General features: G+C 69.5%; 53 protein-coding genes, 1 tRNA gene and 1 pseudogene (1 of these 55 cut by a window edge). 17 read left to right on the top strand and 38 right to left on the bottom strand.

Translation table 11 applies throughout. From position 1 onward, the window contains the following. Together ACYQ0J_RS01105 and ACYQ0J_RS01100 are read left to right on the top strand one after the other, a co-directional pair. Positions 1-570, top strand: partial view of an ABC transporter substrate-binding protein gene (locus ACYQ0J_RS01105; protein WP_460170349.1) — the 3' portion only. 684 nt of this gene lie to the left of the window's left edge; the window shows 570 of its 1,254 coding nt (coding positions 685-1,254); the start codon falls outside the window, past its left edge; it ends in the stop codon at positions 568-570. Positions 571-617: 47 nt separating this feature from the next. Continuing rightward, the gene (locus ACYQ0J_RS01100) at positions 618-2,468 is read left to right on the top strand and encodes an aldehyde ferredoxin oxidoreductase family protein (protein WP_460170348.1); all 1,851 of its coding nucleotides are present in this window, start codon (positions 618-620) and stop codon (positions 2,466-2,468) included. On the opposite strand, the gene ACYQ0J_RS01095 is transcribed toward ACYQ0J_RS01100, so the two are convergent. Genes ACYQ0J_RS01095 through ACYQ0J_RS01070 form a run of 6 tightly spaced genes read right to left on the bottom strand, consistent with a single transcriptional unit; the run spans position 2,465 to position 7,465 of the window. Next, positions 2,465-3,139 (bottom strand): DUF58 domain-containing protein, encoded by a 675-nt coding sequence (locus tag ACYQ0J_RS01095; RefSeq protein ID WP_460170347.1) that lies wholly within the window; start codon positions 3,137-3,139, stop codon positions 2,465-2,467. The two genes, ACYQ0J_RS01100 and ACYQ0J_RS01095, sit on opposite strands and share 4 nt — an antisense overlap. Continuing rightward, a complete protein-coding gene (locus tag ACYQ0J_RS01090; RefSeq protein ID WP_460170346.1) occupies positions 3,136-4,899 on the bottom strand; it encodes an adenosylcobalamin-dependent ribonucleoside-diphosphate reductase in 1,764 nt (587 codons plus the stop codon). Before ACYQ0J_RS01090 ends, ACYQ0J_RS01095 begins: the two co-directional genes overlap by 4 nt. Before the next feature lie 30 nt (positions 4,900-4,929). Further along, positions 4,930-5,898, bottom strand: a complete 969-nt coding sequence (gene glpX / locus ACYQ0J_RS01085; RefSeq protein ID WP_460170345.1) for a class II fructose-bisphosphatase — start codon at positions 5,896-5,898, stop codon at positions 4,930-4,932. A 7-nt stretch (positions 5,899-5,905) separates the two neighbouring features. Further along, complete coding sequence (hisIE, locus tag ACYQ0J_RS01080) at positions 5,906-6,532, bottom strand: bifunctional phosphoribosyl-AMP cyclohydrolase/phosphoribosyl-ATP diphosphatase HisIE (RefSeq protein WP_460170344.1); 627 nt, start codon at positions 6,530-6,532, stop codon at positions 5,906-5,908. Between the two features lie 4 nt (positions 6,533-6,536). Further along, positions 6,537-7,295: an imidazole glycerol phosphate synthase subunit HisF gene (gene hisF, locus ACYQ0J_RS01075; RefSeq protein ID WP_460170343.1), complete on the bottom strand. Its 759-nt coding sequence runs from the start codon at positions 7,293-7,295 to the stop codon at positions 6,537-6,539. Further along, entirely contained in the window at positions 7,292-7,465 is a 174-nt protein-coding gene (locus ACYQ0J_RS01070) for a hypothetical protein (RefSeq protein WP_460170342.1), read from the bottom strand. Before ACYQ0J_RS01070 ends, hisF begins: the two co-directional genes overlap by 4 nt. Positions 7,466-7,520: 55 nt before the next feature. On the opposite strand from ACYQ0J_RS01070, the gene trmFO reads away from it, so the two are divergent. Continuing rightward, the gene (gene trmFO, locus ACYQ0J_RS01065) at positions 7,521-8,867 is read left to right on the top strand and encodes a methylenetetrahydrofolate--tRNA-(uracil(54)-C(5))-methyltransferase (FADH(2)-oxidizing) TrmFO (RefSeq protein WP_460170341.1); all 1,347 of its coding nucleotides are present in this window, start codon (positions 7,521-7,523) and stop codon (positions 8,865-8,867) included. Here the strand turns inward: trmFO and ACYQ0J_RS01060 are convergent. From ACYQ0J_RS01060 to uvrC, 6 genes are read right to left on the bottom strand one after another with little or no spacing between them, the layout of a single operon-like run. Further along, positions 8,811-10,280, bottom strand: coding sequence for a Mur ligase family protein (locus tag ACYQ0J_RS01060; RefSeq protein WP_460170340.1), 1,470 nt, complete (start codon positions 10,278-10,280; stop codon positions 8,811-8,813). The genes trmFO and ACYQ0J_RS01060 overlap by 57 nt on opposite strands. After that, on the bottom strand, positions 10,277-10,885 hold the full coding sequence (locus ACYQ0J_RS01055; protein ID WP_460170339.1) for a deoxynucleoside kinase: 609 nt from the start codon (positions 10,883-10,885) through the stop codon (positions 10,277-10,279). The genes ACYQ0J_RS01060 and ACYQ0J_RS01055 overlap by 4 nt, the downstream gene beginning before the upstream one ends. Before the next feature lie 2 nt (positions 10,886-10,887). Continuing rightward, a complete protein-coding gene (locus ACYQ0J_RS01050) occupies positions 10,888-11,487 on the bottom strand; it encodes a deoxynucleoside kinase (protein WP_460170436.1) in 600 nt (199 codons plus the stop codon). Between the two features lie 42 nt (positions 11,488-11,529). After that, positions 11,530-12,573, bottom strand: coding sequence for a S1C family serine protease (locus ACYQ0J_RS01045; RefSeq protein ID WP_460170338.1), 1,044 nt, complete (start codon positions 12,571-12,573; stop codon positions 11,530-11,532). Positions 12,574-12,577: 4 nt separating this feature from the next. Continuing rightward, complete coding sequence (locus ACYQ0J_RS01040; protein ID WP_460170337.1) at positions 12,578-14,356, bottom strand: arginine--tRNA ligase; 1,779 nt, start codon at positions 14,354-14,356, stop codon at positions 12,578-12,580. Next, complete coding sequence (gene uvrC / locus ACYQ0J_RS01035) at positions 14,356-16,137, bottom strand: excinuclease ABC subunit UvrC (protein WP_460170336.1); 1,782 nt, start codon at positions 16,135-16,137, stop codon at positions 14,356-14,358. Before uvrC ends, ACYQ0J_RS01040 begins: the two co-directional genes overlap by 1 nt. 14 nt (positions 16,138-16,151) lie before the next feature. Here uvrC and ACYQ0J_RS01030 point away from each other — a divergent pair, with 14 nt between their 5' ends. Beyond that, positions 16,152-17,114, top strand: a complete 963-nt coding sequence (locus ACYQ0J_RS01030) for a dipeptidase (RefSeq protein ID WP_460170335.1) — start codon at positions 16,152-16,154, stop codon at positions 17,112-17,114. On the opposite strand, the gene ACYQ0J_RS01025 is transcribed toward ACYQ0J_RS01030, so the two are convergent. After that, positions 17,097-17,501 carry a PaaI family thioesterase gene (locus ACYQ0J_RS01025; RefSeq protein WP_460170334.1) on the bottom strand — a complete coding sequence of 135 codons (405 nt, stop codon included), beginning with the start codon at positions 17,499-17,501 and terminating at the stop codon, positions 17,097-17,099. The two genes, ACYQ0J_RS01030 and ACYQ0J_RS01025, sit on opposite strands and share 18 nt — an antisense overlap. A gap of 22 nt (positions 17,502-17,523) precedes the next feature. Here ACYQ0J_RS01025 and ACYQ0J_RS01020 point away from each other — a divergent pair, with 22 nt between their 5' ends. The 3 genes from ACYQ0J_RS01020 to ACYQ0J_RS01010 are packed head-to-tail and all read left to right on the top strand — an operon-like array spanning position 17,524 to position 18,980. After that, positions 17,524-18,156 carry an alpha/beta hydrolase gene (locus tag ACYQ0J_RS01020; protein ID WP_460170333.1) on the top strand — a complete coding sequence of 211 codons (633 nt, stop codon included), beginning with the start codon at positions 17,524-17,526 and terminating at the stop codon, positions 18,154-18,156. Beyond that, positions 18,153-18,515: an alpha/beta fold hydrolase gene (locus tag ACYQ0J_RS01015; RefSeq protein ID WP_460170332.1), complete on the top strand. Its 363-nt coding sequence runs from the start codon at positions 18,153-18,155 to the stop codon at positions 18,513-18,515. The genes ACYQ0J_RS01020 and ACYQ0J_RS01015 overlap by 4 nt, the downstream gene beginning before the upstream one ends. Before the next feature lie 24 nt (positions 18,516-18,539). Then, complete coding sequence (locus ACYQ0J_RS01010; RefSeq protein WP_460170331.1) at positions 18,540-18,980, top strand: hypothetical protein; 441 nt, start codon at positions 18,540-18,542, stop codon at positions 18,978-18,980. A 111-nt stretch (positions 18,981-19,091) separates the two neighbouring features. Here ACYQ0J_RS01010 and truD read toward each other — a convergent pair whose 3' ends face one another. From truD to ACYQ0J_RS00980, 6 genes are all read right to left on the bottom strand, one after another. Beyond that, a complete protein-coding gene (gene truD / locus ACYQ0J_RS01005) occupies positions 19,092-20,138 on the bottom strand; it encodes a tRNA pseudouridine(13) synthase TruD (protein ID WP_460170330.1) in 1,047 nt (348 codons plus the stop codon). A gap of 14 nt (positions 20,139-20,152) precedes the next feature. Next, positions 20,153-21,868 (bottom strand): M3 family oligoendopeptidase, encoded by a 1,716-nt coding sequence (locus tag ACYQ0J_RS01000; RefSeq protein WP_460170329.1) that lies wholly within the window; start codon positions 21,866-21,868, stop codon positions 20,153-20,155. A 22-nt stretch (positions 21,869-21,890) separates the two neighbouring features. Beyond that, positions 21,891-21,980: a cupredoxin domain-containing protein gene (locus tag ACYQ0J_RS00995; RefSeq protein WP_460170328.1), complete on the bottom strand. Its 90-nt coding sequence runs from the start codon at positions 21,978-21,980 to the stop codon at positions 21,891-21,893. 130 nt (positions 21,981-22,110) lie between these two features. Further along, on the bottom strand, positions 22,111-22,890 hold the full coding sequence (locus tag ACYQ0J_RS00990) for a cupin domain-containing protein (RefSeq protein WP_460170327.1): 780 nt from the start codon (positions 22,888-22,890) through the stop codon (positions 22,111-22,113). 52 nt (positions 22,891-22,942) lie between these two features. Beyond that, positions 22,943-23,590 (bottom strand): anti-sigma factor, encoded by a 648-nt coding sequence (locus ACYQ0J_RS00985; RefSeq protein WP_460170326.1) that lies wholly within the window; start codon positions 23,588-23,590, stop codon positions 22,943-22,945. Continuing rightward, positions 23,587-24,105 (bottom strand): sigma-70 family RNA polymerase sigma factor, encoded by a 519-nt coding sequence (locus ACYQ0J_RS00980; protein WP_460170325.1) that lies wholly within the window; start codon positions 24,103-24,105, stop codon positions 23,587-23,589. Before ACYQ0J_RS00980 ends, ACYQ0J_RS00985 begins: the two co-directional genes overlap by 4 nt. Before the next feature lie 42 nt (positions 24,106-24,147). Here ACYQ0J_RS00980 and ACYQ0J_RS00975 point away from each other — a divergent pair, with 42 nt between their 5' ends. Next, positions 24,148-25,947: an RNB domain-containing ribonuclease gene (locus tag ACYQ0J_RS00975; protein ID WP_460170324.1), complete on the top strand. Its 1,800-nt coding sequence runs from the start codon at positions 24,148-24,150 to the stop codon at positions 25,945-25,947. Positions 25,948-26,002: 55 nt separating this feature from the next. Here ACYQ0J_RS00975 and icd read toward each other — a convergent pair whose 3' ends face one another. Then, positions 26,003-27,280, bottom strand: coding sequence for an NADP-dependent isocitrate dehydrogenase (gene icd / locus ACYQ0J_RS00970; RefSeq protein ID WP_460170323.1), 1,278 nt, complete (start codon positions 27,278-27,280; stop codon positions 26,003-26,005). A gap of 61 nt (positions 27,281-27,341) precedes the next feature. On the opposite strand from icd, the gene ACYQ0J_RS00965 reads away from it, so the two are divergent. From ACYQ0J_RS00965 to ACYQ0J_RS00935, 7 genes are all read left to right on the top strand, one after another. Further along, on the top strand, positions 27,342-28,454 hold the full coding sequence (locus ACYQ0J_RS00965) for an NAD(P)/FAD-dependent oxidoreductase (RefSeq protein ID WP_460170322.1): 1,113 nt from the start codon (positions 27,342-27,344) through the stop codon (positions 28,452-28,454). Positions 28,455-28,490: 36 nt separating this feature from the next. Further along, positions 28,491-28,940 (top strand): YbjN domain-containing protein, encoded by a 450-nt coding sequence (locus ACYQ0J_RS00960; protein WP_460170321.1) that lies wholly within the window; start codon positions 28,491-28,493, stop codon positions 28,938-28,940. A gap of 45 nt (positions 28,941-28,985) precedes the next feature. Continuing rightward, a tRNA-Met gene (locus tag ACYQ0J_RS00955) sits at positions 28,986-29,062 on the top strand. A gap of 132 nt (positions 29,063-29,194) precedes the next feature. Beyond that, entirely contained in the window at positions 29,195-30,517 is a 1,323-nt protein-coding gene (gene miaB, locus ACYQ0J_RS00950) for a tRNA (N6-isopentenyl adenosine(37)-C2)-methylthiotransferase MiaB (RefSeq protein WP_460170320.1), read from the top strand. Between the two features lie 10 nt (positions 30,518-30,527). Next, positions 30,528-30,860: a hypothetical protein gene (locus tag ACYQ0J_RS00945; protein WP_460170319.1), complete on the top strand. Its 333-nt coding sequence runs from the start codon at positions 30,528-30,530 to the stop codon at positions 30,858-30,860. Positions 30,861-30,863: 3 nt separating this feature from the next. Further along, positions 30,864-31,733, top strand: coding sequence for an NAD(P)/FAD-dependent oxidoreductase (locus tag ACYQ0J_RS00940; RefSeq protein ID WP_460170318.1), 870 nt, complete (start codon positions 30,864-30,866; stop codon positions 31,731-31,733). Between the two features lie 9 nt (positions 31,734-31,742). Then, the gene (locus ACYQ0J_RS00935) at positions 31,743-32,300 is read left to right on the top strand and encodes a molybdenum cofactor guanylyltransferase (RefSeq protein ID WP_460170317.1); all 558 of its coding nucleotides are present in this window, start codon (positions 31,743-31,745) and stop codon (positions 32,298-32,300) included. Here the strand turns inward: ACYQ0J_RS00935 and ACYQ0J_RS00930 are convergent. From ACYQ0J_RS00930 to ACYQ0J_RS00905, 6 genes are read right to left on the bottom strand one after another with little or no spacing between them, the layout of a single operon-like run. Next, positions 32,297-35,152 carry a hypothetical protein gene (locus ACYQ0J_RS00930; RefSeq protein ID WP_460170316.1) on the bottom strand — a complete coding sequence of 952 codons (2,856 nt, stop codon included), beginning with the start codon at positions 35,150-35,152 and terminating at the stop codon, positions 32,297-32,299. The genes ACYQ0J_RS00935 and ACYQ0J_RS00930 overlap by 4 nt on opposite strands. A gap of 1 nt (position 35,153) precedes the next feature. Next, positions 35,154-35,627, bottom strand: coding sequence for a hypothetical protein (locus ACYQ0J_RS00925; protein ID WP_460170315.1), 474 nt, complete (start codon positions 35,625-35,627; stop codon positions 35,154-35,156). Positions 35,628-35,639: 12 nt separating this feature from the next. Beyond that, positions 35,640-36,422, bottom strand: coding sequence for a fimbrial biogenesis chaperone (locus tag ACYQ0J_RS00920; RefSeq protein WP_460170314.1), 783 nt, complete (start codon positions 36,420-36,422; stop codon positions 35,640-35,642). Positions 36,423-36,480: 58 nt separating this feature from the next. Then, positions 36,481-37,170: a hypothetical protein gene (locus ACYQ0J_RS00915; protein ID WP_460170313.1), complete on the bottom strand. Its 690-nt coding sequence runs from the start codon at positions 37,168-37,170 to the stop codon at positions 36,481-36,483. Between the two features lie 11 nt (positions 37,171-37,181). Then, positions 37,182-37,925: a hypothetical protein gene (locus ACYQ0J_RS00910; RefSeq protein WP_460170312.1), complete on the bottom strand. Its 744-nt coding sequence runs from the start codon at positions 37,923-37,925 to the stop codon at positions 37,182-37,184. Between the two features lie 51 nt (positions 37,926-37,976). Beyond that, positions 37,977-38,783 carry a hypothetical protein gene (locus ACYQ0J_RS00905; RefSeq protein WP_460170311.1) on the bottom strand — a complete coding sequence of 269 codons (807 nt, stop codon included), beginning with the start codon at positions 38,781-38,783 and terminating at the stop codon, positions 37,977-37,979. Positions 38,784-38,951: 168 nt separating this feature from the next. On the opposite strand from ACYQ0J_RS00905, the gene ACYQ0J_RS00900 reads away from it, so the two are divergent. Then, on the top strand, positions 38,952-40,631 hold the full coding sequence (locus ACYQ0J_RS00900) for a hypothetical protein (protein ID WP_460170310.1): 1,680 nt from the start codon (positions 38,952-38,954) through the stop codon (positions 40,629-40,631). Here the strand turns inward: ACYQ0J_RS00900 and lon are convergent. Both lon and ACYQ0J_RS00890 read right to left on the bottom strand, forming a co-directional pair. Continuing rightward, a complete protein-coding gene (lon, locus tag ACYQ0J_RS00895) occupies positions 40,628-43,015 on the bottom strand; it encodes an endopeptidase La (RefSeq protein ID WP_460170309.1) in 2,388 nt (795 codons plus the stop codon). The two genes, ACYQ0J_RS00900 and lon, sit on opposite strands and share 4 nt — an antisense overlap. Positions 43,016-43,070: 55 nt before the next feature. Beyond that, complete coding sequence (locus tag ACYQ0J_RS00890; RefSeq protein ID WP_460170308.1) at positions 43,071-43,595, bottom strand: hypothetical protein; 525 nt, start codon at positions 43,593-43,595, stop codon at positions 43,071-43,073. 74 nt (positions 43,596-43,669) lie between these two features. Here ACYQ0J_RS00890 and ACYQ0J_RS00885 point away from each other — a divergent pair, with 74 nt between their 5' ends. Beyond that, entirely contained in the window at positions 43,670-44,704 is a 1,035-nt protein-coding gene (locus tag ACYQ0J_RS00885; protein ID WP_460170307.1) for a quinone-dependent dihydroorotate dehydrogenase, read from the top strand. A 10-nt stretch (positions 44,705-44,714) separates the two neighbouring features. Here the strand turns inward: ACYQ0J_RS00885 and ACYQ0J_RS00880 are convergent, their stop codons facing one another. The 10 genes and pseudogenes from ACYQ0J_RS00880 to ACYQ0J_RS00835 all read right to left on the bottom strand — a co-directional run. Next, positions 44,715-45,995 carry a dihydroorotase gene (locus ACYQ0J_RS00880; protein ID WP_460170306.1) on the bottom strand — a complete coding sequence of 427 codons (1,281 nt, stop codon included), beginning with the start codon at positions 45,993-45,995 and terminating at the stop codon, positions 44,715-44,717. Continuing rightward, the gene (locus ACYQ0J_RS00875) at positions 45,992-46,900 is read right to left on the bottom strand and encodes an aspartate carbamoyltransferase catalytic subunit (RefSeq protein WP_460170305.1); all 909 of its coding nucleotides are present in this window, start codon (positions 46,898-46,900) and stop codon (positions 45,992-45,994) included. The genes ACYQ0J_RS00880 and ACYQ0J_RS00875 overlap by 4 nt, the downstream gene beginning before the upstream one ends. Beyond that, positions 46,897-47,442: a bifunctional pyr operon transcriptional regulator/uracil phosphoribosyltransferase PyrR gene (gene pyrR, locus ACYQ0J_RS00870; RefSeq protein WP_460170304.1), complete on the bottom strand. Its 546-nt coding sequence runs from the start codon at positions 47,440-47,442 to the stop codon at positions 46,897-46,899. Before pyrR ends, ACYQ0J_RS00875 begins: the two co-directional genes overlap by 4 nt. Positions 47,443-47,647: 205 nt before the next feature. Continuing rightward, positions 47,648-47,977, bottom strand: coding sequence for an SPW repeat protein (locus tag ACYQ0J_RS00865; protein ID WP_460170303.1), 330 nt, complete (start codon positions 47,975-47,977; stop codon positions 47,648-47,650). A 61-nt stretch (positions 47,978-48,038) separates the two neighbouring features. Continuing rightward, positions 48,039-48,785: a sulfite exporter TauE/SafE family protein gene (locus tag ACYQ0J_RS00860; protein WP_460170302.1), complete on the bottom strand. Its 747-nt coding sequence runs from the start codon at positions 48,783-48,785 to the stop codon at positions 48,039-48,041. Between the two features lie 5 nt (positions 48,786-48,790). Further along, complete coding sequence (locus ACYQ0J_RS00855) at positions 48,791-49,729, bottom strand: 2-hydroxyacid dehydrogenase (RefSeq protein WP_460170301.1); 939 nt, start codon at positions 49,727-49,729, stop codon at positions 48,791-48,793. Continuing rightward, positions 49,726-51,036, bottom strand: a complete 1,311-nt coding sequence (locus ACYQ0J_RS00850; RefSeq protein ID WP_460170300.1) for a TldD/PmbA family protein — start codon at positions 51,034-51,036, stop codon at positions 49,726-49,728. Before ACYQ0J_RS00850 ends, ACYQ0J_RS00855 begins: the two co-directional genes overlap by 4 nt. Further along, the gene (locus ACYQ0J_RS00845; protein WP_460170299.1) at positions 51,033-52,427 is read right to left on the bottom strand and encodes a TldD/PmbA family protein; all 1,395 of its coding nucleotides are present in this window, start codon (positions 52,425-52,427) and stop codon (positions 51,033-51,035) included. The genes ACYQ0J_RS00850 and ACYQ0J_RS00845 overlap by 4 nt, the downstream gene beginning before the upstream one ends. A gap of 32 nt (positions 52,428-52,459) precedes the next feature. Further along, positions 52,460-53,347 (bottom strand): DNA polymerase III subunit delta, encoded by an 888-nt coding sequence (gene holA / locus ACYQ0J_RS00840; protein WP_460170298.1) that lies wholly within the window; start codon positions 53,345-53,347, stop codon positions 52,460-52,462. 21 nt (positions 53,348-53,368) lie between these two features. Further along, a pseudogene (locus tag ACYQ0J_RS00835) lies at positions 53,369-53,686 on the bottom strand (IS200/IS605 family accessory protein TnpB-related protein); the annotation flags it as partial.

Below are 53,686 nucleotides of genomic sequence, written 5' to 3'. Positions count from 1 at the left end.
AACGGGGTCAAGGAGGGTTGGGCCAAGGCCATCACCTCCGGCTACATCAACCAGAACCTGGGCTCGGGCCCCTATGCCTTCAGCGTGGACACCTCGGCGGGCTACACCTACTACCGCCAGGGGGCCAAGTTTGACCTAGGGGTGGCCACCCTCCCCGGACGGGCCAAGGGCCAGCCCGGCTACGGCCTGGTGCAGGGCACCAACCTGGTGGTCTTCCGCCACGCTGCCAAGGAGGAGCAGGCGGTGGCCAAGGACTTCCTTCAGTTCGTCCTCTCCCCCAAGGCCCAGGCGGTCTTCGCCACCGCCACCGGGTACGTGCCCGTGGCCGAGGCGGCCCTGAAGGAGCCCGTCTACCAGGCTTACGCCGCCGAGAACCCCGACTTCGCCACCATCGTGCGCCAGAGCCGCTACGCCAAGTTTGAGCCCGCCTTGGCGGAGTGGGAGCAGATCCGCTTTGACATCCTGGGCCAGGCGGTGAAGGAGGCCATCCTGAACAAGGCGGACCCCAAGGCCGCCTTGGACAAGGCCCAGAAGCTGGCGGAGGATCTCCTTTCCGGCAAGACCCGCTGATGCCCTCGCGACCTGGCCTTTGGCCGCAGGCGGGGTAAACTTTGGGCATGCCCAAGGGATATCACGACCGCGTGGCTTTCGTGGACCTCTCCACGGGGCGGATCTGGTACGAGGCGTTCGGCGAGGCCTTCTGGCGGAGGTTCCTCGGGGGGAGGGCCCTCGCCGCCTACCTCCTCCTCAGGCACGTTCCCCAAGGAGCCCACCCCCTGGGGCCGGAAAACGCCTTGATCTTCGCCCCGGGGGTCCTCACCGGCACCCCCATCTCCGGCTCGGGCCGGAACACCGTGGCCGCCAAAAGCCCCCTCACCGGGGGGTACGGGGACGCGGAGGGCGGGGGGTTTTTCGGGGCGGAGCTCAAGAACGCGGGCCTGGATGCCCTGGTGGTTTTAGGCCAGGCGGAGGAACCCGTTTACCTGCACGTGGAAGGGGGCGAGGTGGCCCTCCACCCTGCGCCCCACCTCTGGGGCAAGGACCCCCTGGAGGTGGAGGCCCTCATCAAGGAGGCCCACGGGGGGAACACCCGCATTGCCCAGATCGGCCTTGCCGGGGAGCACCGGGTCCTCACCGCCAACGTGATCCACGACCTGGCCCACTTCGCCGGGAGGGGGGGCCTGGGGGCGGTGATGGGGGCCAAAAGGCTCAAGGCGGTTTCCGCCCGGGCCAGGAAGGACACCCTCCCCCCTTACCACGACCCGGCCCTCCTTAAGGAGCTCGCCCGGCGCATGGCCAAGGAGCGCATGGACCGGGCGGCGGGCCTCGTCACCATGGGCACCGTGGGCACGGTGAAGCCCTTCAACCTGAGGGGGGTCCTCCCCAGCCACAACTTCCTGGATGGCTTCCTCGAGGGGGCCGAGGCCCTGGACGGCACCAGCCTGGACGCACTTGGCATCCGCATCGGGCGCGATACCTGCTACGCCTGCGCCATCCGCTGCAAGCAGGTGGTGAAGATCGAGGGCACGGGCAGGTACGACGTGCGCCCCGAGTACGGGGGGCCGGAGTACGAGGGGCTTGGGGCCTTAGGTTCCACCTGCGGGGTCACCGACCCCTACTTGGTCACCAAGGCCAACACCCTCTGCAACCAGTACGGCCTGGACGTGATCGGGGTGGGGGTGACCATCGCCTGCGCCATGGAGGCGGTGGAGAAGGGCTATTTGGACGACGAGGGCCTGGGCCTGAGGTTCGGCAACGGGGATGCCCTCATCGCCGCCATAGAGAAGCTGGCGCGGCGGGAGGGAAGGCTTGGGGAACTCCTCGCCCAAGGGGCAAAGCGCCTCGCCGAGGGCCTGGGCCACCCGGAGCTCGCCATGCACGTGAAGGGGCAGGAGGTGCCCATGCACGACCCCCGCTATAAGCGGGCCCTGGGTGTGGGCTACGCGGTGAGCCCCACGGGGGCGGACCACAACCACAACCTGCACGACACCGCCTTCGCCAAGGAGGGGAAGGCCCTGAAGGAGCTCCGCTTCTACGGGGAAAACTTCGGCCCCCTGCCCATAGAGGACCTCTCCGAGGCCAAGATCCGGATGCTCTGGACCAAGACCCGGGAGCGGGGCTTCGTGAACAGCCTGGTGCTCTGCGACTTCGTCCCCTGGTCCCCGGAGGAGTGGCAGGAGGCCCTCTATGCCGCCACGGGCTGGCGGCTTTCCCCGGAGGAGATGCTGGAGGTGGGGGAGAGGACCCTGCAGCTCACCCGGCTCTTTAACCTGCGGGAAGGGGTTCCCCCCGAGGAGGACCGCTTGCCGGAGCGCTTCTTCCAGCCTTTCCGCCGGGGGAACCCGGAGGCCTCCTTGGACCCCCTGGCCTTCCGGGAGGCGGTCAAGGCCTATTGGCGGCTCGCCGGGTGGGAGAAGGGGGTGGACCCTGCCCGCCTAAAGGCCTTGGGCCTCGAGGCGGGGGACTAAAGGGGCTCCAGCACCCCCTGCCGGAGGAGGGCGGCCAGGGGGGGCTCCCCCACCCTCAGGAGAGCGTAGCGCCCCCGGAGGAGGGCGAGGAGCCGGAGGGCCTTCAGGTGGGCGGCCAGGGCCTCCTTGTAGGCCCGCACCTCCTCCGGCCCCACGGGTAGGCTTGCCCCGGTTTCCACGTCCTTTAGCAGGGCCTCCCGCCAGGGGGGGGAGAGCTCCAGGGGGGAGAGCACCTGCACCAGGACCACCCGCCGGGGGAGGACCCTGGCCCAGGGCAGGGGGTCCAGGCCGTCGGTGAGGAGGACCAAGGTGCCCCGGCCCGGGGCCCTTTCCCCGGGCTTTCCCCGGAAGAGCCGGGCCAGGGGGTCCTCCTGGCGGGCGAGGCGGAGGAGAAGCTTGGCCACCTCCTCCGCGTAGGGGAGTTTGCCGTGGAGGCGCATGCTCTCGCTTTCGTCCAGGAAGAGGCGGAAGCGGTTCCGCTCCGGGGCCGTCTCCACCCGGGTGTAAAGCCTGCCCGTCTTGGCGTAGGCCCGCCAGTGAACCCTCCGCACCTCGTCCCCCGGGGCGTAGGGGCGGAGCTCGTAGAACTCCCCTCCCAGGCCCTTCCTGCGGGCGAGGCGCTCCCCGGGGTAAGGGAGGTAGGGCTTGGTGGCGATGCGGTAGCGGGTCATGCCCTCTCGCAGAAGGTGCAGACCCCCAAGGGGGGCAGGGGTTCTATCACCTCCTCCCGGCTCCCCTCCCGGAAGACCGTGATCCCCTTGCACCCCTCCCGCCAGGCGGTGAGGAAGAGCTTTTCCACCGCCTCCTTCGGGGTTTCCCTGGGCAGGTTCACCGTGGAGGAGATGCTCTGGTCCACGTGCCGTTGCAAGGCGGCCTGCAGGCGGACCCGCTGCACGGGGTCCACGGTGTGGGCCGTGGGCCAGTCGGGGACCTCCCCGCCCCGCTCCCGGCGGTAGCGCCGGAGGAGGGGGTGCTCCGCCAAGTAGGCCTGCCCCCCGGCGTGGCGCAGGTAGGTGAGGGCGAAGATGGGCTCAATGCCGCTCGTGACCCCAGCCAGGATGGAGATGGAGCCCGTGGGGGCGATGGAGAGGAGGGCGGCGTTCCGCAGGCCCTTTTCCACCTCCCGGACCAGGTCCAAAGGGAGGGCCTGGATGAAGGGGCTCTTGAGGTGCTCCCTGGGCGCGAAGGCGGGGAAGGGGCCCCGCTCGTGGGCCAGGCGGGCGCTTTCCCCATAGGCGGCCTCCTTGATGCGTCGCATCACCTCCTCCGCCAGGCGGATGGCCTCCTCGGAGGCGTAGGGGAGGCCCAGCATGGCCAGCATGTCCGCGAGGCCCATCACCCCGAGGCCGATGCGGCGGCTCCTTAGGGAGGCTTCCCTTTGCGCCCTTAGGGGATGGCGGTTCTTGCCCAGGTCCACCACCGCGTCCAAAAAGCGCACCGCCCACCGGGTGGCCTCCTCCAGCTCGGCGTAGTCCAGCCGGGCCCTTGCGGTGAAGGGCTCCTTCACGAAGGCGGCGAGGTTTAGGCTCCCCAGGTTGCAGGCCCCGTAGGGCTCCATGGGCACCTCGCCGCACACGTTCACCCCTTGCACCTCCATCCCCCCGTACTGGGCGGTGGCCCAGGTGCGGATGCGGTCCCAGAAGAGGAGGCCGGGCTCGGCGCTCTGCCAGGCCGCCTCCACCAGGGCCTCCCAGGCCTCCTTGGCCCGGAGGGTGGCCGTGATCCTCTCCCTGGGGGTGGTGAAGGAAAGCGTCCAGGTCTCGTCGGCCAGGGCCGCCTGCAGGAAGGCGTCCGAGGCCCTTAGGGAGATGTTGGCGTGGCGCACGCGGCTCCGCTCGGGGTCGGTCTTGGCCCGGATGAACTCCAGAAGCTCGGGATGGGTGTCGGAAAAGGTGAGCATGAGGGCCCCCCGCCTCCCCCCGCTCGCCCCCATGACCCCGGCCAGGGTGGAGAAGAGCTCCATGAAGCTCACCGCCCCCGAGCTCTCCACCCCGGCGTTCCCCACCTTGGCCCCCTTGGGGCGGAGGACGTCGGCGTTGGTTCCCACCCCGCCCCCGTAGGCGAAGGTCCTTGCCGCCTCGTCCAGAAAGCGGGTGATGCCCCTCACCGAGTCCTCCCGGATGGGGAGGAAGTAGCAGTTGAAGAGGGTGCTCTTGCGCCAGTTGCCGAGGCCGAAGAGGATGCGCCCCCCGGGGACGAAGCGGAAGCCGGAGAAAAGCCAGAGGAACCTCTCCTCCCCGCCCTTCTCCACCCGGGCGGCCTCGCGGGCGAGCCTTTGCCACATCTCCTCGGGGGTGGCCTCGAGGAGCCGCCCCTCCGGGTCCCGCAGGGCGTAACGCTGCAGGAACACCGCGGCCCTCAGCTCGTCGCCCCCGAAGAACGCCAGGGCGAGCCTCTGGGCCTCCTCTTCCGCGTAGGTGCGCCGGGGCACGCCTTTAGTCTACCCCTTTCCCCTCGTGCCTTAGACCCGGATGGTCACCCGGGCCCCCGTCTCAAAGAGATGGATAGAGTCTATAAAGCGCACGATGCGGGTGGCGTGGCCCATGACGATGGAATGGGTCCTCGCCCCTCCCCCGAAGAACCGCACCCCCTGGAGGATGTCCCCGTCGGTGATGCCCGTGGCCGCGAAGACGATCTCCCGCCCCGGGGCCAGGTCCTCCGTGCGGTAGACCCGGTTCTCGTCCCCGCCCATGGCCCTGAGCCGGGCCCTTTCCTCCTCGTTTTGCGGGGTGAAGCGGGCCTGGATCTCCCCGCCCAGGCACTTCAAAGCGGCTGCGGCCAAAACCCCTTCCGGGGCCCCGCCGATGCCCATGACCGCGTGGACCCCGGTGCCCCGGATGGCGGCGGCCAGGGCGGCGATCACGTCCCCGTCGGAGATCAGCTTGACCCTGGCCCCCGCTTCCCGGATCTCCCGGATGAGCCTTTCGTGCCGGGGGCGGTCCAGGACCACGATGACCAGGTCCTCCACCGCGCGCTGGAGGGCGAGGGCCAAGGCCTTGAGGTTGGCGGAGACCGGCCAGGTGAGGTCCACGAGACCTGCGGCGGGCGGGGGGACGATGAGCTTTTCCATGTACATGTCGGGGGCGTGGAAAAGCCCGCCCTTTTCGCTGATGGCGATCACGGTCACGGCGTTGGGCAGGCCCTTGGCGGCGGTGGTGGTGCCCTCCACGGGGTCCACGGCGATGTCCACCTCCACCCCGCCTTGGCCCAGCACCTCCCCGATGTAGAGCATGGGGGCCTCGTCCATCTCCCCCTCGCCGATGACCACGGTGCCCTTGATGGGAAGCTCGTTCAGCACCCGGCGCATGGCCTCGGTGCCCGCCTCGTCCACGGCCTCCTTGTCCCCTTTGCCCGCGTAGCGGCTCGCGAAGAGGGCGGCCTGCTCCGTGACCCGAACCACCTCGAGGACCAGCCTGCGCTCGATTTCCATGGTTCCATCATATAGGGCCGCGGGGCCGGTGCCGTTCCCAGAGGGTCTTCGCCAGGTCCTCGGGCCTGAGGCCAAGCTCCGCCAGGGTGAGGAGGAGGTGGAAGAAGAGGTCCGCCGCCTCGTGGCGGAGTTCCTCGGGGCTTCCGTTCTTGGCGGCGAGGATGACCTCCCCCGCCTCCTCCCCGATCTTCTTCAGGATGCGGTCCAGGCCCTCCCGGTGGAGCCTGGCCACGTAGCTCCCCTCGGGGAGGGTCTTTAGGCGCTCCTCGAGGGTGGCGTAGACCTGGCCCACCACGAAGCCCAGGTCCTTTTCCCCCTCTAGGAGTGCCCGGTGGAAGCAGGTCCTCTCCCCGGTGTGGCAGGCGGGCCCGTGGGGGATGACCCGGTAGACCACCGCGTCCCCGTCGCAGTCCAGGAGGACCTCCACCACCTCCTGGTGGTGCCCAGAGGTCTCCCCCTTGCGCCAAAGCGCTTGGCGGCTTCGGCTGTAGAAGGTGCTCCGCCTGGTCCTTAGGGTTTCCTCCAGGGCCTCCCGGTTGGCGTAGGCCAGGGTGAGGACCTCCCCGGTGCGGGCGTCCTGGACCACCACGGGGACGAGGCCCCTTTCGTCAAAGCGCACGGCGGCAAGGTCCATGCTCCTAGTCTAGCCGCACGGGGAGGCCTTTTTCCGAAAGGTAGCGCTTGAGTTCTGGGATAGGGATCTCCCCGAAGTGGAAGACGCTTGCCGCCAAGGCGGCCTCGGCCCCGGCCTGGAAGGCCTCGAGGAAGTGCTCTACCCGCCCGGCCCCGCCGCTTGCGATCACCGGCACCCCCACCGCCTCGGCCACCATGCGGGTGAGCCTGAGGTCATACCCCTCCTTGGTGCCGTCCCGGTCCATGCTGGTGAGGAGGATCTCCCCCGCGCCGAGCTCGGCCCCCTTCACCGCCCACTCCACCGCGTGGAGGCCCGTGGGCACGCGCCCCCCCGCCACGTAGACCTCGGGGAAGTCGCCCCGCCACCTGGCGTCTATGGCCAGGACCACCGCCTGGGCCCCGAAGTGGTCGGAAAGCTCCCCGATGAGCCCAGGCCGCTTCACGGCGGCGGAGTTCACGCTCACCTTGTCGGCCCCCGCAAGGAGGAGCCTGCGGGCGTCCTCCAGGGAGCGCACCCCCCCGCCCACGGTGAGGGGGATGAAGACGCTCTCGGCCACCCTCGCCACCACGTCCAGGAGGATGGCCCGCTCCTCGTGGGTGGCGGAGATGTCCAAAAAGACGAGCTCGTCGGCCCCCGCCTCGTCGTAGGCCCGGGCCGCCGCCACGGGGTCCCCGGCGTCTTTTAGGTTCACGAAGTTCACCCCCTTGACCACGCGGCCCGCGTGGACGTCCAGGCAGGGGATGATGCGCTTGGCCAGGCTCATAGGGGAGGCTGGAAGAGGAGCTCCGCCTGGGGCAGGAGGAGGGGGGCGACCTTTTCGCCCTTGGCGATCCGGAAGCGGCCCTCCATGGGTTCCCGGTGGGCCTCGAGGCCCTCCCGGGTGAGGCGCCAGACCTTGGGAAGGCCTGCCCTCCGGAACCGGTGTCGCACCATGATGGCCATTATAGCCCACTTTCCCCAGGGCCTTTTCGGTGCTAGCATCTAAAGGATGGAACGGGTGAACGTGGTGGGCGGGGGCCTCGCGGGAAGCGAGGCTGCCTGGACCCTCTTGCGCCTGGGCGTTCCCGTGCGCCTTTTTGAGATGCGCCCCAAGCGGATGACCCCGGCCCACGCCACGGGGCACCTGGCGGAGATCGTCTGCTCCAACTCCCTGGGCGGGGAGGGCCCCACCAACGCCAAGGGGCTTCTACAGGCGGAGATGCGCCAGGCGGGAAGCCTGGTCATGGAGGCGGCGGAAAGGGCCCGGGTTCCCGCCGGGGGGGCCTTGGCCGTGGACCGGGAGGAGTTCAGCGGCCACATCACGGAAAGGCTCTCCCGGCACCCCCTCCTCGAGGTGGTGCGGGAGGAGGTGCAGGAGATTCCCCCTGGGGTCACCCTCCTCGCCACGGGGCCCCTCACCTCCGAGGCCCTGGCCGAGGCCTTGAAGCGGCGCTTTGGCGACCACTTCCTCGCCTACTACGACGCCGCAAGCCCCATCGTCCTCCACGAGAGCATTGACCTCACCAAGTGCTTCCGCGCGGGCCGCTACGGCCAGAGCGCCGACTACCTCAACTGCCCCATGACGGAGGAGGAGTACCGGCGCTTCCACCAGGCCCTCCTCGAGGCGGAGCGCCACACCCCCCACGCCTGGGAGAAGCTGGAGTTCTTCGAGGCCTGCGTCCCCGTGGAGGAGCTGGCCCAAAGGGGCTACCAGACCCTGCTCTATGGCCCCATGAAGCCCGTGGGGCTCGTGGATCCCCGCACGGGCAAGGAGCCCTTCGCCGTGGTGCAGCTCCGACAGGAGGACAAGGCGGGGCGCATGTGGAGCCTGGTGGGGTTCCAGACGGGGCTCAAGTGGCCCGAGCAGAAGCGCCTCATCCAGATGATCCCGGGCCTGGAGAACGCCGAGATCGTCCGCTACGGGGTGATGCACCGGAACACCTACCTGAACGCCCCGAGGCTCCTTGCGGAGACCCTGGAGTTCAAGGAGGCGGAGGGGCTCTTCGCCGCCGGGGTGCTGGCGGGGGTGGAGGGGTATTTGGAGAGCGCCGCCACGGGCTTCCTGGCGGGTTTGAACGCGGCGAGGCGCTTCCTCGGCCTCTCCCCCGTGGCGCCCCCGGAGGAGAGCATGCTAGGGGGGCTCGTGCGCTACCTGGCCGCGGCAAACCCGGAGGGCTTCCAGCCCATGTACGCCAACTGGGGCCTGGTGCCCCCGGTGGAGGGGCGGATGGGGAAGAAGGAGAAGCGGGAGGCCATGTACCAAAGGGGCCTCCAGGCCTTCGCCCACTGGGTTAGCGCCCTAAGGCCGCCCCTTCCCGGGGCGAGGCCCCTGGTCCAGGAGGCCCAGGGCCTTTAGGGCCACCGCCCGCTCGTCCCAGGGGAGGGCCTCGTTCCCCCGCTCCAGGGTGCGCTCGTGCCCCTTACCCGAAAGGAGCACCGTGTCCCCCTCCCGGGCCTCGGCCAGGGCCCGGAGGATGGCCTCCTCCCGGTCCGGCACCAGTTCAAAGACCCCCCCCTCCCGCCGCGCCGCCTGGGCGAGGGCCTCGAGGATGGCCGCCAGGGGCTCCGTGCGGTGGTCCTCCTCGGTGAAGAAGGTCTTGTCCGCCAGGCGGGCCGCCACCTGGCCAATGTCCTCCCGCCGCTTGGGGTCCCGCTCCCCCGCCGCCCCCACCACCAGGAGGAGGCGGCCCCGGGTGGTCCGGCGCAGGGCCCTCAGGGCCTCCTCCAGGCTTTTCCCCGTGTGGGCGAAGTCAATGACCACCCGGAAGGGCTCGCTTTGGATCACCTCCATCCGCCCCGGTACCCCGGGGAAGGTGGCCAGGCCTTCCACCACCCCTTCCAGGGGCACGCCATAGGCCAAGGCGGCCGTGGCCGCCGCCAGGGCGTTTTCCAGGTTGTAGGCCCCCAGGAGGGGCAGGAAGGCGGGGCTTCTGCCCCAGGGGGTGTGGAGGGTGAAGCGGAGGCCCCCTTCCACCTCCCGCAGGTCCTCCCCCCACACCTCTCCCCCGGGGCCGAAGCGGAGGTGGGGCTTCCTTTGGAGTTCTTCCAGGTGGGGAAGGCGGGCGTTGAGGACCGCGAGGGCGGAGCGCTCCACCAGAAGGGCCTTGGCCCGGAAGTAGGCCTCCGGGGTGCCGTGCAGGTCCAGGTGGTCATCGGGGTAGAAGCTCACGAAAACCCCGAGGCCAAAGGCCAGGCCCTCCACCCGCTTGAGGGCCAGGGCGTGGCTGGAAACCTCCAGGACCGCCGCCTCCAGGCCCCGGTCCGCCGCCTCCTTGAGGAAGCCGTAGACCTCGGGGGCCTCGGGGGTGGTGAAGTGGCCCACGGGGGGCCGCGCCTCCTCCCCTAGCCTCAGCCCCACGGTGGAGAGGAGGGCCGCCCCCCTGCCCCCTCCCTGGAGGAGGTGGTGGAGGAGGGTGGCCGTGGTGCTCTTCCCCTTGGAGCCGGTCACCCCCAGGAGGAAAAGCCTGCGGTCGGGCTCCCCGTGGAGCCTGCGGGCCAGGTGGGCCAGGGCCTCCCGGGCGTCGGCCACCCGGAGGTAGGGGACGGGGAGGGAGAGGGCCTTTTCCCCCACCACCGCGATGGCCCCCCGGGCCAGGGCCTCGGGGATGTAGTCGTGGCCGTCCCGGGGTTGCCGGTGGGGGAGGGGCACCCCGGGCACGGCCACGAAGACGTAGCCTTCCTCCACCCGCCGGGAGTCCAGGGTGAGGCCCCGCACCCTTAGGGGTGGGGCTTCCAGGCCAAAGGGGGCGAGGAGTTCCCGGAGGGTCATGGGCCTAAGAGGGGGCGGAGGGCCTTAAGGAGCGCCCTCCGGTCCCCTTCATTCTCCACGAAGTCCAAGGCGTCCGCCTCCACCACGTACACGGGGGAGAGGTCCCACGAGGCGATGAGCTCCTCGTAGAGGGCGCTCAGGCCCAGGAGGTAGGTATCGGGGATGGCCTGCTCAAAGGGGCGGCCCCGTTTGCGGATGCGCTCCCGTAAGGTGGGAAGGCTCGCCCGGAGGTAGATGAGGAGGTCGGGTTTCCTGAGGGCGGGGGCCACGCTTCCGAAGAGGTCCAGGTAGGTCTGCCAGTCCCGGGGGCTCAGGTGGCCTTGCCGGTAAAGGTGCTTTGCGAAGACGAAGGCGTCCTCGTAGATGGTGCGGTCCTGGACCACCGAGGCCTCCCCGTTCACCTCCAGGAGGTGCTGGCGGATCCTTCGGGCCAGGAAGAAGATCTGGGAGTGGAAGGCGTAGGCCCCCATCTCCCGATAAAAGTCTTCCAGGTAGGGGTTTTCGCTCACCGCCTCGTACACCGGCCTGAGGCGGAACGCTTCCGCCAGGAGGGCGGTGAGGGAACTCTTGCCGCTGCCGATGTTGCCGGCGATGGCCAGGTACATGGTTAGACGCCCAAGGAGAGGTGCCGCCTCACCACCGCCACCACCTTTTCCCGGTCGGGGCCTTCCTCGCTGTAGTCCAGGTGGTCCGCGGAAAGGACCAGAAGGGGATGGGGGTAGCGGGCGAAGTGGCGCTCGTAGGCCTCGCTCAGGGCCTCCAGGTAGCCGGGGTCCATGCCCTCCTCAAAGGGGCGGCCCCGTTTGCGGATGCGCTCCAGGAGCACGGGCACCGGGGCCTTGAGGTAGAGGGTGAGGTCGGGCGGGGGAAGCTTCAGGGAGAGCTCCCGGTAGAGCTCCAGGTAAAGGTCCCACTCGGGGCCTTCCAGGTTGAGGCTGGCGAAGATGGCGTCCTTGTCAAAGAGGTAGTCCGCCACCACCCCGCCGAAGAGGGGCCGCTCCCTTAAGCGGGAGAGCTGGCGGTACCGGGAGAGGAGGAAGAAGACCTGGGTCTTGAAGGCGTAGCGCCTCCGGTCCTGGTAGAAGAGGGGCAGAAAGGGGTTTTCCTCCACCACCTCCAGGAGGGGCTCGGCCCCAAGCTCGGTGGCCAGGAGCCGGGCCAAGGTGGTCTTGCCCACGCCGATGGGGCCTTCTATGGCGATGTACACGCCCATATCCTTACCGGACCGCCCCTTTCCCGCAAGCCCAGGTTACCCCCGCGGCCGGGCCACCATGGTCAGGGTGACCTCGAGCTTGCGCCCTTCCCGCCAGAGGGTGAGGCGCACCCGGTCCCCCGGGCGGTAACGGGCGATGAGCCGCACCACCTCGGCCTTGTTCTTCACCGCCTTGCCGTTCACCGCCAGGATCACGTCCCCCAGGGCCAGAAGCCTCCCCTGGGCATCCCGCTGGGCCCCGCGGAGTCCGGCGCGGGCCGCGGGGCCTCCCGGCTCCACCCGGTCCACCATGGCCCCTTGGGTGGTGGTGAGGCCGAGGGCCCGGAGGAGCACGGGGGGAAGCTCGTCCAGGCTCACCAGGCTGGCCCCCAGCCAGCCCCGCTGGGGGATGCCGAAGCGCTCCAGGTCCTGGACGCTCTGGGCCACCAGCTCCGCGGGGATGGCCACCCCTATGCCCCCCACCCCCGAGGGGCCCCCCACCACGTCCGCCACCACGCCGATGACCTCCCCCTGCAGGTTCATGAGGGGGCTTCCCGAGTTGCCCACGGTGAGGGGGGCATCGGTGTAAAGGTACTCCCCCACCTCCACCCCCACGCTGGGGTCGGGGGTGGGCACCTCCAGGGGGCCTATCCCCGCCAGGATGCCGTAGGAGGCCAAGGGTCCCTGGCCGAAGGGAAAGCCCACCAGCACCACCCCCATCCCCAGGGGCAGGCTGCTGGGACTCACCCGGCTAAAGGCCAAGACCCCCGGGGCCTGCACCCCCCGCACCGTGAGGAGGGCGATGTCGATGCCGGGGTCCACCGCAAAGCGCTCCGCGGGGAAGGTGCGGCCGTCGGGGAGGCGGAGGGTGAGGTTGGTGAGGTCCTGCACCACGTGGTAGTTGGTGACCACCCGGAAGGGGCTCACGAAGAAGCCGGTCCCCACCACCTGGTCCTCCCCGGGGAGGGTGGGGGAGCCCTGGACCCGCACCACGGCGGGCAGGGCCCGCTTGATCACCTGGCTCCGGGCCACCTCCTCGGGGGAGGCCAGGCGCTGCCCCAGGGCGAGGAGGAGGAAGAGGGCCAGGAAGAGGAGGCGCATGGCCTTACATTACCTCAGGGGCGGGGATGCCCAGGAGGGAAAGCCCGGTGCGGAGGGTTTCCTGCAGGCTCCGCACCAGGCCCAGCCGGAGCTCGCGGAGGCCCGGGGGGGCGGTGAGGACGGGGGTGGCGGGGCGCCCCTCCTCCTTGGCGTTGTAGTAGGCGTTCCAGCTGGCGGAGAGGTCCAGGAGGAACTGGGCCAAGACGTGGGGCGTCTTGGCCTCCGCCGCCTCCAGCACGGCCTCCTCGAAGTCCAGGAGGGCCAGGGCCAGCTCCCGCTCGTAGGGGGTGGCCTGGGCGAGGTCCGCCTCGCCCCACGCCCCGGCCTTGCGCAGGATGCTGTGGGCCCGGGCGTGGGCGTACTGCACGTAGGGGCCCGTGTCCCCCTCAAAGGAGAGGGCCTCGGCGTAGCGGAAGTCTATCTGCTTCTTGGGCTCGGTCTTCACCATGGCGAAGCGGATGGCCCCCAGGGCCACCATCTTGGCCGCCTCGGCCTTGGCGGGGTGCTCGGGGTTTTTCTCCTCTATGACCGATAGGGCCCGCCTTTCCGCCTCCTCCAGCACCTCGTCCACGCTCACCGCCAGGCCCTTCCTGCCCGACATCTGCCTGCCTTCCAGGAGAACGGTCTCGTAGGCCAGGTGGAAGGCGCCTTCCGCCAGGTCCGGCCTCCCCGCCAGGGCCAGGGCCGCCCGCACCAGGGCCTGGGGGTGGCTTTGGCGCACGTCGATCACGTTGATGGTCTCCTGGGCCCTTGGGGTGTAGGGCTCCCCCTCGGGGGCGCTGGTCCTGAGGCCAGGGTAGAAGGGGTTCTCGTAAGGGCGGAAGTAGAGGCCGGAAAGGAGGCCCATCTTCCAGAACTGGAAGGCGATGTCCTTGGCGTAGTAGGTGGCGGCCCCTCCGGAGCGCACCAGGACGAAGTAGGGGTCCTCGAGGCCGGGAATGAAGGGGCTCGCGTCCATCACCAGGGCCCCGGCGTACTTGCCCTCGGTGGGGCGGAAGACGTGGGGGCTCCGCTCCAGGATGGCCAAGGCCTCCTGGAGAAGCCCCGCCCGCACGATGTCCGACTCCCACACCAAGAGGTCGTAGTGGGCCCCCAGGGCCTTCATGGTCGCCATCTGGGCCAGGAGGATGCGGTTCACCTCCTCCCTGAGCTCCCCCCGCTCCAGGGCGTGGAGCACCTCCGCGATGCCCTCTTGCAGGCCCTCGTAGTCCGGGTCCTGGTGCAGGCGCACGTAGGCCCTCCCGGCGAAGTGGTCGTACTTCTCCTTCCCGTCCCAGGTGAGGCCGTAGTGCCGCAGGGCGAAGAGGGTCTCCGCCGCCTGACGGCCGGTGTCGTCAATGTAGTTGAGGACCAGGACCTCCCGGCCCGCGTAGGCCAGGATGCGGGCCAGGGAGTCCCCCAGGGCGATGTTCCTCAGATGGCCCACGTGGAGCTCCTTGTTGGGGTTCACCGAGGTGTGCTCCACCAGGACCAGACCCTCCCTCTTGGGGAAGGGCCTCCTGGGCTTCAGGGCCTCCCGGAGGAGGTCTTCCGTGCGAAGCCTAAAGTTCAGGTACCCCCCCACCGGCAGGGCTTCCTCCACGAAGGAGGGGAGTTCCAGGCGCTCTTTGAGCTCTAAGGCGATGGCCTGGGGCGGCTTCTTGAGCTCCTTGGCCAGGGCGAAGAGGGGGACCCCGTAGTCCCCCGGCTTGTCCTTGGGGGCCTTGGCCACCTTCAGGCGGAGGTCTAGGCCCATGGCCTTCAGGGCCTGGTGGAGGGCCTCTTCCAGGGCGCGGCGCACCATCAGGGGGCTATCTTACCAGCCAGGGCCTCCTTGAGGGCCTGGGCCGCCTGGCGGCTCATGCCGGGCAGGCGGGCGAGCTCCTCCAGGGGGGCTTCCCTCAGGGCCTTTAGCCCTCCGTAGCGCTCCAGGAGGAGGCGCCTCCGCTTCTCCCCGATCCCGGGGATGCCCTGGAGGACCCGGAAGAGCTCCTCGCTCCGCCGCCTCTGGTGGTAGCGGAGACCGTTTTGGTGGGCCTCGTCCCGGAGGTGGATGAGGAGCCTGAGGGCGGGGTGGCTCAGGGGAAGGCGGATTTCCCGGCCCTCCGGGGTGAAGAGGACCTCTTCCCTCTTGGCAAGCCCCACCAGGGGAACCTTAAGCCCGGCCCGCTCCAGGGCCCTTTGCGCCGCCCGCACCTGGCCTGGGCCGCCGTCTATGAGGAGGAGGTCGGGGAGGGGGAGGTCCTTGAGGCCGCCCGTGAAGCGGCGGTAGACCCCCTCCTCCATGGCGGCGTAGTCGTCGTTCCCCGCCCGAAGGCGCATCCTGCGGTACTCCCCTCGCTTGGGCCTTCCCCCCTCGAAGACCGCCAGGGAGAAGACGCGGGCCTGGCCCTGCAGGTGGCTCACGTCGTAGCCCTCGAGGCGGAAAGGGCGCGTGGGGAGCCCCAGGAGCTCCTGGAGGGCCTTGAGGGCGGGGTGGTCCCCCCGCTTCTCCAGGAGCTTGAGCTCCGCCTCCAGGGCCAGCCGGGCGTTTTTCTCGGCGAGCTCAAGAAGCCGCGCCTTCTCTCCCCGCTTGGGCACCCGGAGCTCCACCTTCCGCCCGGCCCGGCGGCGGAGGAGCTCCTCCAGGCTTTCCAGGCCTTCCAAGGGGAAGGGGAGGAGGACCAGGGGCGGGAGGGGGGAGGCCTCGAGGTAGTAGTCCCGGAGGAAGGCCCAGAGGACCTCCTCGTCCGTGGCCTCCTCCTTTTCCACCACCCGGCTGATGCGGCCCAGGATCCGCCCCGAGCGCACCTGGTAGAGCTGGACCACGGCGAGGGCCCCGGAGCGGGCAAGGCCCAGGAAGTCCAGGTCCCCCATCTTGGGGTCAAAGGCCTGCTGGGCGGAGGAGAAGAAGGCCCTTAGGGCCTCCATCTGGTCCCGGATCTCCGCCGCCCGCTCAAACTCAAGCCGCCTCGCCGCCTCCCGCATCTTCGCCTTAAGCTCCTCCAGAAGCTCCTCCACCCTCCCCTCCAGCACCGCCTCCACCTGGCGCACCACCTCCTGGTAGGCCTTTGGGTCCGCCAGGCCCACGCAAGGGGCGAGGCACCGCCCCATGCTGTGGTTCAGGCAGGGGAAGCGCCTTTTCTTCATGGGGTAGCCCGAGTTCTTGCGCAAGGGGAAGTGGCGGTCAATGAGGGTCTTGATGCGGCGAAGCGCTCCCGCCTCGGGGAAGGGCCCGTAGTACTTGGCCCCGTCCTCCTCCACCCGCCGCACCACGAGGAGGGTGGGGAAGGGCTCCTTGGTGAGCTTGAGGAAGGGGTAGTGCTTGTCGTCCTTGAGGAGGACGTTGTAGGGGGGGCGGTGGGCCTTGATGAGGTTGGCCTCGAGGAGAAGGGCCTCCACCTCGTCCCGGGTGGCGATGAAATCCAGCCCCGTGGCCTCCTCGGCGATGCGGAAGGCCTTGCCCTCCGCGTGGAAGTAGCTCCGCACCCGGGCGCGGAGGTTCTTGGCCTTCCCCACGTAGAGCACCCTTTCCCCCTGCCGCCACAGGTAGACCCCGGGGGCCTCGGGGAGGGGAGGGAGGTCTTGGACCCGCACGCCCTCCATTGTAGAGTCCGGGCATGGAGCCCGTCATGGTGGACGCCCACCTGGACCTGGCCTGGAACGCCCGTGCTCTGGGGCGGGACCTCACCCTGCCCCTAGAGGCCCTCCGCGCCCAGGACCCCCACCCCGAAACCCCCCTGGTGAGCCTGGTGAGCCTCAGGGAAGCCGGGGTGGCCGTGGCCTTCGCCACCCTCTTCGCGGACCCGAAGGAGGGGGGAAGGGAGGACTGGGAGGAGGAGGTCTACGCCCAGCTCGCCCTCTACGAGGCCTGGGAAGCGCGGGGCCTGGTGCGGATCCTGCGGGAGGGGAAGGACCTCGAGGCCCACCTGGCCCGCTACCCAGAGGACGGGGTTTTGGGCCTGGTCCTCCTCCTGGAAGGGGCCCACGCCCTCGGGCACCCCAAGGACCTCGGGCCCTTGCGGGAGAGGGGCCTGAGGCTCCTTTCCCTCACCTGGGCCACCCGGAACCCCTACGCGGGGGGGAACGGGGAGGAGGGCCCCCTCACGGAGGCAGGGAAGGCCCTGTTGCGGGAGATGGCGGCCTTGGGGGTGGCCCTGGACCTCTCCCACCTGGCGGAGGAGGCGGCCTGGGAGGCCCTTAGGGTCTTCCCGGGCCCCGTGTGCGCCACCCACGCCAACGCCCGGGCCCTGGTGCCCTCTCCCCGCCACCTTTCCGACGGGCTCCTCCTGGCCCTCAAGGAGCGGGGGGGCGTCCTGGGGCTGGTGCCCTTCAACGCCTTCCTGGACTCCTCTTGGCGGCGGGGCATGGGGCGGCTTTCCCTGGAGGCCTTTCTCCGGCACAAGGCCCACGCCGAGGCCCTCTTGGGGAGGGAAGGGGTGGGGCTGGGCACGGACTGGGACGGGGGGTTTGGCCTCGAGGCGGTGCCCCTGGGCCTGGAGCGCCACCGGGACTTGCGGGCCCTGGGGGATGCAGGCTTCTTGGGGCTGAACTGGCTCCGCTGGTTAAGCTCCTGGTTCTAGGGGCACCACCGCCAGGGTGCAGCGGCTTGCCGCCAAAAGCCGCCCCTCCTCGTCGTAGACCTTCACCTCCCAAACCTGGGTGGTGCGGCCCAGGTGCAGAGGCTTGCCCACGGCCCGGATCGTCCCTTCCCGCTTCTTGCGGAGGTGGTTGCAGTTGATCTCCAGGCCGAAGGCCGCATGCCCCGGGGGGCAGTTCAGAAACCCGCCGATGCTGGCCACGCTCTCCGCCAGGGCCACCGTGGCCCCCCCGTGGAGGAAGCCGAAGGGCTGGTGGACCTTGGGGGAGACCGGAAGCTCCGCCACCACCTCCTCGGGCGCCAGCTTCAGGTAGCGCACGCCCAGGGTGCCGTCCAGGGTTTCCCGGCCCAAGACGCTTTCCAGGTCCATGCCCTGGAGTATAAAGGGGGGCGTGGGCGAGGTACGGGTGTTCCCTGGGCTTTTAGCCCCCCCTGCGGGCCTTGGTTTTCTCGCGGGGCTACCCTCGGAGGAGGGGCTTCACCTGGTGGCCTTCGGGGAGGGGGCCTTGGAGGCCCTGCGGGTGGCCTTCCGGGAGGGGGCCAGGAGCCTGGTCCTCCTTTCTCCCATCCTGCGCAAGGATGCCCTGCTCTCCGCCAGGCTCGCCGCCCTCCGCTTCGGCCTGGAGCAAGGAGGGGTGGAGGGGTTCGCCACCGTGGGCCGGGCCCTCTTCTTCGGGCCCTCCAGCGTGGGCAGCGAGGAGATCTACCAGGCCTGGAAGGAGGGGCTTTCCCAGGAGGCCCTTCGGGCCTGGCTGGACCGCTTGGAGGGCCTCGCCGACGAGCGCCGCTGGCTCCGGGCCACGGAGGCCCGGGTGCTGGTGGTCCAGGGGGCCCTGGACGCCTTCACCCCGCCCCACCACGGCAAGGAGGTGGCGGACTTCGCCAAGGGGGAGGCCCTGCGCTTCGCCCTGGAGGGGGCGGGGCACCTGGTGCCCTGGGAGGCCGGGGAAGAGGTGCAGGACCTGGTGGCGGACTTCCTTCTGGGGAAGGGGTTCAGGCCTCTACCCGGGGGGCTTGCCCTATGAGGCGCACCGGCTACCTGCACCTCTACGGCCTGAACCTGGTCTTTGACCGGGTGGGGAAGGGGCCTGTGGTGCTCCTCCTGGCGGAGGAGGCCTCCTCCTGGCCGGAGGCCCTCCCCCCGGGGTACACCTTCTACCTCCTGGACCTGCCCGGCTTCGGCCGCACCGGGGGGCCCGCCATGGCCCCCGAGGAGCTGGCGGAGTACGTGGCGGGGTTTTTGGTGATGCTGAACCTGGGTTCCCCCCCCATCCTGGTGCGGGGGGTGGGGGAGGCGGTGGGGGCGGTGCTCCGGGAGCGGGGGTACCGGGTCCTGCCCGGGGGAGATCTGACAGCGGGGTTGTCAAGCGTTTTGGCCTTGTGATACCGTACCCTTGGGAGGTGTCCTATGAGAAAGGTTCTAGCTCTGCTGGTTGTGGCCTTCGGCCTCGCCTCGGCCCAGCTTTCCGTGGAAAACCTAAAGCCTTCCCTGGCCGTCATCGGTGGGACCCAGGGCTTTGGCCTGGAGGTGTCCTGGCACTGCCTCCTCTTCCAGCCCCCCGTGGGGGAGGTGCGCCCGGCCCTGGACCTGGCCTATGACGTGAATAAGAACGTGAACGCCGCCTTCCTCTTCCGCTACCTCTACCCCGTGGCGGAGGGCCTGAGGGCGGGGGCGGGCCTGGGGGTGAGCATCCCCAGCCTGAACTTTGGCGACACGCGCTTCTACTTCCGGGCGGACGCGGAGTACGACCTGGAGAGCACCCTAAAGACCCCCCTCTTCCTAGGTGGGGACGTGGGAATGGCGGGCGGGATGCCTGCGGCGCAGCTGAAGCTGGGCTACCGCTTCTAGGACCCCCTTATACCCTTTTTCCCAGCTTCGTTCGCCCCACTGCTGCCCAAAATCCCCGCCGGAGCCTTTTGCCGGGGTCCCCATGCTGGCGCAAGCCAGCATGGGGTGGTATTACTCCCACAAGGCCTCCTCCGGGGCATCCACTTCCCGCTTCATCACCTCCCGGAGGAGGCTTGTGGCGTAGCTGCCCTTGGGGAGGAAGAAGGAAAGCCAAAGGCCCTCCGGGCCCGCTTCCACCTGCCACTCCGAAAGGGGCACCCGGATGGGCCTTCGCGCCCCCCGGCGGGCGCGGAAATCCTCCCGCCTGAGGCCGTAGCGGGCCAGGACCTCGTCCTCCAGGGCCCTGGCTTCCCCTTGGGCTTCCGGGTACTTCTTGCCGAAGAGGGGCCCCGTGGCGCTGATTTCCAGCCTTAGGGCCCTTTCCGCCTCCTCCAGGGCCTCCACCAGGAACTCCCCCCCGGTGGCGTGCTTCTTGGCCCAGTCCCCCGGGATCACCCGGTCGTAGAGGCCGCGCTCCATCCTGAGGGCCACCCAGTCGTTGAAGAGGAGGCTTTGCAGGCTGCCGATGAGGAAGCGCTTGAGCCAGGGGCTTCCCCGTCCCTTGCCCTCCTTCACCAGCCGGTAGCCCCGCACCGGGTTCAGCCCCCCAAGGCCGAAGCGCTGGGGGCCGTAGTAGTTGGGGACCCCTTTTTCCTGGAGGACCTTGAGGATGGCCTCGGCCCGTTCCCGCTCCCTGGCCCCCCGGATGAGGATCCGGAAGCGGTTCCCCCTGAGGTGGCCGGTGCGGAGCTTGTTGGTGTGGAGGTTGGCCTCTAGGAGCCTCACCCCCCTCAGGTTTTCCAGGAGGCAGAGGGCGTCCTCGTGGGCCCGGGGGATGGAGAACCACTGGCGGGTGCGGGCGTGCTTGTCCTTGAGCCCCGCCACCCCGATGGCCTTCTCGGGCACCCCCACCTCGTCCCGCAGGAACTCAAAGACCTGCCGGGTGGTGAGGCCCTCCTTCTCCAGGAGGAGGTAGAGGTGCTCCCCTTCCCCCTTGGGGAGGTAGGCGGGCACCTCCTCCACCTGGAAGTCCTCGGGGAGAAGGCGGATCACCCCCCCCACGCCGGGGAGGTGGGGCGTCAGGTAGGGGTAGCGCTCGGGGCGGTAGACGAGGTCCATCCCCTTATTTTGGCCTAAGGGAGGGCCTTGATCCAAGACTCCAGCACGCGGAAGCCGTGGCGGAAAAAGGCCTCGGAGGCGAAGTCCACCCCGGCCTCGGCCAGGATCGCCTTGGGGCTTTGGCTTTCGCCCGCCTCCAGGATCCCCAGGTACCTGGGCACGAAGGCCCTGCCCTCCTCCCGGTACTTGCCGTAGAGGGCGAGGACCACCAGATAGCCCATGGCGTAGCTGTAGGTGTAAAAGCGGTAGTGGACGAAGTGCGGGATGCCGGCCCAGGCCGCCCGGTCCAGCTCCGTCCAGGCCACCGCCTCCCCGTAGAGCCTTTCCTGCTCCTCCTGCCAGAGGGCGTGGAAGGCCTCGGGGGAAAGGGCGGCCTCCTTTCGGGCCTCGAGGCTTTTCCGCTCAAAGAAGGTGTACATCACCTGGCGGAAGAGGGTGCCTATGGCGTCCTCCACCCTCTCCGCCAGGAGGAGGGTCTTTTCCTCGCCGGAAAGCCTCTCCAAAAGGAGGTCGTCCAGGAGGATTTCCGCGAAGACGCTGGCGGTCTCCGCCAAGGGCGTGGAGGCCCCGAAGTTGAGGAGGCGCTGCTTGCGGGCCAGGTAGAAGTGGACCCCGTGCCCGAGCTCGTGGGCCAGGGTGTGGGCCGCGTCCAGGTCGTCCGTGTGGTTGAGGAGGACGTAGGGATGCGTGGAGGGAAGCCCTCCAGAGCAGAAGGCCCCGCCCCGCTTGCCGGGCCTCGGGTAGACGTCTATCCAGCGCTTTTCAAAGAACACCCGGGCGATTTCCGCAAGCTCAGGGGAGAAGCGGTGGAAGGCCTCGAGGACCAGGGCCTTCGCCTCGGCAAAGGGCACCTTGGGCTTGGCCGCGGCCAGGGGGGCCAGGAGGTCTTCGCTTGGCGTCTTCTCCTGGCCCAGGCGCCTGGCCTTCCACCGGTAGTAGGCCTCCACCAGGGGGTAGTGCTCCCGGGTGGCTTCCAGCAGGGCCTCGATGTCCCGCACCTCCACCTCGTCCCGGAGGGCCACGGGCTCCAGGGGGTGGTGGTAGCCCCTGAGGCGAAGGTCCTGGAGGTAGTCTAAATAGACCGCGTTGAAGACGGCGCTTAAGGTGGGGGCCTCGGCGAGGAGCCTCCCGTAGAGCTCCCGGTGGGCTTCCCGGCGCACCTCGGGGTCGGGGTCGCGGCGGAGGGCCCGGACCTCCATCTCCGTGAGCTCCTTGCCCTGCACCCGGAAGCGGAAGCGGCCCGTGTACTCCGTGTAGAACTGGCTCCAGGCGCTCCTTCCCACCAGGGCCTTGAGGTTCAAAAGCTCCTCTTCCCGCTCGGAGAGGGTGTAGGGGGCATAGGCCCTTTGCCTTTGCAGGAAGTGGCGGAGGTCGGAAAGCCCCGGGTGGTCCAAAAGCCTTTGGAAGGCCTCCTCGGGAAGCTTTCTCAGGGCCACCTCTAGGGGCACGAGGCGGTTTCGCACCTCGGTGTACTGGTTGCGCACCCGGTCCAAGAGGGCCTTGGCCCCGGGGTCTTGGGTGCGGGTGGAGAAGTAGAGGCTCGCGTAGTTCAGGGGCTTGTAGGCGAGTTCCAGGGCCTTCTCGTAGCGCCCTAAGAGGCCCTGGGCCTCTTTCGGGTCCAGGAGCCCCTGGGGGTCTAGGCCCTGCGCCAGGGCGAGGGCGGCTTCCAGGTCCTCTTCGCTCCGCGGGTCGGCAGGGCCCGCGTAAAGGTCGTCAAGGTTCCACTCCACGGGGAACCACTATAAAGGAAGCTCACTCCGCCTGGAGATCCATAACCATGTAAGGGTGGAAGCGGCAGTAGAGGGCGTAGGTCCCGGGTTCGGTGAAGGTGCGGCGGAACACGGCCCTGGGGCCTTGGGCCGGAACGCAAAGTCCTCGAGGCCCACCCGCACCTCGGCCCCCCCGGGCGCCTTGGGGGCGGTGAGGGGCATGGGGGCGCAGGCGGTAAGCAGGAGGAGAAGGGGGCCGCTTCTCATAGAAAGACCACATCCCCCACCAGGGCGGGCGTGAAGACGGAGAGGAACTGGAGCCGCCCCTGGAACTGGTGGATGGCCCCGGCGGGGACCAGGATGAGGCTTCCCGGGCCCACCTTCTCCCGCTTGAGCTCCACCTGGGCCACCCCCTCGCCCCCCACGACGTAGATCTGCTCGTCCCGGGCGCGGTGGTAGTGCCAGGGCTGGCCGCTTTGGGTGGCCACGGCCAAGGCGGTGGCCAAAGGCGCATTCCCCAAAGCCAGGGCGGCGAAGGGCCTGCCCTCCGGTACCTCAGGGGGCTGGAAGGAGAGGAGGAGGGGCGTGCCCTCCTTGGGAGCCTTCCCGCCCTCCACGAAGACCACGTCCCCCATGAGCCTGGGGCTGAAGCGGGAGAGGAGGTCCATCTTCCCCACGAAGCTGTGGGCGGTCATGGGGGGGATGAGGACCGCCTGGCCTGGCCGGAGGGGGACCTCCCGGTCCGGGGTCACGAACCGGCCCTCCCCCGAGAGGACCCAGGCCACCTCCAGGCGCTCCCGGTGGTAGTGGAGGGGCTGCTCGGTGCGGGTGCGGATCAGGAGCGTGGTGCCGAGGGGGGTCTCCCCGAGCCCCTTGGCGGCAAAGGGGCGGCCCTCGGGGACCTCGAGGCCTTCGCCCGCCTGGGGGTAGCGGAGGAACTGCCCCTCCCCCGTGGGCTGGACCAGGGCTTTCCCCCGGCCCATGGCCAGGACCAAAGCGGTGCTGCCTGCGAGCTTGAGGACTTCCCTGCGGGTCTTCCTCATACCTTCTCCTCTCCTACCCTGCTTTACCCCGGCTCCCCCCTCTCTGGATCCCTCAGATCCGGGTCCGGCCCACCGGCGGGGTGGTGGGGGAGGGGCTTCCCCCTGGAGGCTCCACGGAGACGCCCACCTGGCTTTCCGGGGGCAAGGGGCCAAGCTCCAAAAGCCGCGTGGCCGATAGCCCCAGGCTCCTCCTTTCCCCGTCCAGGAGGAGCCAGGCCTGGTACACCCGGCCCGGGGGCGGGGGCGCTTGGAGGTAGAGGAGAACCTCGCCCTCCGGGGTGCGCAAGGCCCACCCCGTCTGCGTGCCCGAAAGGTCCACAAGGGGCATGAGCCGGCCCCCGGGCCTTCCGGCTAGGTTGAGGAAGCGCCTCCAGGCCAGGGCCTCTTGGTAGCTCTGGTAGCCGAGCCGGCCTAGGTAGAGGCCGAGGGCCAGGGCAAGGGCCCCGGCGAGGAGCCTACGGCGGGTCAGGACGGGGGGCTTGGGCGTGGGGGCCTGCCGCAGGCGGGCCTTCAGGTCCTCCTCCCACCCCGGGGGGACGGGGAGGGGAGGGACGAGGCGAAAGAGGGCCTCGAGGTGCTCCCGGTACCGCTCGCCGCACTCCGTACAGCGGCGCACGTGCGCAAGAAGGGCCTTCCTCTCCTCCTCGGGGAGGGTGTCCAGGGCCAAGGCCATCAGGGTGTCCGGGTCCGGATGGTTCATCGCAAACGCACCTTCAGCTTCTCAAGTGCCCGGCGGAGCCGGCTCTTCACCGTGCCCAGGGGCCAGCCCAGAAAGAGGGCGAGCTCGCTGTGGCTCAGGCCCTGGAAGTAGGCCAGCTCCACGAGCCTCCTCTCCTCCTCGCTCAAGACCGCAAGCGCCCCCCTCACCCATAGCCTCTCCAGGTGCGCTTCGCCTCCTACCCCCTCCTCCAAGCCGTCCCACTCCTCCAGGGGCAGGGTCCTTGGCTGGGCCTTTAGGGCCTTCAGGGCCAGGCGGTGGCCGATGGTGAGGATCCAGGTGCGCGGGGTGCCCAAGGCGGGGTCAAAGCGCTCCGCCTTGCGCCAGATGCGCAAGAAGGTGTCCTGCACCACCTCCTTGGCGGCCTCCCTGTCCCGCAGGATACGCCGGGCCAAGGCGTGCACGTGGGGGGCGTAGCGGCGGTAGAGGAGGAGCAGGGCCTCCTCGTCCCCCCATACCACCCGGCGGAGGAGGTGCTCGTCGGGTTCCCCGTCCATCCCACCTTGTATACCCCAAGGCCCGTCCGGTCGGATCCCCGTATGCTAAGGGGCGTGGCCGCGCTCGTGGTCTACAAAGGCAAGCCCGCCCTCGCCGAGGAGAGGGGAGGCCGCCTGGAGCTCACCCTGGAAGGGGGCGCAAGGCAGAGGGTGCGCCCCAAGGACGTTCTTTTCCTCCACCCGGGGCCCGCCTCCCTGGACCTGAAGCTGCCCCAGGGGGAGGAGGAGGCCGCCTGGGAGCTCTTAGAAGGGCAGACGGTGAGCCTTAGGGAGCTTGCCGAGCTGGTCTACGGGGCCTACACCCCGGAGGCCGCTCTAGGCGCCTACCTCCTCGCCCAGAAGGGGGAGCGCTTCGTCCTCGAGGGGGAAGGGGTCCGGGCCCGCACCCGGGAGGAGCTTCGGGCCTTAGAGGAGGCGGAAAGGAAGCGGGCGGAGCGGGAACGGGCCTTCCAGGAGGCCCTAAAGCGCCTGAAGGAGGGAAGCCCCGCCCTCGAGGACCGCCCCCTCCTCGCCGAGGTGGAGGCCTTAGCCCGGGGGGAGAGGAGGGAAAGCCCTGTCCTAAGGGCCCTAAACCTTCCCGAGACCCCTGAGGCCGCCCACGCCTTCCTCCTCCACCTGGGACTTTGGCAAAGGGAAAACCCCCACCCGAGAAGGCTCGGCCTGCCCCTGCTTCCCCCGGACCTTCCCGTCCCCCCCCTCCCTGAGGAGGACCGGGTGGACCTCACCCACCTTCCCGCCTTCGCCATAGACGACGAGGGGAGCCAGGACCCGGACGACGCCGTCTTCGCCGAGAGGGTGGAAGGGGGCTTCCGCCTTTTCGTCCACGTGGCCGACGTGGCCGCCCTCGTCCCCCCAGGAAGCCCCCTGGACGAGGAGGCCCTGCGCCGGGGGGCGAACCTCTACCTTCCCGAGGGGACGGTGCCCATGCTTCCCCCCGCCGTCACCGAGCGCCTCGGCCTGGGCCTAGGGGAGGTCTCCCCGGCCCTCACCTTTGAGCTATGGGCCTCGGAGGAGGGGGAGCTTCTGGAGGAAAAGGTCTACCCCTCCTGGGTGCGGGTGAAGCGCCTCACCTACCGGGAGGCCCTGGGGGTGGAGGCCTTGGGGCCCCTGGAGGCCCTGGCGGAGGCCTTCCGGGCGCGGCGCCTCGCCGAGGGCGCCCTGGAGATCAGCCTCCCCGAGGTGAAGGTGCGGCTGGAGGGGGAGGAGGTCCGGATCACCCCCTTGTTCCCCTACGCAAGCCGCGTCTGGGTGCGGGAGGCCATGCTCCTCGCCGGGTACGCCGCCGCCCACCTGGCGGTGCGGGAGGGGCTTCCCTTCCCCTTCGCCGCCCAGGAGGCCCCCGCAAGGCGGGTGGAGGGGGAGGGGCTTGCCGCCATGTGGGAGCAGAGGAAGGCCATGAAGCGGGCCCAGCTCAAGGCGGCCCCCGCCCCCCACAAGGGCTTAGGCCTCCCCCTCTACGCCCAGGTGACGAGCCCCCTAAGGCGCTACCTGGACCTCGTGGCCCACCAGCAGCTCAGGGCCTGGCTCAAAGGGGAAAGGCCCCTCTCCCAAAGGGAGGTCCTGGAAAGGGTGGGGGCGGCGGAGGCGGTGGCCGACCTGGTGCGGGAGGCGGAGCGCAAGAGCAAGCTCCACTGGACGCTCCTTTACCTCAAGGAAAAGGGCTACCAGGGGCCCGGCGTCCTGGTGGAAAGGCGGGGGGGCCAAGGGGTCTTCCTCCTCCCTGAGCTCGGCCTCACCGCCCAGGTGGCCCTCTCCCAGGCCCTCCCCCTCAACGCCGAGGCCCGCCTCCGCTTCCTGGAGGCGGACCTTCCTACCCTCGAGGCCCGCTTCGCCCTGGTCTAAGCACCCCACCGCGGTTTTCGCCGCGGCGGGGGCCCCGAAACGCCTGGGCGCTTAGCTACATGTGCTCAATCAGGGCCCGGCCAAACTCGCTGGTCTTGAGGAGGGTGGCGGGCTTCCCCTCGGCCTGGAGGAGGCGGTGGAAATCGTAGGTGACGAGGCCCTTGGAGATGGTGCGCTCCATGGCCTGGAGGATGAGGTCCGCGGCCTCGTTCCAGCCCAAGTAGCGGAGCATCATCTCCCCGGAGAGGATGACGCTAGAGGGGTTCACCTTGTCCTGGCCCGCGTACTTGGGCGCGGTGCCGTGGGTGGCCTCAAAGACGGCGTGGCCGGTCTTGTAGTTGATGTTGGCCCCAGGGGCGATGCCGATCCCTCCTACCTGGGCGGCCAGGGCGTCGGAGATGTAGTCCCCGTTGAGGTTCAGGGTGGCGATCACCGAGTACTCGTCTGGGCGGAGGAGGATCTGCTGCAGGAAGTTGTCGGCGATCATGTCCTTGATGACGATCTCCCGGCCCGTGCGCGGGTTCTTCAGCACGTGCCAGGGACCGCCGTCTAGGGGCGTTGCCCCGTACTTCTCCCGGGCCAGGGCGTAGCCCCATTCCCGGAAGGCCCCCTCGGTGAACTTCATGATGTTCCCCTTGTGGACCAGGGTGACGCTGGGGAGGTCCTCCTTGAGGGCGTAGTCTATGGCCGCCGCCACCAGGCGCTCCGTGCCCTCCCTGGACACGGGCTTGATCCCAAGGCCCGAGGTCTCGGGGAAGCGGATCTTGGCGTAGGCCTTGGGGAACTCCCGCTTGAGGAAGTCCAGGACCTTCTTCGCCTCCTCGCTCCCCGCGGGCCACTCAATCCCCGCGTAGATGTCCTCGGTGTTTTCCCGGAAGATGACCATGTTGACGAGCTCGGGGTGCTTCACCGGGCTCGGCACCCCCTGGAACCAGCGTACGGGGCGGACGCAGGCGTAGAGGTCCAGCTCCTGCCTTAAGGCCACGTTGATGGAGCGGATGCCGCCCCCCACGGGGGTGGTCAGGGGGCCCTTGATGGCCACCAGGTACTCCCGGATGAAGTCCAGGGTTTCCTGGGGTAGCCACACGGGCTCCCCGTAGACCTGGTTGGCCTTCTCCCCCGCGTAGATCTCCGCCCAGGCGATCTTGCGCTTGCCGCCGTAGGCCTTCTCTACGGCGGCGTCCAATACGGGCTTGGCCGCTCTCCAGATGTCGGGGCCGGTGCCGTCCCCCTCAATGAAGCCGATGATGGGCCGGTCGGGGACCTGGAGGACGCCGCCTTGGATGGTGATCCGCTCGCCGTCTTCCGGAACCCGGATGTGCTTGTAGGCCATATGCTACCTCCGGGCCCTAGCATACCCCCTCCTGGGGGGAAAAGTGTCCTAGACTTGGCCTATGCCGGACGCCGTGGTGGTGGGGGCGGGGATCGTGGGGGCGGCCTCCGCGTTTCGCCTGGCGGAGAGGGGGCTTAGGGTCTTGGTCCTGGAGAAAGAAGCCACCTTCGCCCTGGGGTCCACGGGGCGGAGCGCCGCAGGGGTCCGGGTGCAGTTTTCCGAGCCCCTAAACGTCCTCCTCTCCTACCGCTCCATCCTGGAATACCGGGAGATCCCCGAGGCCGCCTACCGGCCCATCGGGTACCTCTTCCTGGTCCCCGAGGCCTTGGCCGAGGTCCAGGAGGAGGCCTTGAGGGTGCAGAGGGCCCTAGGGGTTCCCGTGGAAAAGCTTTCCCTGGCGGAGGCCCAGAGGAAGGTGCCTTTTAGGGAGGAGGGCCTAGCCTACGCCACCTTTGGCCTCCTGGACGGGGTCATAGACCCCCACGGGGCCACGGCCTTTTACCTCAGGGAGGCGAGACGGCTCGGGGCGGAGGTGCGTTTCGCGGAGCCCCTCCTCGCCGCCCGGCGGGAGGGGGGGCTTTGGCGGGTGGAGACCCCTTGGGGGCGGCACGAGGCCCCCTACCTTCTCCTCTGTACTGGGGCCTGGACGGGGGAGGTGGGGCGAGCCTTGGGCCTGGAGATCCCCGTCCAGCCGGTGCGCCGCATGGTCTTCGCCACCGCGCCCGCGCCTTTTCCCCACGCCTTTCCCCTCGCCATTGACCTCTCCACGGGCTTCTACCTGCGCTCCGAGGGGGAGAGGGTGCTCATGGGCCGCTCCAACCCGGAGGAGCCCCCGGGGTTCCGGGAGGGGATGGACTGGGGGTGGCTTGGGCCCACCCTGGAGGCGGGCCTCGCCCGCTTTCCCTTCCTGGAGGGGCTTTCCCTGGACCGGAAGGCCAGCTGGTGGGGCTACTACGAGGTGACCCCGGACCACAACCCCATCCTCGGCTTCGTGGAGGAAGGGCTTCTGGTGGCCGCGGGCTTCTCCGGTCACGGGGTGCAGCAGGCGGCCATGGTGGGCCGCCTCATGGCGGAGGAGGTGGCCTTGGGGCAGGCCCAGAGCCTGGACATCGCCCCCTTTCGCCTGGGGCGCTTCCGCCAGGGAAGGCTCCTCCGGGAGAAGGGCATCGTGTAGAATGGGCCAGTCCCTCGGGACGGAAAGGAGATTCCTGTGCGGGCATTTCTCGCGGTACTGGCGGTGCTGGGCCTCGCCTTGGCCCAAGGCGTGGTCAAGGGCCTCACCCCGGCGGAGCTGGAGGGCGTTTTGCGGCAGGCCCGGATCCCCTACGAGAAGACGGACGCCATGAGGTTCCGCCTGGAGATGGCCAAGCTGGAGAAGGTCTGGATAAATCTGGATTTCTGCCGGGAAAATCGCTGCGGGGTGCTGACCCTGAGCGCGGGTTTCACGCTGGAGGAGCCACCGGACCTCGAGGACATCAACGCCTGGAACCGGGATCACCGCTTTAGCCGGGCCTTCTTGGAGGAGGACGGTTCGGTTTGGGTGGAGTCCGACCTGGACCTCACGGGCGGGGTGAGCCTGGGGGCGGTGGAGGCTTTTTTGAACCTCTTCGCCGAGGAGACCCTCCCCGACTTCATGGACTTCATCGGCTTTGAACCTTGACCCAGGGCCAGCCCTCCCCTAAGATGGGGGGTGCCTGGCAGCCGTGGCGGCGTAGCTCAGGCGGTCAGAGCACACGACTCATAATCGTGGTGTCGTGGGTTCGAGTCCCACCGCCGCCACCAGCGGGGAAGGCTCGCCCCGGGGAAGGCCCCGGGGTTTTTGGTTGGCCCAACCCTGCTTTTTGCCTGCGGGGCCGGGCCTGCTAAACTGGGCGGTGGAGGGCCCGGGATCCCCCCGGTCGCCCGCGGAGGCGTATGCGCGCGCACATCATCACCTTCGGATGCCAGATGAACGAGTACGATTCCCACCTGGTGGCGAGCGAGCTCGTGAGCCTGGGGTGGGAGCTCGTGGACGCGGTGGAGGAAGCGGACTTCGTCTTGGTGAACACCTGCGCTGTGCGGGGTAAGCCCGTGGAGAAGGTGCGCTCCCTCCTGGGCCAGCTCCGCAAGGAGAAGGAGCGTCGGGGCCTCCTCATCGGGATGATGGGGTGCCTGGCCCAGCTGGACGAGGGCCAGCAGATGGCGAAGAAGTTCGGGGTGGACGTTCTCCTGGGCCCCGGGGCCCTTACCTCCTTGCCCGAGGCCCTGAAGCAAAACACCAGGTTCTGGGACCTTACCTTCCGGGAGGACGTCCTGGACTACATCCCCCCGCCCCCCAAAGGGGCGCTTTCCGCCCACGTGACCATCATCCGGGGGTGCAACCACCACTGCACCTACTGCATCGTCCCCACCACCCGCGGCCCCGAGGTCTCCCGCCACCCCGACCTCATCCTTAAGGAGATTGAGCTCCTGAAGCAGGCGGGGGTGGTGGAGGTCACCCTCCTCGGCCAGAACGTCAACTCCTACGGCAAGGACCAGCCGGGCTTCCCCTCCTTCGCCGAGCTCCTCCGCATGGTGGGCGGGATGGGCATCCCCCGGGTGCGCTTCCTCACCAGCCACCCGGTGAACTTCACCGACGACATCATTGAGGCCATCGCCGAAACCCCCGCCATCTGCCGCTACATCCACCTGCCCGTGCAGTCGGGCTCGGACCGGGTGCTCCGCCGCATGGCCCGGGAGTACCGCCGGGCGCATTATCTGGATCGCATCCGAAAAATCCGCGAGATGCTCCCCGATGCCGTGCTTTCCACCGACATCATCGTGGGCTTCCCCGGGGAGACGGAGGAGGACTTCCAGGAGACCCTTTCCCTCTACGACGAGGTGGGGTACGACCAGGCCTACATGTTCATCTACTCGCCCCGCCCCGGTACCCCCGCCTACAAGCACTTCCAGGACCTGCCTCGGGAGGTGAAGGTGGAGCGCCTGATGCGCCTCATTGAGAAGCAGAAGGAGTGGAGCTACCGCAGGAACCTGGAGTGGGTGGGGAAGACGGTGGAGGTTTTGGTGCGGGGGGCGGCCAAGGAGGAGGGCTTCGTCCAGGGGCACGACCGGGGGAACCACCCCGTTCTCATCCCCGCCGCCCAGGCCCCCGTGCCCGGGCTTTACCAGGTGGAGATCAAGCAGGCCACGCCCCACCTCCTCTTCGGGGAGGTGGTGGGGGCGAAGGCCCCGGCCCCCATCCCCCTGCCCGTGGCCTAGGGGGTGAGGGATGCGGTCCATCCTCCCTTTGGGCGTGGCCTTGGCCCTCTTCCTCCTCCTCTTCGCCACCTTCCGCTTCACGGGGCTTGGGTTCTTCCTGGCCCTGGGGGGTGGGGCCCTGGGCTACTTGGGCCTTGCCCGCTGGCAGGGAGAGCTTCTTTCCCGGGGGCCTTCCTTGGCGGCGTTGGAGCGCCTGGCCATGCGGGAGGCCTGGCGGCGAGGCGGGGTCTTGCGCCCGAAAGACCTCTCGGCCTTTTTGTCCGAGGAGGAGGCGGAAAGGCTTCTGGAAGGGCTTGCCGCCCGGGAGCTTTGCCGGAAGGAGGGGGAGGGGTACCGGTTTTAGGGCATGCTTCGGGAGGCCGAGGTGGTGGTCCTGGGGGCCGGGGTGGCGGGGCTTGCCCTGGCCCGCCTCCTTTGGGAAAGGGGCTGGAGGGTCCTGGTGGTGGCCGAGGCCCTGGGGGAGGCGAGCCGCCCTCCCGTGGCCCTGGTGAACCCCCTTAGGGGGAGGCGCTTCACCCTCTCAGCGGAAGGGGAAAGGGCTTTGGAGGCGGCCCTCGCCTTTTACGGCCGCTTCGTCCCCCTCCACCTCGGGGTCTTCCGCCCCGTGCCCGAGGAGGACCGGCCCAAGGTGGCGGGGAGGCTTTCCCGGCTCAAGCACCGCTGGGAGAAGGAGGGGGTGCTTCTGGAGGAGGCCTTTTGGTTGGAGCCGAGGCCCCTTTTGGCGCGCCTCGCCCAGGGGCTTCCCCTCCTTCGGGGGCGGGTTCTGGCCTGGGACCCCCCCCATTTGGTCCTGGAGGGGGGCGGGCGGGTGCGGGGGGAGGTTTTGGTCTACGCCGGGGGTGGCCGGGGGGCGCACCTTTTGGGCCTGGAGGGGCGGCACCTCCCGGGGCTCGTCCTCACCCTCTTGGACTACTTTCCCCGGGCCGTGAGCTACCGGGTCTACTTGGCGGGGGCGGCCTTGGGGGGAAGCTACCTCCCGGGGGAGGAGGACTACCGCCTCCCGCCGCCCACGGAAGGGGAGGTGGAGTGGCTTCTCCAAGGGGCCGAGGCCCTTGTGGGCTACCGCCCCCGGGTGGCCTCCCTTTGGCGGGGGGTGCGCTTTAGGCTTTCCTCCTTTCTCTTCCCCGTGGAGGGGGGGTTCGCCCTCACGGGATTCGGCTCCACGGGCTTTCTCTACGCGCCTCTCCTCGCGGAGAGGCTTGCCGAAAGGCTTTAGACTGAGGGCGTGTACTCGGGAGCGGTCCTCGCGGGAGGGGCCTCGAGGCGCTTCGGGGAGGACAAGGCCCTCTTCCCCTACCGGGGGAAACCCCTCCTCCTTTGGGTCTTGGAAAGCCTGGCGCGGGCGGGGGAGCGCTTCATCGTGGCAAACCGCCCCTACCCGGGCTTCGGGGTGCCCGTCTACCCGGACCTCCTCCCGGGGGCGGATAGCCTCTCGGGCCTCCACTCCGCCCTCGCTCACGCCCGCTTCCCCTGGGTGGCGGTGGCCGCCACGGACCTCCCCTTCCTCACCGGGGAATACTGGGACTTTCTCTATGAAAAGGCCCAGTCCTCCCCCTACCCCGTGGTGGTGGCCTACAATCCGGAAGGCCACCTGGAGCCCCTCATGGCCTTCTACCACAAGGACTGCCTGCCCCAGGTGGAGCGGCAGATCCGGGAGGGGGACTTCCTCCTCCGGCGGGTGATGGAGGTCCTAGGGGCCACCTATGTCCCCGCGGAGGAGGTGGTGGCCCGCTTCGGGCGGGGGGTTTTCCTCAACGCGAACCGCAAGGAGGAGCTCCCCTAATCCCGCACCCGGATGCGGGCGGTGTGGACCAGGGTGCCGTCCAGGTAAAGCTCCAGGGTATAGGCCCCGGGGGTTTTAGGGGCCGGGAGGCTTCCCCGATAGGTGAGGTCATCCACCCGCTCCAGGGCAAGGATGAGGGGGCCGAGGCGCACCTCCACGCGGGAGGCCCGGCGCAGGAGACGGGCCTCGAGGCGCACCTCTTCCCCGGGGTCCAGGAGGGCCGGGGTGGCGGCGAGCGTGGCCAGGGGTCCGGGGCGGAGGGGAAGGAGGGCGGAGGCCTCGGCCTCCTCCTCCCCGCGCTGGGCCCGGACCCGGACCTCCAGGACCCCTTCCCCCTCCACAGGCAGGTAGGCCCCGTAGACCCCTTCCCCTAGGGGCGCCAAGGGGTAGGTGCGCCCCCCCACCTGCGCCAGGACCCTTTCGGGGTTTCCCTGCACCTGCACCCGCAAGGGGAGCTCCGCCCCGGGGGGCAAGGACGGCGGCAGGGGGAGGAGGACCAGGCCCAGGCTCTCCTCCGTGAGGGTGCGCACCACCTCACGCACCACGGGCCGGGCGGCGAGGAGTACCTGGGGCAAGGGGCCGGGCTCCAGATCCAGGATCAGGGGTTCCCCAGGTTCCTGCAGGCGATCCAGACTTTGAGGGTCCAGGCTCAGGGTGTAGCGGCCCGGGAGGAGGCCCCCCACCACGAAGCCGCCCCTCCCGTCGCTGAGGGCGGTCCGCGCCTCGGGGCCTTGGAGCCGCACCAGGGCATAGGGGAGGGGCGGTTCCCCTTCGTCCCGCTGGCCGTTTCGGTTCTCGTCCAGGTAGACCTGGCCCTGGAGGCCCACCACGGTCTCCACCGGGAGGTCCAGGGGGGTGGTGGTGCTCCGCTCCACGCGCACCTCCACCCTGCGCCTCAGGGCCAGGGTGGCCTCGAGGCCGCCCACCTCCAGCCGGTGGATCCCGGGGTAGAGCTCCAGGCGGTAGCGCCCTTGGCCGTCCGTTTGGGTTTCCCACGTCCCCACCCGTACCCGGACCCCGGGTAGGGGAGGCTCGTCCAGGTTGCGCACCCCGTCCCGGTTGCGGTCGTGGAAGACCACGCCCTCCACGTATCCGGTGGCCCGGCCCCCGAAGGCCTGGACCACCTCCTCGGGGGTGTTAAACCCGCCCTTGACCTCCAGGATACCCAAAGCCTGCCAGGCCAGGACCCCCTGCCGGTAGCGCCCGGAAAGGCCGAAGCCCAAACCCTGGGGCAGGCGGTAAAGGAAGACCCCCTGCACCTCCGGGCTTTGCGCCAGGAGGTCATAGCCGAGCCGCAGGCCCGCCTCCAGGTTTTCCACGCGGGCCTCCCCGGCCAGGAGGAGGGTCCGGCCCGTGGGGGTCAGGCTCAGGGCCCCCCGCACGCTGTAGTCCCGCTCCCGGTAGCCCAGGGAAAAAAGCGCCGAGGGGCCCAGGGGCTGGAGGGCCAAGGCCCCCCCCATCTCTAGCCCGTCCAGGCGTAGCCGGAGGCCAAGGTCCCCGGTCAGGCCCTGCTGGTAGCCGAGCCCTGCTTGCACGCTGAAGGGAAGGGTGAGGGGCCGGTAGTCCAGCCCCACCCTTCCCCCCATCCCCTGCCCCGCCCTGAGGGTGAGGTTGGCCCGCACCTCCTCCGTGAGGGTGGTGGTTCCCTCCAGGCTACCCTGCCAGGTATTCCCTTGGTAGGCCACCTCCCCCTTGAGACCCCAGGGGGCCTGGGACCGGGTAGCCCCCCCCAGGCGGAAGGAGGGCTCCCCCAGGTATTCCAGGCGCCCCGAGAGGCTAAAGGGGCGCTCCTCCCACCTGACCTCCAGGCCGCCCCCCGCCCGCACCTCCTCGGGGCTGGTCCGGCGCCGGAGGGCGAGGTAGGGGGTGAGGGTGAGGTTTCCCTCCCGGAGGGCATAGCCCAGGTCCAGGCGCTGGGCCAGGGCGCTCAGGGTCAGGCCCAGGCGGGCGGGGCCTTCTTGGTAGAGCCCGCCAAAGGTGGGCGTCACGTTTCCGAAGGCGTAGTAGGCCTGGAAGGGCCCCCACTCCCCCTCCAGGCGGAGGTAGCCCCCGTAGCCCCGAAGGCCCAGGGCGAAGGCCTCGCCCCGCAGGAACGCCTCCCCTTTGAGGGTGTCCTGGCTCCACTCCAGCCCTGAGGCCAGGCCCACGTAGTCCGAGAGGCTTCCCGATAGCCCCAGGGCCAGGGCGTAGTTCCAGGCTTCCCCACCGTAGGCGAGCCGCAGGCCGAAGCGGTAGCGCAGGGCATTCCTTCCCAGGGTTTCCGCCCCGGCGAAGGGCAGGATGAGGGTTTCCACCACCCCGTAGGCCCGGACGCCGGGGTCAAGCCCCGAGTAGGCCAGGAGGGTGGCCGTGTCCCGGTTCCGCCCCGTGAGGGTGAGCTCCAGAAGGATCTCCTTCTTCTCCCCGGGTTCCAGGGTGACCAGGGCGCTTTCCAAGCGGTAGGGGAGGAGGGTGCGCACCTCCAGGCGCACCCGGTCGGGGGCGTTGCCCGTGTTCTGGAGGAGGAAGGTGTAGGTGAGGGTTTCCCCCTCTACCCCTGTGCCCCCTGGGGGTGCCCGGAGGGAGAGGCCCGCTTCCGGCAGGACCCGCACCCGGATCTCCCGTACCTCCCGGGCGTCCCGGACCCTGATGAGGTACTCCCCCGCCCGGGCCTCGAGGCCCACCAGGAAGTTCAAGAGCCCCTCCCCCTCCACCTGGCCCGTGAGGGGAAGGAAGACCGCTGGGGCCTCGGCGAGGATGGTCCCTTCCCCCCTCACGGGAAGGCTTAAGAACCCGCCCCGCTTGGCCTCGAGGCTCTCCGGCACCTCGAGGGCCAGGGCGACCCCCAGGAGGAAGGGCAGGAACCCCCGCATCTCAAAGCCGGCTTAGGGCGAAGACCAGGCTTCCCCGGTAGACCCCAGGCGCCTCCTGGCCGGTGAGGATCAGGCGCACCTCCACCAGGTGGCGCTGGTACCCCCCCGAAGGCCCGCTTCCCGTGAGGAGGACCGTGCGAGGCCCCAGGGGCGTCCAGGGGCCGCCGTTCACCCGCACCTCCAGTTGGCTGGGGGAGAGGAGCTTGCCCCCGTCCGCCACCAGGGGTTCGGCCAGCACCTCCACCGTCCAGCCCCCTTCCAGGTTGCTGAAGACGCTTAGGGTGAGGGGGCCCGAGGGGGCCGTGGGGGCGTAGGCGAAGGGAAAGGTGGGCGGGGGATAACCCGTGCGGGCCAGGTCAAAGACCACCTCCTCCGCGCTCAGGGTGAGGGCGCTTCCCTCGGGGAGGTTGACCCCGATGGGCACCTGGGCCAAGGCCACGAGGCCCAGGCCCAACAACCAGATAACCTTGCGCAAAGGCCACCTCCTCTAGCGCACTTCCAGCCGGGCCTCCCCCGCGATGAGGTTCGCCTCCCCGTAGTCCAGGACCGCGAGGACCACATACCGGCCCGGGGCCAGGGGCTTTTCCAAAGGGGCGGGGATCTCGTGGGTGGCCCCGGGGAGGCTGGCCGCCTCCGGCACCGCCACCTGGGCCACCGTCTTCCCCGTGGCCTCCCGCACCTCCACCCGCCCCTTGAGGCGCATGACCCCCGTGCCCGTGTTCTGGAAGACGATCCGTAGGGTCGCCCCTTCCCGCCCCGCGGGGGGCTGGTACCGCACCCCCTGGATGCGCCCGGAGCGGACCACCCGGCCCACGTCCACGTAGACCACGTGCCCCACCCGGGTCCGCACCCGGATGCCGATGCCCTCCCTGTTCTCCTGGCCCTGGGCGGGGGCGGACTCGAAGAAGATAATCCCCCAGTAGCTCCCGTCCTGGGCCCCAGGGGGAACCTGGACCGTGTAGCGCACCTCCTGGTTCCCCTGGGGCTGGAGGACGAACTCCAGGGGGGAGACGGCCAGCCAGCGCACCAGGCTTCTTGGGTGGCTTCCTGGGTCCAGGTACAGGGGGGCGCCGTCGGGCTTGAGGAGGACGTCGGAGAGGACCACGCTCACCCTCAGGTTCCCTTGCCGACCGGGGTGGTCCACCGTGACCGTCTGGGTGGCGCTGGCCCCCGGGGCCAGGGGTAGGAGGACCCGGGGAGGGCTTACCCCCACCCCGGTTTGGGCCTGGGCCAGGGAGAGGAGGAGGAGCAAGGGGATGAGGTTTCTCATGGCTGGAGTTTAGGGGATGCCCCCCTGGGGCGGGAAGCCCCAGGGGGTTCAGCGGGCCTCAGAGGGCCGCCAGCTGGAAGAGGAAGTTGAACTCGTAGGTTCCCGCCTGCTCGGTTCCGTCAAACCAGAAGGCCTCGATGATGAGGTCGTCCAGCCAGCCCGGGAGGCGCCTTCCTAGCATCTTGAGAAGCTCAATGGGAGCCCCCAGGTCGCTGGATCCGGGGATGATCTCCACGAACCTCTCGTGGCCGATGTCCTGGGCCCGATCCACCACCCCGAGCTTGCCGTAGGTGGGGCCGCCCAGGGTACGGGTCACCTTGAGGTCCAGCTCGCACCCCTCCCGGTTGTTGCAGAACTTCTGGAGCACCTTCTGGTTGATGCAGATGATGGTTCCCTTTTCGCCCTCGTCGATCTTCCCGTTGTCGTTCAGGTCCTTGATGGCGGGGTAGGTGTCGATGGGGACGAAGTGGCCCGCCAGGGCGTCCGCGATGGCCTCCTCCAGGCTCCCCGTGTACCCCTTGGGCACCAGGAAGCATCCCTCCCCATTCTGGCCGGGGACGGGGCTATTGAGGTCCACCACCCACTCGTCCTCGGTGAGGTGGAGGGCCACCCGCTGGGGGATGGTGAGGTTGATGCGCTGGGTGACGGAGGCGGAATCCTCGCCCACGTCGTACGCCTCACCGCCGTTGGCCAGGGCCGCTCCCAAGAGGAGGGCCAAGGCGCTAAGGGACAGGATGAGCTTCTTCACTGCCTACCTCCTCATAGACCCGCCAGGGTGAAGGTCACGTCGATGGTGTAGGTGCCGTCCAGCTCGCTGCCATCAAACCAGAAGGCCTCCACGATGAGGTCGTCCAGCCAGCCGCCCGTGGGGCCGCTGCCCGAGGCCACCACGTGGGGCCCGGAGGGGAGGGCGTTGGTGGCAAAGCCCCCCATGGGCACGTGGTCGATGAGGTCGGCCAGGCCGAACCAGCCGAACCCGCTCGTGGGCGTGCCGGTGAGGTTCACGGAAAGCTGCCAGCCCTCGGGGTCGTTGGAGAACTTCTGCAGAATCTTCTGGTTCACGCAGATGAGCGTCCCCTTCTCGTCATCGCCCAGCTTGCCGTCCCCGTTGTAGTCCTTGGCCGCGGGGTAGGCCCCGATGGGGCGGAAGACCCCGCCCCCCAGGGCGTAGTTGACGAGGTCCGCGGGCGTGCGCACGGCCTTGGGCACCAGGTAGCACCCCTCGGCAGGCGGCCGCGGATCGCTGGGATCAAAGACGTAGTCCGAGGGCGCCTCCGGAGGGCTATTCAGGTCCAGGTTCCACTCGTCCTCCGTGAGGTGGAGGGCGTAGCGGGGCGGGATGATGACCCGCACCTTCTCCTTCACCGCCGCCTGGTCGTGGTTGTCGTCGTAAAGCTCTTCCACGTCGCCGTCCAAGTCCCCTTCCGAGGGGAAGCCCACCTGGGCCATGGCCACGCCCGTGGCCAGGGCCAAGGCCAGGAGCCAGAGGATGTGCTTCTTCATGATTCACTCCTTTCCGCGTAGGTTGCCCGGTCGCCTAGAGCCTGAAGCCGCCTACAGCAGGGTCAGGGTGTAGACCAGCTGCCCTTCGTACGTGCCCGGGACCTCGGTGCCGTCCAGGCGGAGCTTGATCCCCAGGGTCACCGACTGCCAGCCCCCCGGGTGGTCCACCACCTCCTCCAGGAGCACCCCGCCCTGGGGCCCCGCGGGGGCTGGGCACAGGTGGGAAGGGGGGCGGTCCCAGTCGGGATGGTAGGCCAGGCACTTCCAGTGGGGGGTGGGGGGTACCCCGCCCCGCCCCGTGAGGATGGAGTGGACGGCGAAGTGGCTGGCGTCCAGCACCGCCCCTTCTGGGCTCGTGGGCTCCACGGCAAAGGCCACCTCCAGGGCCCAGTGGGGGTGCTGGGTGAAGACGTGGAGGCGCATGGAGGGGTGGGTGAAGAACTGGGGAAAGCGTTTGGAGCCGGGGACCACCCGCCCTTCCCCGTCCAGGAGGTAGGGGGGGTAGGGGCGGCCGTCCTCGTCCAGGAAGCGCCCGTCCCCGCCGTAAAGCCCCGCGCAGTGGGGGGGCACGGGCCCCAGGGTGGCGCAGCGGAGGTCAAAGACCACCACCGGGTCCCGCAGGCAGAGGCTGGGGTCCAGAGGGTTTCTTGGGCAGTAGGGGGGCTGGGCCGGGCTTCCCCCACCCCTTCCCGCCCAGAGGACCCCCTGGCGCGCACCGCCTGGGCCGAGGTCCGGGCCCTCCAACCAGAGGGCCGCTCGCTCGGGGATGTTGACCTCTATCCGCACCGTGGCTTGGGGACCCACGGCTCCCACGAGGAGGGGCAGGAGCGCCGCAAGCCCTAGGGTCCCAAGCCTCATCCTTCTCACCTCCCTTACGGAAGCGAGGTTAGGCCAGGGGGTGTGAAGGGAGCGTGAAGGGGGTTTGGTCGTTTTTCACAGGGGTTTGACGACTGTGCGTTAAACTTCATGGCAAGAGGGCTGCGGGTTTTCACGCCTCTTTAACGTCGGGCTTAACGGAGGTGGTCCATGGTGCCCGTACGGCTTCCCCTATATGGCCCTGCCCGGGCGGAAGGCCCCATGGGGCCCCTGCCCCTAAGGCGGAAGGCCTTGGGGGTCCTTTACTACCTCGCCCTGGAAGGCCCTACCCGCAGGGAGAAGCTTGCGGACCTCCTTTGGGGGCACGGGGCCGCCTTGCAGAACCTGCGGGCCGAGCTCACCCACCTCCGCACCTTCTTCGGCAAGGAAGCCTTCCGGGGCCCCGTGCTCGCCCTGCCTCCCGGCGTGGAGCTGGACCGCACCCCGGGGGGCGGTGAGGTGCTGGAGGGCCTCGAGGACCTCTCGCCCCTCTTCGCGGACTGGGTCCAGGGCTTGCGGGCCCGCCTGTCCCCAGACATGGAGGCCGTGCCCTTTTCCGAGCGGCTGAAGGGGGTGCGGCCCCCCGCCTTGGTGGTGCTCATCGGCCCCCCAGGCTCGGGGCGGGAGGCCTTGGCCCAGGCCTTGGCCGCCCGGTTGGGCCTGCCCTTCCGGCGGGGTATGGGCCAGGGGCCGGGGGTGTTCTACTTTGACGAGCCCCTACCCCCCAAGGAGGCGGCCTTTTCCCTTTCCCCCACGCCGGGCCAGGTAGTGGTGGTGGCTCGGAGCAGTTTCGGGGAGGATCCCGCCTTCCTCCTGGCCTTGAGGGTGCGGTTTCCCGCCGCCCTCACCGTGGTGGAACGCGTGCCCCGCCTCTCCTGGGAGGAGGCAAGGGAGGGCCTCCTGGCCCGCCTGCCCTTCGCCGAGGCCGCCCGCTTCTACCTGAGGAGCGGGGGCCGGGTGGAGGTCATGCAGGAGCTCCTGGCCCTGGCCAACCCCGAGGCCCTTCCCCAGCGGATTCGGGCCATGGTGGCCCTCGAGGCCCGCTACCTTCCCCAGGAGGTTCGCCGGACCCTGGAGGTCCTGGCCCTCCACCCTGGCCCTTGGCCCGAGAAGCTGGCCCAGACCATGGGATGCGCGGAGGCCTTGGACGAGCTGGAGCATAGGGGGTGGCTCCTCCTGCGGGAGGGGCGCTACCACCTGAGCGAGCCGCAGTTTCGCCCCTACCTGGCCACCGGCCTGGCCGAGGGGGAGCGCTCCCGCATCCACGGCCGCCTGGCGGAGGCTTTCCGCGAGCTGGGCGACCCGGTGGCCGAGGCCTACCACCGCTTCCAGCAAGGGGAGGCGGTGGACTACGCGCGCCTGGAGCGGGAGCTCAAGGGGTGGCGGCGGGCGGCGGCCCTGGGCCTGAAGCCTTCCACCCCACCCCCCGCCGTGAGGGTGGGGTGGAGGCGGGCCCTGGGCGGGCCCCGCGAGGTCCAGCTGGTTTCTTTGGCCGGGGAAGAGGTGGGGGAGGTCTTGGAGCTGGAGGCGCCCAGCGTGGTGCACCTTACCGGCCTAATCTACCAGGAGCTTCCCTTTGGGCTTGGGGCCAGCCTCGAGGCCTTCCCCTTGCGCTTGCGCTCCGGGGAACGGGAGGTCTTCTTCCTTCCGGGCCAGGCGGGGGGCCACTTCTTCTGGGGCACGGTTCTTCCCCAAGAGCCCCTGGATTACCGCTTCCTCCTGCCCCCGGGGCGCCACTTCCTGGAACTCGGCACCCCCGGGATCGCCTCCCTGCGCTTGGCCGTGGCCGAGGCAACCCCCGGAGCCCAGGAAGCCCTGGTGCCCTTGGGCGTGCCCGTGGAGCTTGCCTAGGCCCCCGCTCCGGGCTGGGGCCGGTCGGCGGGGCCCACGGGCGGGGGCACCGCGGGGAGGAGGAGGAGCCTCAGCACCTCCCCCACCTCCTCCACGAAGTGGATCTCCAGGTCCTTGAGGATCTCCTCCGGCACCTCCTTGAGCTCGGGCTCGTTCTCCTTGGGGAGGATGACCCTGTAAATCCCCGCCTGATGGGCGGCGAGGAGCTTCTCCTTGACCCCGCCGATGGGGAGGACCCTGCCCCGCAGGGTGATCTCCCCGGTCATGGCGATGTCCATGCGCACCGGGCGGCCCGTGAGGGCGCTGGCCAAGGCGGTGGCCATGGTGATGCCGGCGGAGGGGCCGTCCTTGGGGGTGGCCCCTTCCGGCACGTGGATGTGCAGGTCAAAGTCCTTGTGGAAGCCCTCGGGAAGCCCCCACTCCTCCCGGTGGGCCCGGAGGTAGGTGAGGGCGGCGTGGGCCGACTCCTTCATGACCTCCCCCAGGTTGCCGGTGAGGTTCACCTTGCCCGTGCCCGGAACGGCCACGGCCTCAATGGTGAGGAGGGTGCCCCCGTAGGGGGTCCAGGCCAGGCCCTGGGCCGCCCCCACCTGGGGGGCCTTCTCCGCCCGGTCGGGGCGGTACTTGGGCACGCCCAGGTAGGCCTCCAGGTCGCCCGCGTCCACCACCCTCACCCCTTCCCAGGGGGCCTCGAGGTAGTCCTTGGCGGCCTTCCTGGCCACCTTGGAAAGCTCCCGGTCCAGATTGCGCACCCCGGCCTCCCGGGTGTACTCCTGCACGATGCGCTCGATGGCCCGGTCGGTGATCTCCAGCCTGCCCTCGAGGCCCGCCTCCTTCACCTGGAAGGGCCAGCGGAAGTGGCGGGCTATGGCGCGCTTCTCGGGAAGGGTGTACCCGGGGATCTCAATCACCTCCATCCGGTCCAGGAGGGGCCTCGGGATGGTGGAAAGGGTGTTGGCGGTGGTGATGAAGAAGACCTTGGAGAGGTCGTAGGGCACGTCCAGGTAGTGGTCGGTGAAGGTGTGGTTCTGCTCCGGGTCCAGCACCTCCAAGAGGGCCGAGGCCGGGTCCCCCCGCCAGTCGGAGGAGAGCTTATCGATCTCGTCCAGGAGGAAGACGGGGTTCACCACCCCCACCTGCTTCATCCCCTGGATGATCTTGCCGGGAAGGGCCCCGATGTAGGTGCGGCGGTGCCCCCGGATCTCCGCCTCGTCCCGCACCCCGCCCAGGGAGATGCGGTGGAAGCGGCGGTTCATGCTCCGGGCGATGCTCTTGCCCAAGGAGGTCTTGCCCACCCCCGGGGGCCCCACGAAGCAGAGGATGGGGGCGTGGCCCTTCACCTCCTTCCCCTGGGTGAGCTGGCGCACCGCCAGGTACTCCAGGATGCGCTCCTTCACGTCCTTCAGGCCGTAGTGGTCCTCGTCCAGGACCCGCTTGGTGACGGCGATGTCCAAAACCTCGGGGTCGGCCTCGGTCCAGGGCACGTCCAGGAGCCAGTCCAGGTAGGTGCGGCTCACCGTGGCCTCGGGGGAGCCGGGCTGCATGCGCTCCAGGCGCTTGAGCTCTTTGAGGGCCTTCTCCTTCACGGGCTCGGGCATGCCCTTCTTCTCTATGCGCTCCCGGAGCTCCTCCATCTCCGAGAGGAAGTCCTCCCCGCCCCCGAGCTCCTTCTGGATGGCCTTCATCTGCTCCCGCAGGTAGTACTCCCGCTGGTTCTGGTCCATCTGCTCCTTGACCCGGGCGGCGATCTTCTTGTCCAGGTCAAAGCGCTCCAGGTCGCGGAGGAGCAGGGCCAACACCCGCTTCAGGCGCTCCTCCACCTCCGGGGTCTCCAGGATGCCCTGCTTTTCCTCCAGGGACCAGGTGGCGTGGTGGGTCACCAGGTCCGCCAGGACCGCGGGATCCAGGGTGCTCTTCACCGCCTCCTGCTGGTAGCGGTCCAGGCGCAGGGTCTTGTGGTTCTGCAGGTAGCGCTCGAAGGCCTCCTGCACCTCCCCCACCAGGACCCGGGCGAGGCTTGGGTCCTGCAGGGGGGGTTCGGCCAAGACCTCCCCCACGGCCCGGAGGTAGGGGGCGGCCACGTACTGGAGGATCCGGGCGCGGCTTCTCGCCTCTACCATCACCTGCAGGGTGCCGTCCGGCAGGCGCATGGCCTGCTTCACCACGGCCAGGGTGCCCACCCCGTAGAGGTCTTCCGGCGCGGGGTCGTCCACCTCCGGGTCCTGCTGGGCCACCAGAAAGAGGTAGCGGTCGGCGTTGAGGGCCTCCTCCACCGCCCGCTTGCTCTTGGGGCGGCCCACGTCCACCCCCGTGGTGGTGTGGGGGAGGATGACGGTGTTCCTAAGGGGCAAAACGGGAAGTTCCAGGCGCAGGGCGTCCTTCATCTACCCCCATGATACCCCCTGGGGAGGTAGCGATGGGGCCTGCCACCACAAAGGCCTAGAAGCCTAGGGTGACGGTGGCCTTGAGGTTCTTAAAGGTGAAGGTTAGGTTCCCGCCGGGCAAGCCCTGGGCCATGGCCCCGAGCCACACCCTTCCCCCCTGCACCCCTTGGGTCAGCTTCTCGCCCCTTAGGGTGAGGGTGGCTTGCGCGCTTCCGGAAAAGGCGGCCTCGCCAATATGCCCATCCTCGGGGCCCAGGGTGCAGGCGTAGGCGTACACGTTTTGGAAGTCCCTCAGGGCCAAGCAGTTATTGTCCTGGGCTGGGTCTAGGGTGCGGGCGTAGAGGTCTAGGGTGAGGGTTAGAGATTGGCTGGCCTCGAGGGTGCCCGTGACCTGAACGTCCTTGAGGACGCTTCCGGGCGGGGAGAACCCCTGGGGGTTGGCGGGGTAGATCACCTTGCCCGCGGTGTCCCCAAGGGCGGGGATTTGGACGGTTTGGTCGGGAAGGGAAACGGAGACGGTGACCGAGCAGGCGGCGAGGAGGCTGCCTAGGGCTAGGAGAAACCAAGGAGCGCGGCGCATGTGGCCATTATATACCCTTAGCGCCCAAACCTGTTGCCGCGGGGAGCCTGGGGGAGACGGGGTAGCATGGGCTTGTGCACCGTCTCCTCTTTGCCCTGGACCCCGAGGCCGCCCACGAGCTCACCCTGGGCCTCCTCTCCTTTTGGTCGGAAAGGGGGCCCCTTTTGCGGGTGCCGGCAAGGCTCCTCCGGGTGGAAGACCCCCGCCTCCGGGTGGAGGCCCTGGGCCTCGCCTTTCCTAACCCCTTGGGCCTGGCGGCGGGTATGGACAAGGACGCCCGGGCGCTAGGGGCCTGGTGGGCCTTGGGCTTTGGCTTCGCCGAGGTGGGGACCCTCACCCCCAGGCCCCAGGAGGGAAACCCGAGGCCGAGGCTTTTCCGCTTGGTGGAAGACCGTGCCCTCATCAACCGCATGGGCTTCAACAACCGGGGAGCGAGGGAGGCCGCCACGCGCCTAAAGCGCTTCCGCGAAAGGGGGCTTCCTCTCCCCGTGGGGGTCAACCTGGGGAAGAACCGGGACACACCTTTGGAGCGGGCGGCGGAGGACTACCTGGAGGCCCTAAAGGCCTTGGAGCCCTACGGGGACTACTTCGTCCTGAACGTGAGCTCCCCCAACACCCCGGGGCTTCGCGCCCTGCAGGAGGGCCCCTTCCTGGACGAGCTCCTTTCCCGCCTCCGCCCCGCTACCCCCAAGCCCCTCCTTCTCAAGGTGGCCCCGGACCTCTCCCCCCAGGCCTTGGACGAGGTGGTGGCCCTGGCTCAGAAGCACCGCCTGGAGGGCCTGGTAGCGGTGAACACCACCCTGAGCCGGGAGGGCCTCAGGAGCCCCCTGGCCCAGGAAGCCGGGGGGCTTTCGGGAAGGCCCTTGAAGGAGCGGGCCTTGGCCGTCCTCCACCACCTGGCCCAGGCCGGGGGCCTCACCCTGGTGAGCGTGGGGGGCGTGGAGACGCCTTTGGACCTTTGGGAAAGGCTCAAGGCCGGGGCGAGCCTGGTCCAGGTCTACACGGGCTTCGTCTACGGGGGGCCCCTCTTCCCCAGGCGCCTCCTAAAGGGGCTTCTCCGCCTCATGGAGGCCGAGGGGGTTTCTTCCCTGCGGGACCTCAGGCGGTGAGGGCGCGCCCTTATTCCAGCGCCTTGTGGACCACCTTTCCCTGCACCAGGGTGAGGACGGGCCAGCCCCCAAGCCGCCATCCCGCCCAAGGGGAGTACTTGGCCTTGGAGGCGAAGGCCCTGGGGTCCACGGGGCGCTCCTTGGGGGAGAGGAGGACCAGGCTCGCCTCGGCCCCTTCCTCCAGGTGGATGGGGGGAAGCCCCAGGACCCGCCTGGGCCCGTGGGTGAAGAGCGCCACGAGCCTGGGAAGGGGGAAGCCCCGCTTCAGGTGGAGTTCGGTGTAGAGGAGGGGGAAGGCCACCTCCAGGCTTGGGATGCCGAAGGGGGCCCGGAGGAGGTCCATCTCCTTCTCCGCCAGGGTGTGGGGGGCGTGGTCGGTGGCGATGGCGTCCAGGGTGCCGTCCAAGAGCCCTTCCAGGAGGGCCTCCTGGTCCTCCCGGGTGCGGAGGGGCGGGGCCACCTTGAAGAGGGGGTCAAAGGCCTTTAGGGCCTCTTCCGTGAGGGTGAGGTGGTGGGGGGTGGCCTCCGCGGTCACGGGAAGCCCGGCCCGCTTGGCCTCCCGGAGAAGTTCCAGGCCCCGCTTCGTGGAGAGGTGCTGGACGTGGAGCCTGGGCACGGCCTGGCTTCGCCTCCTGGCGTAGCGCAGGACCTCGAGGTCCCGGGCGATCCGGGCCGCCTCGGCCTCCGGGGGGTTTCCGGGAAGGCCCAAAAGGTCCGCCAGGGCCCCGTCGTTCATCACCCCGTTTCGCCTAAGGCTCGCGTCCTCCGCATGGACCGCCACGGGAAGGCCCAAGGGGGCGGCCTGAAGGAGCCCCGCCGCCAGCACCCCGGCGTCCTCGTTGGTGCGGCCGTCATCGGTGAGGAGGACGGCCCCGGCCTCCTTCAGGAGCCCAGCTTCCGTGAGGTGCTTCCCCTCCTGCCCCAGGGTGAGGGCGGCCGCGGGGTGGAGCCTGGCGAGGCCCAGGGCCTCCGCCTTCTCCTTCAGGGCCCGCACCGCCTCCGGGGTGTCCACGGGGGGGCGGGTGTTGGGCATGGAGACGAGGTCGGTGTACCCCCCCCGCACCGCCGCGAGAAGCCCCGAGAAAAGGTCCTCCTTCACCTCCTCCCCGGGCTCCCGCAGGTGGGCGTGGAGGTCCAAAAACCCCGGGGCGAGGAAGCACCCCGTGCCGTCTATGACCTCTTGGGCCTCCCCCCCTTCCAGGGAGAGGATCCGCCCCTCGCCGATGAGGACGTCCAGGGGTCCCCGCTCGCCCCTAGCGTCCACGAGCCGAACGTTTCGGATCAGGATCATGTTTTTTCCCTCCCCACCAGGAGGTGGTAAAGCACCGCCATGCGCACCGCCACCCCGTTTTTCACCTGGCGGTTCACCAGGCTCCTTTCCGAGTCCGCCAGGGTGCCTTCCAGCTCCACGTCCCGGTTCATGGGGCCGGGGTGGAGGAGGGGCGCCTGGGGCTTGGCCCGGGCGAGGCGCTTTGCCGTCACCTGGTAGCGGGCGATGTAGTCCTGGAGGTTCACAAGCCCCGCCTCCATGCGCTCCTTCTGGAGCCTCAGGACCATGACCGCGTCCGCCTCCTCCAGGGCTTCCTCCAGGCTCGAGGTGAGCCTGGCCCCGGGGAGGGCCTGCGGGAGGAGGGCGGGAGGCCCGGCGCAAACGACCTCGGCCCCGAGGAGGGAGAAGAGCTCGGCCCCCGAGCGGGCCACCCGGGAGTGGAGGATGTCCCCCACGATGGCGATCTTCCTCCCCTCCAGGCCGCCCAAGGCTTCCAAAAGGGTGAAGGCGTCCAGAAGGGCCTGGGTGGGGTGGGCCCGGCGGCCGTCCCCCCCGTTGATGACCGCCCCCCTCACCCAGCGGGTGGCCTGGTGGGGCACCCCGGCGGCGTCGGCCCGGATCACGTAGGCGTCCACGCCCATGGCCTCGAGGGTGAGGAGGGTATCCTTGTAGCTTTCCCCCTTCTGGAGGCTACTGGTCTGGGCGGCGAAGGAGACCACGTCCGCGGACATGCGCCGGGCGGCGAGCTCAAAGGAGATGCGGGTCCGGGTGGAGGGCTCGAAGAAAACCGTGGCCACGGTGAAGCCCTGGAGGGCGGGAACCTTCTTTATGGGCCGCTCCAACACCTCCGCCATGACCCTGGCGGTGTCCAGGAGGCTTTCCACCTCAGGCCTGTTCCAGCCCTGGAAGTCCAGGAGGTGCCTCATGCCGCCTCCCTTTCCCAAAGCTCCACCCGGTCCTCCCCGTCCACCTCGGCCACCTTGACCTTCACCACCTCGTTTTTGGCGGTGGGCACGTTCTTGCCCACGAAGTCCGCCCGGATGGGAAGCTCCCGGTGCCCCCGGTCCACCAAGACCGCCAGGTAGATGCGCCTCGGCCTTCCCAGGTCCATGAGGGCATCCAGGGCGGCCCGGGCGGTGCGGCCCGTGTAGAGGACGTCGTCCACCAGGACCACCGCCTTGCCCGAGAGGTCAAAGGGGATGCGGGTCTCCCGCACCTGGGGCCGGACCCCGATCTCCGAGAGGTCGTCCCGGTAAAGGGTGATGTCCAGGATCCCCACAGGCACCTCCTTCCCCTCGAACTCCCGGATGTAGCGGGCGATCCTTTGGGCCAAGGGGATGCCCCGGGTGTGGATGCCCACCAGGGTGAGCCCTTCCGTGCCCTTGTTGGCCTCCACGATCTCGTGGGCGATGCGGTAAAGGGCCCGGCGCATCTCCTCTTGGTTCATGAGTTCCGCCTTGTAGCGCACGCCTCACCTCCAAGAAAAAGCGGAGGCCGACGCCTCCGCCTGGCTTCTTTCCTTGGGCCGCCTCACCTGTAGGTCCACTTTTACCCCCTTTCCGGCCTCGCGGGACCGGTTTAAAGGCCACCCCCACCTTACACCCCCGGGGGCCCAAGGGCAAGAACCCGCCTAGGCTTGGGCCTAGGCGGGAAGCCCGGGCGGGGGCTACGGCCTAAGCTGCCTTGGGCTTCTCCCGGGCCACGCTTAAGGCCAGGGCCCCCACGAGCACACCCACGATGAGGGCGTTCCACATGGCGTTGCCCATCCCGCTGAACCCCAGGATCCAGGGAGAGAGGATGAGCCAGACGCCGAGGAGCACGTTCACCCACTCCTCCCACATGGGACCGCCCCTAAGGTGCATGAGGGCCATAAGCCCCACCACCACCCCGATGATGACCGCATTCCACATGGCGGCCGGGGTGGCGCTGAAGCCCAAGAGCCAGGGGGAAAGGATGAGCCAAAGGCCCAGGACGAGGTTGGCCCAGTCCTGCCAGCGCTGCATACGCTCACCTCCTTTCTCCCCCACCATAAGACGCCGGGAATGGTGGGAATAGTGCCAAAGGTTACCTTTTCCCCCTGAAGGGACGGAGGTACCGCCAGGCGGTCCAGAGCAGGACGGCGGTGAAGACCAGGCGCAAGGCGGCTTCGGGCAGGTAATGGGCGGCCTCCCCCCCTAGGAAGGTGCCGAGGAGCACCCCGGGCACCAGGCCCGCGGCCAGGGAGGGGTCCACGTTGCCCAGGCGGTGGTGGGTGTGGGCCCCCACCAGGCTGGCGGGGACCATGGCCAGGAGGCTCGTGCCCTGGGCGGTGTGCTGGTCCATGCCCAGGAGGAGGACCATGGCCGGGACCATGATGGTCCCCCCGCCCACGCCCATCATCCCCGAGAGGAAGCCGGTGAGGCTCCCGGCGAGGAGGAGGGTGAGGTCCTCCAGGGCTTCGCCCCGGATGAGGCCCACCGGGGCCAGGTGGGGCTTAAGGAGGAGGAGGAAGGAGACGAAAAGGAGGAAGAAGCCGAAGGCCCTCTTCAGGTCCCTCTCCGGCAGGCCGTGGGCGTAGCGGGCCCCCAGGCGGGCCGTGAGGATGGCGGTGGCGGCCAGGAACAGGGCGGCCTTGAGGCTTAAGGAGCCTTGGAGCCCGTAGGTGACGGCGCCCATAAGCCCGGTGAAGAAGACGGCCACCAGGCTGGTGCCGTGGGCCTGGTGCTGGGAGAGGCGCAGGAGCCCCACCATGAGGGGGATCATCACCGTTCCCCCCCCAAGCCCCACCAAGCCGCCGAACGCCCCGCCCAGGATGCCGATGAGAAAGCCCATGGGGCCTATACTACCGGGTTCGGTGGCTCTTGGCCTTCCAAGATGGCGAGGAGATTGGCCACCGCCATCGCCGCCATGCGCTCCCGGGTCCTCCTTCCCGCCGAGCCCATGTGGGGGGTGATAACCGCGTTGGGTAGGCGGTAGAGGGGGTGGTCCTGCGGCAGGGGCTCGGGGTCGGTGACGTCCAGGCCCGCCCCGAAGAGGTGCCCCTTTAGGGCCTCCACCAGGGCCTCGGTGTCCACCAGGGCCCCTCGGGCGGTGTTGATGAGGATCGCGCCCCGCTTCATGGCGAAAAGCCGCCTGCGGTCCATGATCCGGTGGGTTTCCGGGGTGAGGGGCGCGTGGAGGCTCACCACGTCGGCGGAGGCAAGGAGTTCTTCCAGGGGAAGGCGGGGGTAGGGGAGGGGTTTTTCCGTGCGGCTGGCGTAGACCACCCTCATTCCAAAAGCCTCGGCCCGCTTGGCCACCGCCTGGCCGATCCGGCCCATGCCGATGAGGCCCAGGGTGAGGCCTTCTAGGTCCAGGCCCAAAAGGAGCTCGGGGTGCCAGGCCCGCCAGAGACCCTTCCGGGCGTAGTCCACCCCCTCCACCACCCGCCTGGCCACCGCCAGGAGGAGGGCGAGGGTGAGGTCGGCGGTGGCCTCGGTGAGGACGCCTGGGGTGTTCGTGACCCGGATGCCTCTCGCCTTGGCCGCCTCCAGGTCCACGTGGTCCACCCCCACGCTGTAGCAGGCGATGACCTTGAGGCCGGGCCCGGCCCGGTCCATCACCTCGGCGTCAATGCTGTCCTCCACGGTGGGGATGAGCCCCGCCACCCCTACCACCTTCTTTAGGAGTTCCGCACGGGGGAGGAAGAGGCCCTCGTGGACCTCCACCTCGAGGCCCCGCGCCTTCAGGCGCTCCAGGGCATTGCCCGGCAGGGTGCGGGTGACGAGGACTCTCATGCCCCGGCGAAGGAGAGCTCGGCCACCGCCACCGTGGGGCTCCCGTAGGCGGCGTCCCCAAGGAGCCAGTCCAGGTCGTCCCCCACCGCCTCCACCCCCTGGAGGAGCTCCAGGAGGTTCCCGCTCACCGCGAAGTTCTCCACCGCGTGCCGCACCTCTCCCTCCTCCACCCAAAGCCCCAGGGCCTGCAGGGAGAAGTCCAGGCTCACCGGGTTGGCCCCGGCGTGGAGGCCCATGAACTCCGTGACCACCACCCCTTGGGTAAGGGTGAGGTTCCCCAGGGGCACCAGGTAGAGGTTCGTGGGGCCTACCCCCAGGACCCCCCGGTAGGCGCGGGCGGCGTGGCCCGTGTTTTGGTGCCCCAGGGCCCTTGCCGTCTCCGAGTTGTGAAGAAACGTCTGGAAGACCCCCTTCTCCACCACCACGGTGCGCCCCGTGGGGGTGCCCTCCGCGTCGAAGGGGCGGGAGAAGAGGCCCTTTTCCAGGGTGGGGTCGTCCACCAGGGTGACGAGGGGGCTCGCGATCCTCTCCCCAAGCCTCCCCAAAAGGCGGCTTTTCCCCTCCAGGGCGTTCTTGCCGGAGAGGGCCTGGGCGAAGACGGAAAGGAGCATGGCCATGGCCCTGGGCTCCAGGTAGGCCCGGTAGCGCCCGGTCTTCAGGGGCTTAGCCCCCAGGAGCCTTCCCGTCCTCTCCCGGAACTCCAGGGCGGTGCGGCCGGGCTCGAGGGCGTGGAACTCCTTGCCCCCTTTGAGGTCCCACCCCTGCTTGACGCTTCCCCCTTGGGCCATGACGAAGCTTCCCATAAGCGCGGCGAAGCCCGTGCGGAAGCTTCCCTCCGCCCCTTGGGTGCTGGCGAGGGCGACCCGGCTCTCCCGCTCCAGGTAGCCCCCCATGAGGACGCTCTTCACCCGGGGGTCCTGGCGGATGGCCTCCTCCAGGGCGAGGGCCGCCTCCTCCTTCCGTTCCAGGGGGGCGGAAAGCCCCTCGCCCAGAAGGTCGTGGCTTCCCAAGGCCTGCCCCGGGGGCAGGGCCCCCTCCTTGGCGGAGAGGAGGGCGTTTTCCCGGGCCTCCGCCAGGGCCCAGTCCAGGCCTTCCGGGGAAAGCTCCTCCGTGTAGGCGTACCCCACCCTCCCTTCCGCCACCACCCGGAGGCCGAGGCCCCGCTGCCTCGCCTCCTTGATCTCCTCAAGCCGCCCCTCCCGGGCCCACAAGGAGAGCTCACGCTCCTCTCCGAAGAGGAGCTCCGCCTCCACCCCAAGCTCCCGGGCCCTCATCAGGACGTAGGCCTTGGCCTCTTCCAGGGTCATGCCCGACCTCCCACCACGATCTCCGAGACCAGCACGTGGGGCTGGCCCACCTCCACGGGGACGGACCCGGAGAGGCTGCCGCACATCCCGGGGGCGTTCTCCAGGTCCCGGGCTGCGGCCACCACCCGCATGAGGGTCTCGGGCCCCTTGCCCACCAGCATGGCCCCCCGCACGGGCTCCTCTATGCGGCCCTTGCGGATGATGTACCCCTCCTGCACGGCGAAGTTGTACTCCCCGCTTCCCGGCTTCACCTGCCCACCCCCCATCTCCTTGGCGTAGAGCCCGAAGTCGATGCCCTGGAAGAGGTCCTCCACCCCCGCCTCCCCGGGGGCGATGAAGGTGTTGCGCATGCGGGAGGTGGGGGCGTAGGTGTAGTCCTGGCGGCGCCCTGAGCCCGTCATGGGGTAGCCCGTGAGGAGGTGGCCCAGGCGGTCCACCATGTAGCTTTGGAGGACGCCCTTTTCTATCAGCACCGTGCGCTCCGTGGGGCGGCCCTCGTCGTCCACCTCGGTGGAGCCCCAGGCGTGGGGCAGGGTACCGTCGTCTATATAGGTGACGGCGGGGCTCGCCACCACCTCCCCCAGCCTGTCCGCGAGGACGCTCGCCTTCCTGGCCACGCTGGTGGTCTCCAGGAGGTGGCCCACGGCCTCGTGGAAGAGGACCCCGCCGAAGCCCGGCCCCACCACCACGGGGAAGGTGCCCGCGGGGGCGGGCTTTGCCTTGAGGTTGGTGAGGGCCTGGCGGGCGGCCTTTTCCCCCACCGCCCTCGGGGGGTAGAGGTCAAAGAGCTCCAGGCCCACGCTCTTCCCCGGGGCGCTGTAGCCCGTCTGCACCTCATGTGCGTCCTGGGCCACGGCCAGCACGAAAAGCCGGGTGCGCACCCTCCTTTCCTCGGCCCAGACCCCTTCGCTATTGGCGATGAGGACCTCCTGTTCCCACTCCAATAGGCTCGCCTCCACCTCCTTGATCTCCGGGGCGATGCGGGCCCCGGCCTCGGCCTCTAGGAGCCTTTCCAGCCGGTAGCGCTTGTCCTTCTCCCCGTAGGCCACCCTGGGGGCGTGGAGGCCTTGGGGCCGGGCCTTGCGGAAATCCAGGCCGCCTGCCCCCTGGGCGTCCACCCGGCCCAGGGCCCCCTTGGCCCGGAGGAGGGTTTCCAGGGCCTCCAGGAGGCCTTCATGGGTGAGGTCGTTGGTGTAGGCGTAGACCACCTCGGGGCCGAAGAAGAGGCGCACCCCCGCCCCATAGTCCAGGCCGGAGAGGGCCTCCTCCAGCCTCCCCGAGCGCACCTTCATTCGCCTTCTCTTGGAGCGCTCGGCGTAGACCTCGGCGAAGTCGGCCCCGCCCTTTAGGGCCCGCACGAGCACCTCCTCCACCAGCTCGGGCTTGAGCATGGGGGCATTCTACCCAGCTTCTGACCGGCCGGTCAACGGCCTAGGGCCAGGAGGCGGACCACCGCCATCTCCAGGGCCAGCCAGGGGTCCTTTCCCTCCTTGGCCCGCGTCTCCGCCCCGATCAGGACCTCGAGGGCCCCCTGGAGGTGGGGGCGGTCCAGGGTGCGGGCCAGCTCCAGGGCCTTCCTGGCCGCATAGGGGTGGGCCTCGAGGCGGGCCAGGTCCTCCTCCTTGGGCCTGGGGTTTTCCTGAAGGAGCAGCCAGGCCCGGGCCAGGAGGCCAAACTGCCAGGCGAAGGCCCCGAGGAGCTTTAGGGGCTCCTCCCCCTCTTCCCTTAGCCGCCTGAGGCGGTGGAAGGCTTCGCGGTCCTTCCCCTCCAGCACCGCCCGCACCAGGTCAAACCCCGTGACGGGAGGCCTCAGGGCCACCAGGGCCTCCACCCTTTCCAGGGTGAGGGGAGGGGAAAGGAGGGAAAGCTTCTCCAGCTCCCGCTCCAAGGCCTCCAGGTCCCCCTCCAGGGAGGCCAGGTACTGGAGGACTCCCGAGGGGAGCCTAAGCCCCAGGCGCTTGGCCCGGTTTTCTATGTGCCTCACCAGGTCCTTTCCCCTGGGGGTGGGGAAGTCCCGCCTTTCCCTATTCCGGTAGAAGGCGGCCCGGGAAGGGGTGGGCTTGGGGTCCAGGAGGAGGACCGTGACCTCCTCGGGCACGCCCTCCAGGAGGGGCTTCAGGGCCTTCCACTCCCCCTCGCCCACCTCCCGGAAGTCCAGCATGGCCCCTCCGCCCCCGAAAAGCCCGGGGGCGAGGGCCTCGGCCAGGGCTTCCGGGGTGGGCTCGGTGAAGCCGGAAAGGCCCCTAAGCCGCCCCTCTTGCCAGAGCGCTTCCTTGGCCAGGAAGGGGTCCCCGGTGAAGGCGATGACCATGGCCTAAGTGCCCGCACCTGGTCAACCAAAGCGCACATTAGTGCACCCCGGCCCCCCACCAGGATGAGGACCTAAGCCTGCCTTCCACCCCTTCCACGCTCCCCGGTGAAGGAAGACCTTCAACGGGGAGAGGTCACGGGGCACCGTCTTCCCAAGGAGGGGAAGGAAGAGGCCTACCCTCAGGACCCTCCAGGCGTTGGTACCGGGACGTTTCCTTCCCCCGGTAAACCCGTCCCGGCCGCCCGGCGAGCCCTGAAGGCTTGAGAGCAGGGACAGGGACCCCTGAGCCCTCTTGAGCTCACGGGAGAGGCTGTCCCCGCGGGACTTGTCACGCTCGTT

This window comes from Thermus sp. FJN-A (assembly GCF_054655095.1).
Note: the sequence above shows the minus strand (reverse complement) of the source record. Positions and strands in the feature narration are given on the sequence as shown.

Bases quoted from the DNA above. Each gene is read 5' to 3' on its own strand.
- trmFO (WP_460170341.1), top strand. From the start codon at position 7,521: ATGGAACGGGTGAACGTGGTGGGCGGGGGCCTCGCGGGAAGCGAGGCT.
- ACYQ0J_RS00855 (WP_460170301.1), bottom strand. From the start codon at position 49,729: ATGAGAGTCCTCGTCACCCGCACCCTGCCGGGCAATGCCCTGGAGCGC.
- ACYQ0J_RS00880 (WP_460170306.1), bottom strand. From the start codon at position 45,995: ATGATCCTGATCCGAAACGTTCGGCTCGTGGACGCTAGGGGCGAGCGG.
- ACYQ0J_RS00930 (WP_460170316.1), bottom strand. From the start codon at position 35,152: ATGCGGGGGTTCCTGCCCTTCCTCCTGGGGGTCGCCCTGGCCCTCGAG.
- ACYQ0J_RS00985 (WP_460170326.1), bottom strand. From the start codon at position 23,590: ATGAACCATCCGGACCCGGACACCCTGATGGCCTTGGCCCTGGACACC.
- ACYQ0J_RS00975 (WP_460170324.1), top strand. From the start codon at position 24,148: ATGCTAAGGGGCGTGGCCGCGCTCGTGGTCTACAAAGGCAAGCCCGCC.
- hisF (WP_460170343.1), bottom strand. From the start codon at position 7,295: ATGAGCCTGGCCAAGCGCATCATCCCCTGCCTGGACGTCCACGCGGGC.
- ACYQ0J_RS01055 (WP_460170339.1), bottom strand. From the start codon at position 10,885: ATGTACCTGGCCATCGCCGGCAACATCGGCAGCGGCAAGAGTTCCCTC.
- ACYQ0J_RS01015 (WP_460170332.1), top strand. From the start codon at position 18,153: ATGAGGCGCACCGGCTACCTGCACCTCTACGGCCTGAACCTGGTCTTT.
- ACYQ0J_RS00980 (WP_460170325.1), bottom strand. From the start codon at position 24,105: ATGGACGGGGAACCCGACGAGCACCTCCTCCGCCGGGTGGTATGGGGG.
- ACYQ0J_RS01095 (WP_460170347.1), bottom strand. From the start codon at position 3,139: ATGACCCGCTACCGCATCGCCACCAAGCCCTACCTCCCTTACCCCGGG.
- ACYQ0J_RS00990 (WP_460170327.1), bottom strand. From the start codon at position 22,890: ATGAGGAAGACCCGCAGGGAAGTCCTCAAGCTCGCAGGCAGCACCGCT.
- lon (WP_460170309.1), bottom strand. From the start codon at position 43,015: ATGAAGGACGCCCTGCGCCTGGAACTTCCCGTTTTGCCCCTTAGGAAC.
- ACYQ0J_RS01025 (WP_460170334.1), bottom strand. From the start codon at position 17,501: ATGGACCTGGAAAGCGTCTTGGGCCGGGAAACCCTGGACGGCACCCTG.
- ACYQ0J_RS00940 (WP_460170318.1), top strand. From the start codon at position 30,864: ATGCTTCGGGAGGCCGAGGTGGTGGTCCTGGGGGCCGGGGTGGCGGGG.
- ACYQ0J_RS00890 (WP_460170308.1), bottom strand. From the start codon at position 43,595: ATGCGCCGCGCTCCTTGGTTTCTCCTAGCCCTAGGCAGCCTCCTCGCC.
- hisIE (WP_460170344.1), bottom strand. From the start codon at position 6,532: ATGGACCTTGCCGCCGTGCGCTTTGACGAAAGGGGCCTCGTCCCCGTG.
- ACYQ0J_RS01070 (WP_460170342.1), bottom strand. From the start codon at position 7,465: ATGGTGCGACACCGGTTCCGGAGGGCAGGCCTTCCCAAGGTCTGGCGC.
- glpX (WP_460170345.1), bottom strand. From the start codon at position 5,898: ATGGAAATCGAGCGCAGGCTGGTCCTCGAGGTGGTTCGGGTCACGGAG.
- uvrC (WP_460170336.1), bottom strand. From the start codon at position 16,137: ATGGAGGGCGTGCGGGTCCAAGACCTCCCTCCCCTCCCCGAGGCCCCC.
- ACYQ0J_RS00965 (WP_460170322.1), top strand. From the start codon at position 27,342: ATGCCGGACGCCGTGGTGGTGGGGGCGGGGATCGTGGGGGCGGCCTCC.
- ACYQ0J_RS00860 (WP_460170302.1), bottom strand. From the start codon at position 48,785: ATGGGCTTTCTCATCGGCATCCTGGGCGGGGCGTTCGGCGGCTTGGTG.
- ACYQ0J_RS00920 (WP_460170314.1), bottom strand. From the start codon at position 36,422: ATGAGAAACCTCATCCCCTTGCTCCTCCTCCTCTCCCTGGCCCAGGCC.
- ACYQ0J_RS00850 (WP_460170300.1), bottom strand. From the start codon at position 51,036: ATGACCCTGGAAGAGGCCAAGGCCTACGTCCTGATGAGGGCCCGGGAG.
- icd (WP_460170323.1), bottom strand. From the start codon at position 27,280: ATGGCCTACAAGCACATCCGGGTTCCGGAAGACGGCGAGCGGATCACC.
- ACYQ0J_RS00945 (WP_460170319.1), top strand. From the start codon at position 30,528: ATGCGGTCCATCCTCCCTTTGGGCGTGGCCTTGGCCCTCTTCCTCCTC.
- ACYQ0J_RS00865 (WP_460170303.1), bottom strand. From the start codon at position 47,977: ATGCAGCGCTGGCAGGACTGGGCCAACCTCGTCCTGGGCCTTTGGCTC.
- ACYQ0J_RS01030 (WP_460170335.1), top strand. From the start codon at position 16,152: ATGGAGCCCGTCATGGTGGACGCCCACCTGGACCTGGCCTGGAACGCC.
- ACYQ0J_RS00910 (WP_460170312.1), bottom strand. From the start codon at position 37,925: ATGAAGAAGCACATCCTCTGGCTCCTGGCCTTGGCCCTGGCCACGGGC.
- miaB (WP_460170320.1), top strand. From the start codon at position 29,195: ATGCGCGCGCACATCATCACCTTCGGATGCCAGATGAACGAGTACGAT.
- ACYQ0J_RS00875 (WP_460170305.1), bottom strand. From the start codon at position 46,900: ATGAGGCACCTCCTGGACTTCCAGGGCTGGAACAGGCCTGAGGTGGAA.
- ACYQ0J_RS01010 (WP_460170331.1), top strand. From the start codon at position 18,540: ATGAGAAAGGTTCTAGCTCTGCTGGTTGTGGCCTTCGGCCTCGCCTCG.
- ACYQ0J_RS00845 (WP_460170299.1), bottom strand. From the start codon at position 52,427: ATGCTCAAGCCCGAGCTGGTGGAGGAGGTGCTCGTGCGGGCCCTAAAG.
- ACYQ0J_RS01100 (WP_460170348.1), top strand. From the start codon at position 618: ATGCCCAAGGGATATCACGACCGCGTGGCTTTCGTGGACCTCTCCACG.
- holA (WP_460170298.1), bottom strand. From the start codon at position 53,347: ATGGTCATCGCCTTCACCGGGGACCCCTTCCTGGCCAAGGAAGCGCTC.
- truD (WP_460170330.1), bottom strand. From the start codon at position 20,138: ATGGACCTCGTCTACCGCCCCGAGCGCTACCCCTACCTGACGCCCCAC.
- ACYQ0J_RS01040 (WP_460170337.1), bottom strand. From the start codon at position 14,356: ATGGTGCGCCGCGCCCTGGAAGAGGCCCTCCACCAGGCCCTGAAGGCC.
- ACYQ0J_RS01060 (WP_460170340.1), bottom strand. From the start codon at position 10,280: ATGACCCTCCGGGAACTCCTCGCCCCCTTTGGCCTGGAAGCCCCACCC.
- ACYQ0J_RS00900 (WP_460170310.1), top strand. From the start codon at position 38,952: ATGGTGCCCGTACGGCTTCCCCTATATGGCCCTGCCCGGGCGGAAGGC.
- ACYQ0J_RS01045 (WP_460170338.1), bottom strand. From the start codon at position 12,573: ATGCGCCTCCTCTTCCTGGCCCTCTTCCTCCTCCTCGCCCTGGGGCAG.
- ACYQ0J_RS00905 (WP_460170311.1), bottom strand. From the start codon at position 38,783: ATGAGGCTTGGGACCCTAGGGCTTGCGGCGCTCCTGCCCCTCCTCGTG.